This is a genomic window from Acinetobacter genomosp. 33YU (assembly GCF_001990725.1).
Classification (GTDB): Bacteria; Pseudomonadota; Gammaproteobacteria; order Pseudomonadales; family Moraxellaceae; genus Acinetobacter; species Acinetobacter seifertii.
In genome coordinates this window covers 230687-288357 of sequence record NZ_LFZQ01000002.1, presented here as the reverse complement: position 1 = coordinate 288357, position 57671 = coordinate 230687, and the positions used below count along the sequence as shown (strand labels likewise).

The 57671-nt window shown below is 37.0% G+C and carries 56 protein-coding genes (1 of these 56 cut by a window edge); 29 read left to right on the top strand and 27 right to left on the bottom strand.

Going from position 1 to position 57671, the window contains the following annotated elements:
* Positions 1 to 6: 6 nt before the first annotated feature.
* From AC056_RS02540 to AC056_RS02530, 3 genes are all read left to right on the top strand, one after another.
* Entirely contained in the window at positions 7 to 1755 is a 1749-nt protein-coding gene (locus AC056_RS02540) for an FAD-dependent oxidoreductase (RefSeq protein ID WP_077162647.1), read from the top strand.
* Positions 1756 to 2123: 368 nt separating this feature from the next.
* Positions 2124 to 2468, top strand: coding sequence for a DUF3969 family protein (locus AC056_RS02535; protein WP_077162646.1), 345 nt, complete (start codon positions 2124 to 2126; stop codon positions 2466 to 2468).
* Positions 2469 to 3009: 541 nt separating this feature from the next.
* On the top strand, positions 3010 to 3888 hold the full coding sequence (locus tag AC056_RS02530) for a MetQ/NlpA family ABC transporter substrate-binding protein (RefSeq protein WP_004702956.1): 879 nt from the start codon (positions 3010 to 3012) through the stop codon (positions 3886 to 3888).
* Positions 3889 to 3958: 70 nt separating this feature from the next.
* Here AC056_RS02530 and AC056_RS02525 read toward each other — a convergent pair whose 3' ends face one another.
* From AC056_RS02525 to AC056_RS02510, 4 genes are all read right to left on the bottom strand, one after another.
* Positions 3959 to 5089, bottom strand: a complete 1131-nt coding sequence (locus tag AC056_RS02525; RefSeq protein WP_077162645.1) for a DUF389 domain-containing protein — start codon at positions 5087 to 5089, stop codon at positions 3959 to 3961.
* A gap of 180 nt (positions 5090 to 5269) precedes the next feature.
* The gene (locus AC056_RS02520) at positions 5270 to 6013 is read right to left on the bottom strand and encodes a TSUP family transporter (protein WP_019458230.1); all 744 of its coding nucleotides are present in this window, start codon (positions 6011 to 6013) and stop codon (positions 5270 to 5272) included.
* 43 nt (positions 6014 to 6056) lie between these two features.
* Positions 6057 to 7121 carry a hypothetical protein gene (locus AC056_RS02515; protein WP_077162644.1) on the bottom strand — a complete coding sequence of 355 codons (1065 nt, stop codon included), beginning with the start codon at positions 7119 to 7121 and terminating at the stop codon, positions 6057 to 6059.
* A gap of 67 nt (positions 7122 to 7188) precedes the next feature.
* The gene (locus AC056_RS02510; protein WP_077162643.1) at positions 7189 to 8007 is read right to left on the bottom strand and encodes an alpha/beta fold hydrolase; all 819 of its coding nucleotides are present in this window, start codon (positions 8005 to 8007) and stop codon (positions 7189 to 7191) included.
* 439 nt (positions 8008 to 8446) lie between these two features.
* Between AC056_RS02510 and AC056_RS02505 the strand changes: the two genes are divergently transcribed.
* The 8 genes from AC056_RS02505 (at position 8447) to AC056_RS02470 (ending at position 13692) form a co-directional block, all read left to right on the top strand.
* Complete coding sequence (locus AC056_RS02505) at positions 8447 to 8830, top strand: hypothetical protein (RefSeq protein WP_077162642.1); 384 nt, start codon at positions 8447 to 8449, stop codon at positions 8828 to 8830.
* 173 nt (positions 8831 to 9003) lie between these two features.
* Entirely contained in the window at positions 9004 to 9450 is a 447-nt protein-coding gene (locus tag AC056_RS02500; RefSeq protein ID WP_077162641.1) for a DUF6334 family protein, read from the top strand.
* A gap of 90 nt (positions 9451 to 9540) precedes the next feature.
* Positions 9541 to 10311: a hypothetical protein gene (locus tag AC056_RS02495; protein WP_077162689.1), complete on the top strand. Its 771-nt coding sequence runs from the start codon at positions 9541 to 9543 to the stop codon at positions 10309 to 10311.
* A 48-nt stretch (positions 10312 to 10359) separates the two neighbouring features.
* Positions 10360 to 11112, top strand: a complete 753-nt coding sequence (locus AC056_RS02490; protein WP_077162640.1) for a barstar family protein — start codon at positions 10360 to 10362, stop codon at positions 11110 to 11112.
* Positions 11113 to 11139: 27 nt separating this feature from the next.
* Complete coding sequence (locus tag AC056_RS02485; RefSeq protein WP_077162639.1) at positions 11140 to 11517, top strand: hypothetical protein; 378 nt, start codon at positions 11140 to 11142, stop codon at positions 11515 to 11517.
* 172 nt (positions 11518 to 11689) lie between these two features.
* Complete coding sequence (locus tag AC056_RS02480) at positions 11690 to 12022, top strand: hypothetical protein (protein WP_077162638.1); 333 nt, start codon at positions 11690 to 11692, stop codon at positions 12020 to 12022.
* Between the two features lie 39 nt (positions 12023 to 12061).
* Entirely contained in the window at positions 12062 to 12337 is a 276-nt protein-coding gene (locus AC056_RS02475; RefSeq protein WP_077162637.1) for a hypothetical protein, read from the top strand.
* A 95-nt stretch (positions 12338 to 12432) separates the two neighbouring features.
* Positions 12433 to 13692 (top strand): ParB/Srx family N-terminal domain-containing protein, encoded by a 1260-nt coding sequence (locus AC056_RS02470; protein ID WP_077162636.1) that lies wholly within the window; start codon positions 12433 to 12435, stop codon positions 13690 to 13692.
* A 578-nt stretch (positions 13693 to 14270) separates the two neighbouring features.
* On the opposite strand, the gene AC056_RS19520 is transcribed toward AC056_RS02470, so the two are convergent.
* On the bottom strand, positions 14271 to 14420 hold the full coding sequence (locus AC056_RS19520; protein ID WP_167370366.1) for a hypothetical protein: 150 nt from the start codon (positions 14418 to 14420) through the stop codon (positions 14271 to 14273).
* A gap of 48 nt (positions 14421 to 14468) precedes the next feature.
* Between AC056_RS19520 and AC056_RS02460 the strand changes: the two genes are divergently transcribed.
* The 10 genes from AC056_RS02460 (at position 14469) to AC056_RS02415 (ending at position 23999) form a co-directional block, all read left to right on the top strand.
* Positions 14469 to 15023, top strand: coding sequence for a TetR/AcrR family transcriptional regulator (locus AC056_RS02460; RefSeq protein ID WP_077162635.1), 555 nt, complete (start codon positions 14469 to 14471; stop codon positions 15021 to 15023).
* A gap of 256 nt (positions 15024 to 15279) precedes the next feature.
* On the top strand, positions 15280 to 18084 hold the full coding sequence (locus AC056_RS02455) for a type VI secretion system Vgr family protein (protein ID WP_228144348.1): 2805 nt from the start codon (positions 15280 to 15282) through the stop codon (positions 18082 to 18084).
* Positions 18084 to 19778, top strand: coding sequence for a polymorphic toxin type 15 domain-containing protein (locus AC056_RS02450; protein WP_077162634.1), 1695 nt, complete (start codon positions 18084 to 18086; stop codon positions 19776 to 19778). Before AC056_RS02455 ends, AC056_RS02450 begins: the two co-directional genes overlap by 1 nt.
* Positions 19778 to 20482, top strand: a complete 705-nt coding sequence (locus AC056_RS02445; RefSeq protein WP_077162633.1) for a GAD-like domain-containing protein — start codon at positions 19778 to 19780, stop codon at positions 20480 to 20482. Before AC056_RS02450 ends, AC056_RS02445 begins: the two co-directional genes overlap by 1 nt.
* A 226-nt stretch (positions 20483 to 20708) precedes the next feature.
* The gene (locus tag AC056_RS02440) at positions 20709 to 21413 is read left to right on the top strand and encodes a GAD-like domain-containing protein (RefSeq protein WP_077162632.1); all 705 of its coding nucleotides are present in this window, start codon (positions 20709 to 20711) and stop codon (positions 21411 to 21413) included.
* Between the two features lie 237 nt (positions 21414 to 21650).
* Positions 21651 to 22004, top strand: a complete 354-nt coding sequence (locus AC056_RS02435; protein ID WP_039254420.1) for a hypothetical protein — start codon at positions 21651 to 21653, stop codon at positions 22002 to 22004.
* 207 nt (positions 22005 to 22211) lie between these two features.
* Entirely contained in the window at positions 22212 to 22565 is a 354-nt protein-coding gene (locus tag AC056_RS02430) for a hypothetical protein (protein WP_077162631.1), read from the top strand.
* 66 nt (positions 22566 to 22631) lie between these two features.
* Entirely contained in the window at positions 22632 to 23000 is a 369-nt protein-coding gene (locus tag AC056_RS02425; RefSeq protein ID WP_228144347.1) for a hypothetical protein, read from the top strand.
* A 66-nt stretch (positions 23001 to 23066) separates the two neighbouring features.
* Entirely contained in the window at positions 23067 to 23438 is a 372-nt protein-coding gene (locus tag AC056_RS02420) for a hypothetical protein (protein ID WP_228144346.1), read from the top strand.
* Positions 23439 to 23645: 207 nt separating this feature from the next.
* Complete coding sequence (locus AC056_RS02415) at positions 23646 to 23999, top strand: hypothetical protein (protein WP_039254414.1); 354 nt, start codon at positions 23646 to 23648, stop codon at positions 23997 to 23999.
* A gap of 241 nt (positions 24000 to 24240) precedes the next feature.
* Here AC056_RS02415 and AC056_RS02410 read toward each other — a convergent pair whose 3' ends face one another.
* The 10 genes from AC056_RS02410 to AC056_RS02365 form a co-directional block, all read right to left on the bottom strand.
* On the bottom strand, positions 24241 to 24711 hold the full coding sequence (locus AC056_RS02410; protein ID WP_039254412.1) for a hypothetical protein: 471 nt from the start codon (positions 24709 to 24711) through the stop codon (positions 24241 to 24243).
* A gap of 237 nt (positions 24712 to 24948) precedes the next feature.
* The gene (locus AC056_RS02405) at positions 24949 to 25308 is read right to left on the bottom strand and encodes a hypothetical protein (protein WP_000416091.1); all 360 of its coding nucleotides are present in this window, start codon (positions 25306 to 25308) and stop codon (positions 24949 to 24951) included.
* Between the two features lie 384 nt (positions 25309 to 25692).
* Entirely contained in the window at positions 25693 to 27051 is a 1359-nt protein-coding gene (locus AC056_RS02400) for an amino acid permease (protein WP_077162630.1), read from the bottom strand.
* 145 nt (positions 27052 to 27196) lie between these two features.
* Positions 27197 to 28642, bottom strand: a complete 1446-nt coding sequence (locus AC056_RS02395; protein ID WP_077162629.1) for an NAD(P)/FAD-dependent oxidoreductase — start codon at positions 28640 to 28642, stop codon at positions 27197 to 27199.
* Between the two features lie 19 nt (positions 28643 to 28661).
* Complete coding sequence (locus AC056_RS02390) at positions 28662 to 29993, bottom strand: APC family permease (protein ID WP_077162628.1); 1332 nt, start codon at positions 29991 to 29993, stop codon at positions 28662 to 28664.
* Between the two features lie 195 nt (positions 29994 to 30188).
* A complete protein-coding gene (locus AC056_RS02385) occupies positions 30189 to 30902 on the bottom strand; it encodes a cache domain-containing protein (protein ID WP_049064971.1) in 714 nt (237 codons plus the stop codon).
* Between the two features lie 65 nt (positions 30903 to 30967).
* Complete coding sequence (locus tag AC056_RS02380) at positions 30968 to 31687, bottom strand: FadR/GntR family transcriptional regulator (protein ID WP_068935892.1); 720 nt, start codon at positions 31685 to 31687, stop codon at positions 30968 to 30970.
* A 59-nt stretch (positions 31688 to 31746) separates the two neighbouring features.
* Entirely contained in the window at positions 31747 to 32517 is a 771-nt protein-coding gene (locus tag AC056_RS02375; RefSeq protein ID WP_077162627.1) for a nuclear transport factor 2 family protein, read from the bottom strand.
* Positions 32518 to 32545: 28 nt separating this feature from the next.
* The gene (locus AC056_RS02370; protein ID WP_077162626.1) at positions 32546 to 33976 is read right to left on the bottom strand and encodes a gamma-aminobutyraldehyde dehydrogenase; all 1431 of its coding nucleotides are present in this window, start codon (positions 33974 to 33976) and stop codon (positions 32546 to 32548) included.
* 319 nt (positions 33977 to 34295) lie between these two features.
* Entirely contained in the window at positions 34296 to 34718 is a 423-nt protein-coding gene (locus AC056_RS02365; protein ID WP_002001056.1) for an Lrp/AsnC family transcriptional regulator, read from the bottom strand.
* A 135-nt stretch (positions 34719 to 34853) separates the two neighbouring features.
* Here AC056_RS02365 and AC056_RS02360 point away from each other — a divergent pair, with 135 nt between their 5' ends.
* The 3 genes from AC056_RS02360 to AC056_RS02350 all read left to right on the top strand — a co-directional run bounded on the left by AC056_RS02360 (position 34854) and on the right by AC056_RS02350 (position 39043).
* Positions 34854 to 36089: an aspartate aminotransferase family protein gene (locus tag AC056_RS02360; RefSeq protein ID WP_077162625.1), complete on the top strand. Its 1236-nt coding sequence runs from the start codon at positions 34854 to 34856 to the stop codon at positions 36087 to 36089.
* A complete protein-coding gene (gene astA, locus AC056_RS02355; protein WP_077162624.1) occupies positions 36086 to 37180 on the top strand; it encodes an arginine N-succinyltransferase in 1095 nt (364 codons plus the stop codon). Before AC056_RS02360 ends, astA begins: the two co-directional genes overlap by 4 nt.
* A gap of 399 nt (positions 37181 to 37579) precedes the next feature.
* Positions 37580 to 39043, top strand: a complete 1464-nt coding sequence (locus AC056_RS02350; protein ID WP_213033464.1) for an amino acid permease — start codon at positions 37580 to 37582, stop codon at positions 39041 to 39043.
* A gap of 82 nt (positions 39044 to 39125) precedes the next feature.
* Here the strand turns inward: AC056_RS02350 and AC056_RS02345 are convergent, their stop codons facing one another.
* Positions 39126 to 40586: a coniferyl aldehyde dehydrogenase gene (locus AC056_RS02345; protein WP_077162623.1), complete on the bottom strand. Its 1461-nt coding sequence runs from the start codon at positions 40584 to 40586 to the stop codon at positions 39126 to 39128.
* 129 nt (positions 40587 to 40715) lie between these two features.
* Here AC056_RS02345 and AC056_RS02340 point away from each other — a divergent pair, with 129 nt between their 5' ends.
* Together AC056_RS02340 and AC056_RS02335 are read left to right on the top strand one after the other, a co-directional pair.
* A complete protein-coding gene (locus AC056_RS02340) occupies positions 40716 to 41786 on the top strand; it encodes an AraC family transcriptional regulator (protein WP_077162622.1) in 1071 nt (356 codons plus the stop codon).
* Positions 41787 to 41806: 20 nt separating this feature from the next.
* Entirely contained in the window at positions 41807 to 42247 is a 441-nt protein-coding gene (locus tag AC056_RS02335; protein WP_077162621.1) for a hypothetical protein, read from the top strand.
* A gap of 35 nt (positions 42248 to 42282) precedes the next feature.
* Here the strand turns inward: AC056_RS02335 and AC056_RS02330 are convergent, their stop codons facing one another.
* The 9 genes from AC056_RS02330 to AC056_RS02290 form a co-directional block, all read right to left on the bottom strand.
* Entirely contained in the window at positions 42283 to 43188 is a 906-nt protein-coding gene (locus tag AC056_RS02330; protein WP_077162620.1) for a DMT family transporter, read from the bottom strand.
* A gap of 144 nt (positions 43189 to 43332) precedes the next feature.
* On the bottom strand, positions 43333 to 45084 hold the full coding sequence (locus AC056_RS02325; RefSeq protein ID WP_077162619.1) for a tannase/feruloyl esterase family alpha/beta hydrolase: 1752 nt from the start codon (positions 45082 to 45084) through the stop codon (positions 43333 to 43335).
* A 33-nt stretch (positions 45085 to 45117) separates the two neighbouring features.
* Positions 45118 to 45507: a PaaI family thioesterase gene (locus tag AC056_RS02320; protein ID WP_077162618.1), complete on the bottom strand. Its 390-nt coding sequence runs from the start codon at positions 45505 to 45507 to the stop codon at positions 45118 to 45120.
* 40 nt (positions 45508 to 45547) lie between these two features.
* Positions 45548 to 46084, bottom strand: a complete 537-nt coding sequence (locus tag AC056_RS02315) for a DUF3237 domain-containing protein (RefSeq protein WP_077162617.1) — start codon at positions 46082 to 46084, stop codon at positions 45548 to 45550.
* A gap of 58 nt (positions 46085 to 46142) precedes the next feature.
* Positions 46143 to 47393, bottom strand: a complete 1251-nt coding sequence (locus AC056_RS02310; RefSeq protein WP_213033463.1) for an OprD family porin — start codon at positions 47391 to 47393, stop codon at positions 46143 to 46145.
* 82 nt (positions 47394 to 47475) lie between these two features.
* Positions 47476 to 48615 (bottom strand): acyl-CoA dehydrogenase family protein, encoded by a 1140-nt coding sequence (locus AC056_RS02305; protein WP_077162616.1) that lies wholly within the window; start codon positions 48613 to 48615, stop codon positions 47476 to 47478.
* Between the two features lie 75 nt (positions 48616 to 48690).
* The gene (locus AC056_RS02300; protein WP_171262114.1) at positions 48691 to 50577 is read right to left on the bottom strand and encodes a feruloyl-CoA synthase; all 1887 of its coding nucleotides are present in this window, start codon (positions 50575 to 50577) and stop codon (positions 48691 to 48693) included.
* An 81-nt stretch (positions 50578 to 50658) separates the two neighbouring features.
* A complete protein-coding gene (locus tag AC056_RS02295) occupies positions 50659 to 52110 on the bottom strand; it encodes an aldehyde dehydrogenase (RefSeq protein ID WP_077162614.1) in 1452 nt (483 codons plus the stop codon).
* A gap of 37 nt (positions 52111 to 52147) precedes the next feature.
* Entirely contained in the window at positions 52148 to 52987 is an 840-nt protein-coding gene (locus AC056_RS02290) for a p-hydroxycinnamoyl CoA hydratase/lyase (protein ID WP_171262113.1), read from the bottom strand.
* A 249-nt stretch (positions 52988 to 53236) separates the two neighbouring features.
* Between AC056_RS02290 and mhpT the strand changes: the two genes are divergently transcribed.
* The 3 genes from mhpT (at position 53237) to AC056_RS02275 (ending at position 55810) form a co-directional block, all read left to right on the top strand.
* Entirely contained in the window at positions 53237 to 54469 is a 1233-nt protein-coding gene (gene mhpT, locus AC056_RS02285) for a 3-(3-hydroxy-phenyl)propionate transporter MhpT (RefSeq protein ID WP_013198528.1), read from the top strand.
* A 69-nt stretch (positions 54470 to 54538) separates the two neighbouring features.
* Entirely contained in the window at positions 54539 to 54994 is a 456-nt protein-coding gene (locus tag AC056_RS02280) for a MarR family winged helix-turn-helix transcriptional regulator (protein ID WP_077162612.1), read from the top strand.
* A gap of 123 nt (positions 54995 to 55117) precedes the next feature.
* On the top strand, positions 55118 to 55810 hold the full coding sequence (locus AC056_RS02275; protein ID WP_077162611.1) for a GntR family transcriptional regulator: 693 nt from the start codon (positions 55118 to 55120) through the stop codon (positions 55808 to 55810).
* A 43-nt stretch (positions 55811 to 55853) separates the two neighbouring features.
* Here AC056_RS02275 and AC056_RS02270 read toward each other — a convergent pair whose 3' ends face one another.
* The gene (locus tag AC056_RS02270) at positions 55854 to 56798 is read right to left on the bottom strand and encodes a PDR/VanB family oxidoreductase (protein ID WP_077162610.1); all 945 of its coding nucleotides are present in this window, start codon (positions 56796 to 56798) and stop codon (positions 55854 to 55856) included.
* A 12-nt stretch (positions 56799 to 56810) separates the two neighbouring features.
* Positions 56811 to 57671 carry the 3' portion of an aromatic ring-hydroxylating oxygenase subunit alpha gene (locus AC056_RS02265; RefSeq protein WP_077162609.1) on the bottom strand. The gene runs 216 nt beyond the window's last position, so only the last 861 of its 1077 coding nucleotides appear in the window; its start codon lies off the right edge, out of view — the gene reads right to left on this strand; it ends in the stop codon at positions 56811 to 56813.

Sequence of the window (57671 nt, the reverse complement as noted above, 5' to 3'; positions counted from 1 at the left end):
ATAAAAATGTTAGAAACTGATGTTTTAATTGTTGGGAGTGGTCCAGCTGGTTCTTCGGCTGCACTTATGTTAAGTACTTATGGAATTAGAAATATCATAATAACTAAATATAGATGGCTAGCAAACAGTCCGCGTGCCCATTATATCAGTCAAAGAACAATGGAAGTTGTCCGAGACTTAGGCATCTCAGATGAAGTAATCGCAAAAGCTGCACCAAAAGAAGTTATGGGAGATGTTGTTTATTGCACATCTTTAACAGGTGATGAAATTGGACGTTTTCCTTATGGAATGAATCATCCAGAAAGAATGTCTGAGTATGCTAAAGCGAGCCCTTGTGAACAGTGCGATCTTCCTCAACACCTATTTGAACCTATTTTGCTTTCAAATGCGGCATCACGAGGTAGCCATCCAAGATTTGATACTGAATATTTATCTCATGTGCAAGATGAAGATGGTGTAACAGTTACTGTTTTAGATAGATTAACTAAACAAACATACTTAATCAGATGTAAGTATTTAATCGGAGCTGATGGTGCAAGCAGCCAAGTCGTAAAAGATTTAGATTTGCCTATGGCTGGTAAAATGGGGAAAAGTGGCAGTATCAGCATTATTTTTAAAGCCGATTTAACAAAATATGTTTCGCATCGACCTGGATACCTCTGGTGGATTATACAACCCGGAGCAAACATTGGAGGAATTGGGCTAGGCTTACTGCGAATGGTCAGACCTTGGAATGAATGGCAGATTGTTTGGGGTTACGACATTGAAAAAGAGGAGCCATCTCTTACTGATGATGAAGCGATTGCGATTTGCAAACAGCTTATTGGCGATAACGACATTGAAATAAATATAAGTAGCAAGTCGTTATGGACAGTAAATGAAATGTATGCAGAGCAATATTCGAAAGGTCGAGTTTTCTGTATTGGTGATGCTGTCCATCGCCATCCACCTTCTAATGGACTCGGTTCAAACTCATCTATACAAGATGCTTATAATTTATGTTGGAAATTAGCATTTGTATTAAATGGCAAAGCGAGTAGAGGTTTATTAGACAGTTTTAATGAAGAAAGAGCACCTGTTGGTGAGCGAATTGTTAAACGAGCGAATCAAAGTGTTAGAGAGTTCTCTACTATATTTTCTGCTTTAGAGTTAGATGGAAAGTACAGTACAGAGACAATGCAAAAAAGCATTAATGCTTTAAGTGAGAGTAATGAAAAAGGTGCTGTTAAACGCCGTGATTTAAGATCTGCAATTGAATATAAAGCTTATGAATTTGCTGCTTTAGGAGTAGAGACGAATGTACGGTATCATTCATCTGCAATTATTGGAGCAGAATATCATAATGAAAATAAAATAGATTCTTGTCGAGATGAAGATCTTTATTACTATCCCTCATTTACTTCTGGCCATAAACTTCCTCATGTATGGTTAGTCAAAAATCATAGAAAAATCTCAACTTTGGATTTAATTGGCAATGGAAAATTTACGCTGTTCTGTTGGTTGCAAGGCGATAAATGGAAACTTGCTGTAGATAACCTGAATAGACAGCTTAACTTGGATATTAAAGTTATACAGGTAGGCCCCAAAAGAGAGGTCGAAGACTCTTATGGAGAGCTTTCACGCTCTTGGACTAATGATGAAAATGAATGCTTACTGATTAGACCAGACGGCTATATTGCTTGGACAAGCAATGACGTTGAAAATGCAGAAGATGAATTGCATAGTGCGATATCATCCATACTTAGTTTGAGCTAATTGCTCACCAAGGAAATAAACTTTAATAAAATCTATTGAGAAGTATTTTACTGAACTTTGATTTCATCGTATCCATCAAATCTTGAAAGCCTCTGTTACAAGCAGGGGCTTTTTTTATTTCTATAACATGAATTGATTCGGTTGAAACAACATATGGCCTTGATGTCAGTGGCTATTATACTTATTCCGTAGTTGTATAAATACATATAACAGACTCAAAAAGTACTTAACTATTTTGTAAAATTTTAAATAGTTCAAAAAAGAAAAATTTAATATAGTTACTTGGATGTGAAGTGAATATATCCATTATTACTAAAGAACTTTTGTTTAGGTTTTTGAAGCTAAGATAGGATTTTTTGGAGGGAAAAATGAATAAATCAGGAAAAACTGATTTGGAAAAGTTAATTTTACTAGTTAATCTCGGGATTTTGCATTCTTTAAAAAATAATTATATAGATATAAATGAAGCTGAACATTTTTTGTATACACCATATATGCTTAAACTTTTGAAAGAAAATAATTGTTCTATGGACTTAATTAATATAATTCATAGAGGGACTGAGCTAGAAGATTTAGAAGGATTTAATATTGATTTTAAAGATGAAGTCGAAAAAATGTTCAAAGAAAGTGAGGGTATGATCAAAAAATTGCCTGTAACCAGTTTTGAATTTGAAAAGTGGTATGATCAAAAATTATTCGATAAATATGATTAAAATATTTGTAATATATAAAAATATTGCTGATACCTCAGATGTGGCTTTACATCTGGTGATAAATGTAAGAAATGAAAACTTATCTGTTTTGCATTAATTAAAATCGCATATTGCTCAAATGAAAGTTTATGAGATACGTTGTCTATCTTAAGCACATGATTAACGAACAAATTAAATCTATAGTTAGCTTAAAAATTGATAACAAATCCTGAAAATTTCATATAAATCAAATATGTATGTGATATTTGAAAAAATGTTTATGTTTTCAATATGTTGCTGTGAGGATGACTATATATCAGAATTGAACAAGTTATTTGTAGAATATTCACTTGTTGATATATGATGATCCCATATTTAGAGGCTGTTTCAAAACATAATTCTATTGTTTAGCGAGCAAGTTCAAGGAATGAATAGTGCTGAATTCAGGCTTCTAAACCCTATATCTGGAAATTATTTCCGGCCAAATATTGCATTTCGACCCAATGGTTGGGAATGTCTCACTCTTTTGTAGGGTAGGCGTTTCCTATTTTAGGATGTACCTATGAAAAAATTATTTAGTGTATTGTTCAGCGCATCTGTACTAACACTGACTGCATGTAATAAACAACCTGCACAAACTGAAAATACTGCAACAACCAAAGACAAAACTGAGTCTGTTCGAACAATTAAACTGGTTTCAACAGGTTCAGATACGGATGTATGGAAATATGTTGCAACGCTTCCTGAGACTAAAGAAGCAGGTATTAAACTTCAAGTTACCAATTTGACTGACTATGTTGTGCTCAATACATCTGTCGCAAATGGTGAGCAAGATGTAAATGCGTTCCAATCATTTAACTATTTGGCAGCTTACAATGCTTCAAATACAGCGAAAGTTGCAGCTATTGCGACAACTTACTTGGAACCAATGGGTATTTATGCAGATAAAATTAAAACTGTTGAAGAGTTCCCACAAGGCGCGACGATTGCAATTCCAAACGATACTGCTAACGAAGCTCGTGCATTAACATTATTACAATCTGCTAAACTGATTAAACTTAAACCAAACTTTGATCCTATAAAAGGGACTACGAACGACATTGCTGAAAACCCTAAAAATTTACAATTAAAACCAATTCAAATGACTACAGCAGTTCGTGTTAAAAACGATGTAGATGCAATTGTACTTGGTAATACATTGGCACTTGAGGGTGGTCTTAATGTAATGAAAGACGCTATCTTCCGTGAGCCTGTTGACCAGTCTACTAAGCTTTATGTCAATTTATTGGGCGTAGCTGAAGCAAACAAAAATGACCCGATCTATACGAAACTTGGTGAACTTTACCACTTACCGAAAGTGCAAAAATTCGTAAGTGAAAAATTCGGTGGTACAAAAGTCGAAGTGAACAAACCTGTTTCTGAATTTGCAGACATCAAATAAGTAATTTTTAAATTAGAATTACTTTTTAAAAGCTAAGCCCCGCTAATCGGGGCTTAGCTTTTTTTAATATTTATTTAACTAAACGTTCTGCTTCTTTATGCTGAATCACTGTATTACTTGGACTGTTTGGAGCTTCAATTATCTCTACTGGAATAAATCTAATTTGAGCAATAGTGGATTTCTCATTTGAATCTTTTGGTAATAGTTGATTAAGCTTTTGAATATCTAATGCTGTTGGAGTGGTGTCTCCACGCACTACAATACGAACGAGCGTAAAAGCATCTCGTTTATCGAATTGGATTGTATCGACAATATTATTGTTAATATTAAAATATTTATTAACATCTGATTTTACTTCGTTCTCATAAATTTGTTTATTTAGCATGTGTATAAAATTTAGTGTTAAGTAAATCGCTAAACCCACTAAAAACAATAAACTAATGATATTTCTTTTTATAAATTCAAAGACATTACTTTTTACTTCAGTATCAGAACCTCGTCTAAAACCTGCAATCCAGAGAACTAATGATGAACTGACTTGGATCGCTATAATATTCGTTATAGCTAAAATCAAAGCATTTGCAGCACTTTTCCATTCTAAATGAGCAATTAAGATACCACTTGCAACTAATGGTGGAACTAAAGCAGTCGCTACAGCCACACCTACAACAGCAACAGAGAGTCGAGGTGATATAGCGGCGAAAGCACCTGCTGCTCCACCTGCGAGCGCAATCATAAGATCCATTATTGTAGGTTGTGTTCGAGCTAAAATTTCACCAGTGATTGGTATATTTATATTAATGAGTCCCAGAATAATACCAATCGAATAAATCATTACTAAACCCAAAATAAGGGTGATGAATGACGTTCTAAATAAAATCCATCTATTATCAATAAATGAAAGAGCTATTCCTGAAATAGGGCCAAGCATCATTGCTACCAACATTGCACCAATGACTACAGCGGATGAATCTGCAAGAAGACCATATCCAGCTATGATCGCCGCAAGTGCATTCATTATAAAAAAAGTCTTACTAGGTAAAGCATCGGCTTGAATATTTAAGCGAACATTTTTGTGATCAATTTTTTGTGTGTTTGCGCGAAGTGCCTGTTTATATCTCAGCTTTTCTTTTAGTACTTCGTATTTTTGTTGATCTGATTTTTCTTCTACAATGATTGTAGCATCATCTTTTTTTTCCATATTTAGTTCTATTTTATAGTTCAATTATTAAACTTTATTATTAAAAAAATAAAAAGAAATCAAGTTTTTCTAAATGTAGCAGTGTGAAATTATTTGTTGTGTCCTGTAGAAAGAGGTTCTTACCAGATTTAAGAACCTCAAGGAAACATGCTATTGATCTGCAAATATTGAATAAACAACTTAAAAGAAATGGCTTAAATATATAAAAATTGGGTTTTTAGGGTCTAAAAGTAACTTTAAAGCCATACATAAGCTGATGATTATGAGTAAGGGCTTGATCACTCTTGAGCCAAATCTTACTGCAAATTTTGCGCCTATCGAGGCACCAATAAAAGCTCCACCAGCCATCACAAAAGCTATTGGAAAAATGACGTATCCTTTAATGATAAATATAGATAACGAACCTAGGTTACAAGCCACATTTGCTAACTTGGTATAAGATAAAGCGCTTACTAGCTTAAATCCTAATAACAGTACAAATGCAACGATGAAAAATGAACCAACCCCAGGACCAAAAACGCCATCATAGAACCCTAGTAACGGCGCCACTAGAAGTGCAAATAAAAAATAAGGAATAAGAGGTTTTTTATCTACATCACTGAGCTTTGGTGAAAAAATAAAATATAAAGCAACCAAAATTAAAAGTATTGGTACGATAGTTAAAAGAACATTTTTAGGCATCAGGGTAACTGAAAGAGCCCCTAATGTTCCCCCTAAAAAAGACATACAAGCGATAGGGATTGCTTTACGCCACTCGATGAGCCCTTTTCTTGCAAAACTAATAGTTGCTGAAAGTGTTGCAGAGGCTGCTTGTAATTTATTGGTTGCTATTGCAGATACGGGAGGGACACCTGATAAAAGCAATGCAGGTAGAGTGATTAAACCTCCTCCACCTGCAATAGCGTCAATAAATCCAGCTACCATAGCTACTAAGCCTAAGATAAGGAGGAGTTCAAAATTCAATTTATTAGCCTTTCACAATAAGTGGATTTTTTTGCAGCACAATATAATCAAGGTTTTTTCTATAACCAAATAATCGAACTAATGTTCTACGGTTATCTTTAATAATATCTCGGCAATGTAAGCATAAACTATTGTTAATAATTAAAACTGTATTAGGATTTAAATTAATTGAATCAACAATATGCGCTTGTCGAACAATTGATTCAAATTTATAAAAAGCATTTTTAATTTTTAAAGAAGCATTTTCGTTTGGAGTGAATCTATAAGAATTATATTTCATGGCTATATAACCATGCTTATCTACTTCTAAAATAGAAACGTTTTCTCCACCAGATCCTTGGCCCTCATTAAAAGTTTCACTTCTAGTAAAGTTAAAACTTTCTGTTGTTAAAGCCATTGTCTCTTCAAGAGTTAATTGACTTAATATTCTTGAGATTGGAATTAAACTAGTAGGTTCATTTAAGGGATTCCATCTTGCTGTTAAAATTAAAGAAGAGGGAGCTGGTGAGTGATTATTAACAACTTTAGTCACTGTATGATAGGGAGCTTCAGTGTGTGCAGTTAGCGCTATACCTGAATGTGAACTCTTGTCAGGATTCTCATTTTCAATTTTTGTGATTCCACCACCTTTTAAGTTTGCAACAACTCTAACGATTTTGCCTAAATTATCTATATCAAATGCGAAAGCATCTTCCTCAAGCAGTGCCAATATGATTTGTTCAGAAGAAGCGAGTGTTAATATATCTATATCTGTTTCAAGTAATTCAAGTGACGGTAATTGTGTTGATTGAGTAATATCAATTTTACTACGATCTAAGTTTTTAATATTGAGTCCTTCAAGAACGAGATAAGGTATTTCTCTACGAATATATTTTTCAATAATACTTTTTTCATATGAGTTTAACTTTGCAATTAGTATTTCCTTAAAAGCTAGAATTTTTTCTTGAACATGTAAAGAATCAGGGCCCCCTAGTAAAGCCAGCTCATATGACATTTCACTAATTAAATGAGAAATTTCGGGAGAAAGATAAAGATGATAAGTGTCTAAGTTTTTAACTATTTGATTCATGGCTAGTTTATTGTGATTAAAATTCAGCTAAAGACTAGAGCGTCTCTTTTAAAAAATCAATATTTTTTTAAATATTATATTTTCTTATATTTTTTATTAAATAATGATCTTTGTCTTTCTCAATTATTAAATTGAAGTTTGCTTTTCGCATAGAAATTGTTTTGAAAGTTTGAACTATTTCATACGGAATAGGAGAGTACTTCGTAACTTCATTAATCTCATAAAATCCTTTTGACTTACCATTGTTAGTTTTTACTCCATCCAGTTCGCCATAAATAATTAATACATTTTTTCTATAACTCATTAAGAAGTTCCAAATTGATGAATAATAAAAACTATAAGGTTTTGAAATTTCATTTTTAAAATCTGGCCCATACATTTTATTTATTGCCAGATCTGAATATATGGCTGGGCATAATAAAATTAATTCATCTATTTGAAATTTTTTTGCTAAATGAATTGCAATATAACCACCCAAACTATATCCAATAACAATATCTACTTTTTTTAAAAGACTATAAAAAGTCATACTTTCATTTATGTTTTGAGATAACGATGACTTTGTTTCGCTTGTATTATTTAAACCGCTTAAGTTAAAGGAAAGTGTTGCAATATTTTTACTTCTAAGAAGCTCTTCTAAAGGGGTTAAAGAGCTTAGATCAGAGTTACCCCCATGTATAAGTAATGCTACTTTCTGTGGGGAACCCTCGCAATAACTAAATTTAGCCTCTAACTCATAAGTACCAAAGTCATGAGTAAAAAAGAACGAATTTACATTTTCGGCTGTGTTGTAATTTTTCAGCTCATGTGTGGGCAAGCTTGTTACTTTTGAAATAGTATTAGAAAGATATCTATGAGCAATTGATAAGTTATCTTGCTTTTCCATGACTTATTATTCCTGTTAGAACTGTAAAAACTTTGTTATATAAAATAAAATTTAAATAATAATGAGCTTAAATATTTATCTTTAAATTTTTATATTCTATTTGAATAAATATTATTTGGATAGATATATTGAACTCAATATATTTTTTCCAAGTAGCAAATAATATCTAGATTCAGTTGTACTAGGCAAAGTAGCGGCTGTTGAGAATAGTGTCAATGTAATAAAAAATTTTAACGACCGTGAGCTTGTTGCATAGTTTACAAAGCTCTACAACATGCAACATTTAGTAGGATAGTTGATACTAAGCCTATGATTGGAAAGATAGAATGTATCCATATGGATTAAAAATTTGGGGCACAAAAGCCAAGGATAGTGCCGATATTCTTGTTATAATTGATGATCATAGTTTGATTCATTTTACGAACAGGAGCAAACATTGGTGCTGCAAATAGATAAAGAATTAAAGAAAATTTTCACTGAAGATATTGTGTTTAACGATGCAAAAAAGCACCTACAGTCTTTTTTTAAAAGCTCAGAAAATTTAGTATTAATTTATGATGATATTGGCGAAAAAGAGTTAGATACTTTGGGTGGTTTAGGTGATATCACCTTAAAAATTGAAGCAATTGTATATCAGTATAATGTATTATTGGGGTATAGCACAGTTCGTGTTTATTTATCATTAGGTGATTGTTTTGTTGATAAAGCTACAGGTACAGTTTCTTCAAAATTAGGGAATTTAATTTTATATTATAGTATGGAGAGTGTAGGTGAAGGGGAAATATTTGCTTATTCTTCAGATCTTATCTATCAATATTTGTAATTCAAAAATTTAATGTGTTTTGCATGGATGTTTTTATTAGTCATATGAATATTTAATTTTAGTATGAAATATTGATTAAGCATAGTAGAGAATATTAATTAATTGAATTTATGAATAGATTTTTTTATTGAAAATAATTGAAAAGACGATAATAAGATACATGAGGTAAGAATATGATACAAAGCGATATTTTTGATGCAATTAAAAATATTGATGAAGTTCGGAAAATAGATGATCTTTATTTAGTTGTAGATGAAAATTCAAATTCTGAAGACCCAGTCGAAACTATAATATTTGAAATTAATAAAAAGTTTTGGGTTATTACAGTTAATCATAATTTTGATGAAATTGAATTAAAGGTCTACTCTTGCTTACCAGAGAAGACGATTCAACAGCGATGTTCGAATAATTTATCAAGTCTAAAAGGATTAGAAATTGGAACAATGTTCGCTATAGTCAATGAAAGAGGATATACAGATGGCATTAAGCTTATGCTTTACGATCATTCATTGAAAGAATCTAAGACGAATCCATTTTTTGCTGTATTAACGATTGTTGCTTTGGCTTCTGGATTGCAATATGAGTTAAGAGAATCAGGAGTTGATACATATCTGATTTAGTTCATGCATGTATCCATAAAAATTATTCAATATTAGGTATATATGATAAGATATTTAACAAATATATCTGAAAATTGGGGCAATCGGAAATTGTTTGAACTAAACTTATGTAAGTACATTTATGAAGAAGAAAAAAAAGAAATTATTGATGAAATTTATTTTGAAAAAATATGCGTTGATAATAATAAAGTTGTAGTAAGTAATTTTAATGATTTGCAACAGGTTGAAAAGTCTTTGGAGATTTTTAATAGTTATCTTGGAAAAAATAATTATTGCTATTGTTATATAATGATTGAATCTCGGCATAAGCTCACTACAGAATTAAAAGAAAATAATATAGCAAATCGTTTAATTCTTTCGGAAAACTTTACTTTTAATGGTGAAGAACTCTCAATTGAATTTGATCCAGATTTTGATCTTATAGCAAAAAACAACTTAGAAGATTTTGAAAAATTTAAAGAGAAAGAAGAGCTATTGATTCGTCTTTCAAATGAAACTATAGGGAAAAAGAGATGGCTAAATTTTACAAAGCTAGAAAAAAAATGCTGGTTAGATTTTGCTTATTTTAGAATGAACGAAAGAGGGGAACCTTTATCATTAAATATAACAGTTGATGGTAAATACCTACTGTGTGAAGAAGATGTGTATTGTTATTTTGGAGAGGAGGTTTATGGGGTATTAGGATACTTAGGTTATAACTTTAATGCATTTGCTGATGTACTGTGGGATTTGCCTTTAAAAGTTAAATGGATAAATTTTCAGTACTCTAAAGATAATTTTGAGTCGAAAGAAGATTTTTCTGATTTAGATGATTTTATTGAAGTTTTAAAAAAATACTCGTCATTAGAAATTTCATATTAGTAACCAATCAAAATTTAAAAATAAAGCAGAGATAGAGGAAAATATTATATGAGTTCTGAACTTACAGAAGAGTATATTTTTTATATTGAAATAAGTGAATTTAGTGAGTTTGATGATGATGTAACTATTTGGAGCGGATATCTTTCAGAAAATTGTGTAATCACTGATACTCAAGTTGTTTTTCATGGTTTTTTTGGTGAGGGTGAAATAAATAAAGATAAAAAAAGTAAAAAATATAAGTATGATATCTATGGCATTAATTTATTCTTCTTAAAAGAAAATAACGAATATTTCGGTGTTTTAGGTTCTAGTATTGAATCTTTTGAAGTGAAAGATAATAAATTGATATTAAATTTATGCGAAGAGGAGACTTATTTTGATGAGTTTAAATTTGATTTAATTAAGAAATATCGAAAAAATCAGCTTAAATTACAAGATTGGTGCAATTTAAACGAAGAACAGAAAAAGAAGTGGATGAAAGTTTCGAATTGGATTCAACAGTACAAGCCTACAAACTTAGTAAGTTCAATAGTTATAGATGGTAGAAATATTAAGTCCTTTAATGATTTCTTATGCTGTATAGGTGAGGAAGTGAATGGATTGATGGGCTACTTTGGTTCTAGTTTTGGTGGTTTGTCTGATAGTCTCACTGGTGGGATTGGTTGTATAACTATACCTTTGAACATTACTTGGAAGTACTTTGAAGAAACCAAGTATTCTTTTAATAACTATGATAACCCTGATGATTTTGAGTACTTGATTGAGCTTTTAAATGAGAAAGCTACTTTAAATATTACGTAAAGCTAGATTGAAGGTATTGGATATAATATGGATGCTAAAACATTAATTAATAGCTATTTGAATTCTGCAGTTACTCTCTTAAGTGAGTGTGATATAACATTCAAAGATTTCGATTATGATGCTATTGATATTACTAAAAGAAGATTAAATGGTTGTATAGTTAGTAAAGATAGAGAAGATGCTTTATATTGGTATTGGAATTATATTGATGAACGAAAAGCTCCTATGGAATTCTATAATAAAGATATCTTAAGAGTAAGATTGGGTATTTGTTTGCTAGCTAAAGATATAGACCAAGTTGAAGATTTTAATGAGCATGTTTCTTGGTTTGTAACCTTAATGAAAAATTATGGAGTTAGTGATGATAAAATTCAAATTTTAACCAATTTATATTTAAAAAAATGAGTAAATACATTAGTTTCTAAATCTATGATCAAAGTGAAGGGTATTTGAAATTCACATGAATATGTCCTATAGATTTAACTTTGAATATGGCAAAGTAAATATAATTTATTTTATTTGTGCTTAAAAACTGATCTTTATTGTTATTTTAATAATACAATCTTAGGGTTATAAAATGCTTACTTATGAGTGTTCCGAATTTAAACTATTGGTTATGCATGAATTGGATAATTTTAATGTGGCTGAGCAAAATATAGACTTTAATGTTACTGTAGATAATATTAAATATGCTGGAACAGCAGTAACGCTTAAAAATATTGAATATTTAATGGAAAAATTTAGAACAAGTGGTGATTGTCATTTTGGTCGTTATTTTTTGCAATCTAACATGCTAATTTTAGAGGAAATGACGATTGATTGTTTGCGTGATGCATTATTAGATATTGTTAAAGATAAGACACTAAATACTCTTGATGATATGTTTTATAGAATCAATTGTGATAGTTGAAATTGGAGTAAATAGATTGTTAATATAAGGAAATATGAAATGAATAATATTTTAATTGAAAGCATTTCAATAGAAAAGTTAAAAAAGCTTCTTAATGAAAATAATGCTCATGATTTAGATATATTTGAAGATGTTAATTCTCTAGTTTTTAAATTAGATAGTATTAGTCTAGAAACTGATCTATATGAAGTATTGGTCTATGTTTGTAAGATAGATATTTTATCAATGCATAATTTGAAAATAGCCTATTACAAGAATATTTTTGATATGGACTATAATATTATTGACGATTTTTTCGTTACTCTAATGGATTGATCTATAACTATATTCATCAAAATGACATCGATTGGTCATATAAATGAAATCCTGCTGTACAAAAATAATGCAATTTATTGGGGTAAATTCCAGTCATGCAGAAAAAATCTTATAAAGTTCTAAGTTTGGTATTTCTTGTTGCGAGCATGATGGCTATAACTGCTTGCAATGATAGTAATGATCAGCAATCTACGGCAGTTTCTCCAACACCTACAGATACCCGTGACCAGCGTTTTCTTACAGTCAAAACCAATGATGTAATTCAAGTTACGATTGCTGATTTGATCCCAACGCAGGGTGCAATTGGTTATGATCAAATTTATTATAAATTAGGGCGTTGGCAAGGTGATTTGCAGCGCCCAACTTGGCAAGCAGATCCAGTCAATCAATTAGTTTATTTAAATAAAACTATTGGTAAGAAGTTTAGTGATTATTGTGAAGCGATTGGTGCAAAAGGTCGTGATGATTTTACAAGTCTGCAAGACCTACAAAAGGCCAATTTAAAACAATTGGAGACATTTAACTGTCAAGAACAGCCGGGCACTGAAACGGCTGATTTGAAAACGGTCGTTGTTGGTTATGATGGGCGCCTTTATCTGACCGATGGTCATCATACAATGACCGAATTCCGTGAGCTGCCTGATGGCGGTGGTCAACTTAAAGTATGGGTAAAAGTTGTAGGGAATTATAGCGATAGTAAAACTGCGGATGAGTTTTGGGCGAAAATGCTTGCCAATGGCCAAGCATGGTTAAGAGATGGAAAAAACCAACCGATTTCATATCAACAATTACCTAAAAACTTAGGCCTAAAATCTGCAACTAACCCTGACGGTATGCAAAATAATCCATATCGTTCATTGGTTTATTTCACACGTGATATTGGTTATAGCAAAGTTGCCAATGCAACGGACTATACTGAGTTTTTATGGGAAGATTGGTTTAATAAGCAAATCGCTAATAATCTGGTACATTCTTTAAGTTTCTATCATACCGATGCGAGTGTGTATGGTGCTGCAGATGTATTGGCAACTACTGAAATTAAAGCTGATTTAACTGTATCGGGTAGTGCAACAGGCTATCAGGCAGCGGTTGCTGATTATTCATTATTGATGGGAAGTACCAAACCGACTGATATTATTTATGGTACTTCAACTGCCGCAGATTTGGGCGCATTACAGCTTGTGAAAAATGCCGCTAAAGGTTCTGTTACTGCGACTTCAGTTTCTAATCTTGCAGATTTGACCCGTGATGAAATCAAGAAAGATAAAACACCGCGTACAGGTGGAAGTATTTGGTATGCGGTAAATTACAAGTTGTGTGGAAAACCCGCTACAGGAACGTGTTGGGGTTGGTAATTCACGAATATTTAATAAGAAAGGGGTGAGTAAAGTCACTCCTTTTTTAATATAAATAAATCATTAATGTTTGATCAGAATAGAATTGATTATTTAAAAATTAAAAACATCACTTGCTCTCCCTTAAGTCCTAAACATCTCACCTTGCACACGTTATTAAGATTTTTTCTATTTTTATAAACCTCAAATTAACAATAACTTGTCAATTATTTATCCTTACTTTTTAATGATCTAATTTAAAACAAATGTCATTTTGTGTGCTTGACTGTAAGAAGGTTGGGAACTATTCTTTGCCTGCTGGCCACATTGCCAGTCGGTTTTGACGAACCGCAATCACACGAGTATCAGAATTATTCCTTCTGAGGGATAGTTTTGTGCAGCTCCTCGTCTCCCTCTCGTAGCGGTAGGACGGAAGGGGGACACCTACGGGTGTGCTGGCCTCGTGTGACCAGTTCGTCAACCCCCTTTCGTTCTGCCACCATAATTTTAATGTTTTGGCAGAACTCCAATAAAAAGGAGTTGGCTTTGCACATCCATTATTTCTTGGCAGCCTTTGCCAAAAGTTATAACGACACTACTTAACAATTTAAAGCAGCTTGATGGCCTTTAGGGTTTTCAGGCTTTAAGTCATTACGGCTCAAAAAACTTGCATCAACTATAAAACTTGAGATGTGCCAAGCACAGTCTTTACGGCTTTGCTGTGCCTTTTTTTCTCCCAGAAAGGGCACAGGCTTTTTCTCTTTTAGAAACAACAAGAACTTTATAACGGTAAAACTATGCGAAATTTAGAAACATCTTCCAAAAAATTACAGGTTATTCAAACTTCCATTCGCCTCTTTACAACCTATGGGTTTCACACAGCAGGTGTAGACCTGATTGCTAAAGAGTCGGAAGTTCAAAAAGCCACGCTTTACAACTACTTTCACTCAAAAGAAGGGCTGATCGAAATGTGTATTGCCTTTCAAAAAAGCCTACTTAAAGAAGAAGTACTCGCTATTATTTATTCAAGCTATTACCGCACACCAACCGATAAGCTGAAAGAAATTATAGTTTTACATGCTAACTCTAACAGCTTATACCACTTATTACTTAAAGCCTTTTTTGAAATTAAAGTGACTTATCCTCAGGCTTACCGTATGGCACTTGAATATAGAAAATGGCTGCATCATGAAATTTTTGACTTAATTTTTAGTATTGAAACCCGTGACTTAAGGCCAAGTGCTGACATGGTTTTAAATCTAATCGATGGCTTAATGTTTAAATTTTTAAGTACAGATTGTTTAGATGAAAGAGATGCGGTGGTGGAACACTTCTTTATGTCAGTGGGATAGAGGAAAAACTCATACTCATTATTCAGTATATGGCCTGAGGGGGATTTATTATGATTTTTTTTAATAATGATAATTTGAACTCTAGTACTAGGCCCTACTAAATTATTACTATTTACTTAAGTTTTAGCTTTATATTTTTTCTATAAAATAGTTATAAAACTAAGGTTAAAACTGAAGTTAATACAAACGAGATAGACAAATCTGTCTATTTTTTATAAAATATAGTCGATTGTAACTCAAATTTATAAATAAAGTGATGTTTAATAATATTACCCAGATTTTAGAGAGTGTTGGTTTTCTCTCACAACATCGTTCGGTGTATCTTCAATTTTCAGATGCATCCCTGAATAGTCAGGTCTTTTTACAACGTATAGATGGGCAACATTATCTTAATCAGGGCATGACAGCAGAGCTAATTTGTTTATCAACAAATGCCCATATCCCACTCAAAACATTTATTGGAGTACAAGTCGCTGTTGACCAAGTAACAGACCGAGGAAATTTTTTCCGTACGACTGGTATTATTACTGGAGCATCGCAGGGACAAAGTGATGGTGCTTTAACTTTATATAAGCTTGCTGTAAGTGATCCAACTTATCTCTGGCATAAACGCAGAAATAGTCGTGTGTTTATGAACAAGAGTGTGAAAGAAATTAGTGAAATTCTATTTCAGGAATGGCAGGGGAAAAGTCCATTATTTGCTTCTAGTCTGACTCTAGATTTGAGCGGATTGAAACAGACTTACGATGTTCGTCCTTTTGTGATGCAGCTCAATGAAAGTGATTATGACTTCTTAACTCGCTTATGGCGTAGTGAAGGCATAAGCTGGCTTATTGACGAAGCTGAGCTTACTGTCGCGAGCAATACAGATGATATTCAGCCACAAAAATTACGTCTGATTGATGATAATAACCAATATCAAGCGCTGACAAGAAGAGCGATTCGTTACCACCGCAGCAGTGCAACTGAACAATCTGATAGCATGACCAGCCTCATGGCTGACCGTAGTTTACAGCCGACCTCTGTTTTTGTGCAGCGTTGGCAGTCAGATGTATTGCAACAAACTGATGGAGTAGGCAGTGTCCAAAGCAAACATCAACATAGCTCTAACTACGACAATCAAAGCTTAAGCCTCGAAGAAGCATGGCACTATAGTCCGGCATGGATGCAAGATTTAAAAGGCGAAGATGGGGCAACCTCCGCAAGCAATCAACAACTAGAAAAGTTTAACCAGAACCTAAGTGCTTATTATGATGCTCAGTCTAAGCAGTTCATTGCAAAAACCACAGTACGAGATACCCAAGTCGGCTATTGGTTTGAGCTGAATGAACATCCTGAAATAGATCAGCATAACGGTGCAGATAAAGAGTTTTTAATTGTAGGTAAGAACTACTATAACCAAAATAATTTACCCAAAGATTTAAACCAGCAAATCCAAACTTTAGTTCAACAAAGTGATTGGCAAGCGAGTAATACTGACGAGCGCCAAGCGAATCAGTTGATTTTACAACGTCGTCATATTCCAACTACTCCAGCTTATAATCCACAAACTCATAGTCCTGCCACTCATCCACAACGTGCGAAAGTGGTCGGTCCTGAAGGTGAAGAAATCTATGTAGATGAATGGGGGCGTATTAAAGTCCGCTTCCTGTTTACCCGTAGTGATGACCATAGCCATGATGGTGGAGCAGGAACCAACAACAATGACACCGATTCTGCTTGGATTGACGTTCTAACACCGTGGGCTGGAGAAGGCTATGGTGCGCGTTTTTTACCGCGTATTGGTGAAATTGTTGTTATTAACTTCTTTAATGGCGATATCGACCGACCGTTTGTGATGGGGCGAGTGCATGAGGCACAGCTTCATCCAACCAAATTTGATAATAAAGGTAAGCTTCCCGATACTAAAAAGCTCAGTGGTATCCGTTCCAAAGAGGTCTCAGGTGGTGGTTTTGGACAGCTCAGATTTGATGATACACCGGGACAAATTAGTACCCAACTTCAAAGCAGTCATGGTGCAAGCCAGTTAAATCTGGGGAAACTCAGCCATCCTAAAGATAAAGCGGAAAGTGAAGACCGCGGTGAAGGTTTTGAACTGCGAACGGACCAATGGGGAGCATTGCGTGCAGGGCAAGGTTTATTGGTATCTACTTATAAACAAGATAATGCCAAAGGCGAACACCTTGATGCCGAAGTCGCTAAAAAGCAACTTGAAGGTAGTCAAACGAATAGTAAAGCACTGAGTGACATCGCTAAAAACCAGAAAACCGATGAAATAGAATCGATTGAACAGTTAAAAGATTTTGCCTCACAAATTCAGCAACAAATCGCTAAATTTGAAAAAGCTTTACTGCTTTTAAGTTCACCGGATGGCATAGCCTTGAGTACGTCTGAGGATATTTATATCTCGGCTGATGCACAAATCAATCAGGTTGCTGGAGACAGCATTAATATAAGTACTCAAAAGAATGTCATTGCCCATGCTCAAAATAAGATCAGCCTCTTTGCAGCACAAAGTGGACTAAAAGCTGTAGCAGCACAAGGCAAGGTAGAAATACAAGCTCAGGCAGATGCGCTGGATGTGTTGAGCAAACTTGGAATTACAATTTCATCAACCGATGACAAGGTCATCATTAGTAGCCCGAAAGAAGTCAAAATCACGGGTGGCTCATCGCAAATTACTCTGAATGGCTCAGGAATCTTTCCGAAAACTGGTGGGAAATTCCAAGTCAATGCAGGGCAGCATTTGTTCATGGGAGGAGCGAGTGTTCAGCCTAGCTTACCGTCATTACCTGTTTTTGAACCCAAGCCACAGGATTTATTTTTAGAATATTTTCATGCTGATGGTACGCCTGCAAAAGGATCTAAATATACGGTAACACTCTCTGATGGTTCTAAAAGAACTGGATTTTTAGATGAAAAAGGGCAAGCTTTTATTCGAGATGTTCCTGTTGGAAAAGCACAAGTTCTTTATGAAACTTTATTTAGTGAAAATGAGAAATCAGGTGCAGTTGATGACAGTTGGTTTTCTAATTTTATTCAAACCAAAGGTGTTAAATAATGGTTGAACAAAATAAAACACCTGAGACAGGAAATGAACAGTTTTGGCAAGGTTTAAGTCGTAAATCAGGATATATACAACAAGAATTTATCCAATCTTCTGAGTTTCTAAGCCTTGCATTAGGTGAGTCCGAATATGGTGTAGCGAAACATGCGCCTTTAGAAAAAAAAGATCAAACTCAATATGCTTATGTATCTAGTCATTTTTCAATCGAAGCATTACCTGAATCGGCAGGGTTTCTAGATAAGTTTCAACATGCGATACAACTTGCATTTGCTGTAAAAGTACAAACAGATGTTAATCTTGCAAATAATATTAATAAGATAATTGATGAAAATATAGACGATATTCAATATATTTTTGGATTTATTAGTGGCGATTTTAATAAAGATCCTACAGTTGCCCAAGTGATTGTGGGTGGCCTCATCAGTATGATCCCTGTTGCCGATCAGATATGTGATATCCGGGATTTATTGGCCAGTGTTATTATTTTATCAGATGAAAAAGAAAGAACACCTGAAAACTGGATGAGTTTAGCCTTAGTAGGAATTGGTGTAATTCCATTTTTTGGTTCAGTTTTTAAAACGATTGCCAAGTTGATTACTAGTAAAGTTATTAAAACAAAAGATGAGTTATTTAAGGCAATTGAGCAGTTGGAATCTTATTGTCGAAAGCTTGGTTATAAAGCATTTTGGGGAGATAACCCTGAAAGGTGGTTGAAAACCAAACCTTGGATAGAAATAGGTACAAATGCAAAACTAGTACTTAATCAATATCTTGCAAAACTACAATCACTTTTACAAATGTATGGTAGTCGTAATACTGCTAAAATGACTGGGTTTGATGCTCTGGCAGATAAATACGCGGCTGCACTTAAAAGTATCATGGCTCAGGTTGGACGGTATATTGATGACCTCTGTCGTCAGGTTGAGAATGCTTGTCATGAGATTATGGGGCAACCAAAATTGAGTGTTGCAGGTGGACATGGCAATGGGATGGATATCCATATTGGTGGGAGTCCCAGTCAACCGACTCGAGCTAGCCATACACAGCCATCGAATAAAATTGCTTTTGCCAAAATGAAAGAGCACAAGGTCGGATGTTTTGATCCAGTAAATACTCCTAAAGCTCGAGCCAATGCCCGTAAAAATATTGATTTAGGACATCCGCCACAAGCCAAGCGTGAAAATTGGTCAGAAGATCAATATTTAAAGTGGGAAACCGATCGCCAGTTAGAAATGCAACAGAATGCTTTAAATAGTATGACGGCAAAAGATTATGAGAAAGGTCGGGATCTTTTTAAGCAAAATGGTCGAGGGAATGGTCTGGATCAAGTTCAAGCTAGAACAAAATACGAAAAAGAGCTTAAAGATAAATACTATGAACAATATTCTAAAGACCCTAATATTTCAGCAATAGATGCTATGACTAAATCTGAGAAAGATGCTAAAGATGTAATGTCGACCATGGCCGCCTTACATAATCCTGATCAAATAGCAGCAGGAATTATGAGTAATGCTCCTATGGATATGGGTTTAAAGAACGTAAATTCATCTATTGGTAGTGGCTGGGGCAATAAAGCGAATGGAGAAACCATAAGTCGTGTAGGATCTATTGATAATGCTGTCAAAGGGATTGATCCAAGTGTGAAAGATGCAACTAAACTCAATGTCAAATTAGAGAGATGTAAATAATGTTATCGGAAGTTGTGTTAAAGAAAATTAATGATCATCTAGATTTTTTTAATGTTCGATTTTCAAATATCAAAATAGGTAAAAAGCCAACACCTGAATTCATTGCTCAGCATCAACATACTTTTCCTGAATATCTATTTTATATTTGGGATAAACTTGGTTTTGCATCGTTTGAAAATGGTGGCTTTTGGTTAGTTAATCCAGTGGATTATGAAGATATTTTAGAGCTTTGTTTAAAAGATACTGATTTCCCCCAATATGATGAATTTTATGTTATTGGTAGAAGCGCTTTTGGCGATTTACATGTAATAGGTAAAAGTACGAGTTCCAAATTGACAATTGATATGATCAATTTAAGAATTTACCCATCAATTAAAGATATTCGAAACGTAGAAGATATAGACCATTTAATTTCATTTTTATCTACTATTGTCATGAAGGCGAAGAATGAAGATATAGATGTTTATGATCAAAATGGAAAATTTCTTTTTGATCGCTGTTTAACAAATCTAGGTGAGCTCAAAGAGAGTGAAATCTATGCTTTTGAACCACCAGCAGTATTAGGTGGACCACAAGTTATTGAGAATATGAAAAAAGTAGATTTATTCCAATACATTCCTTTTGTAGCTCAACTAGATAAGTTTCAAGTGATGTTGGATATTTCCAAAGAGGTTGATCGTTTGGGTATCAAACCAAATCATTAAAAAGTAGTAAGTTATCAATTCTTTGAGTGGGAGTTTAACTCCTACTTTTTTATTGATCAAAAATAGCAATTAACAATATCTTTTGACTCATTAGGTGTAGTTGTGCCAATAAAGCAATTAGCGATTCTATAAGCCATGTAGGATCTATTAACAATGCTATTAAAGGAATTGATCCAAGTGTGAAAGATGCAATCAAACTTAATGTCAAATTAGAGCGATATAAATAATGTTACCGATTAGCCAACAGGAAGAGATACAAAAGTACTTTGATTACTTTAATGTTAAGTTTTCTAAGATTGAAATAGGTAAAAAACCAACGCCTGAATTCATTGCTCAGCATCAACATACTTTTCCTGAATATCTATTTTATCTTTGGGAAAAACTTGGTTTTGCATCGTTTGAAAATGGCGGCTTTTGGCTAGTCAATCCAGTAGATTATGAAGATATTTTAGAACTTTGTCTCAAAGATACTGACTTTCCTGAATATGATGAATTCTATATTCTTGGACGAAGTGCTTTTGGAGAATTGCATGCTATAGGTAAAAATACGAGTTCAAAGTTGACAATAGATATGATCAATTTAAGAATTTACCCATCAATTAAAGATATCCAAGATACTGAAAATAATGATTTATTAGGCTCATTTTTATCTATGATTGTTACTAGAGCTAAGAATGAAGACATAGATGTTTATGATCAAAATGGCAAATTACTTTTTGATCGCTGCTTAACAAACTTAGGTGAACTTACCGAAGATCAAATCTATGCCTTTGAACCACCAGCGGTTTTGGGTGGACCACAAATTATTGAGAATATGAAAAAAGTAGATTTATTCCAATACATTCCTTTTGTAGCTCAACTAGATAAGTTTCAAGTGATGTTGGATATTTCCAAAGAGGTTGATCGTTTGGGTATCAAACCGAAAAGTTAATCTTGCCTAACAAAATATATGCTGTGTGAGTAATTAGAAAAGGGAGTTAGGCTCCTTTTTCTATAGATAAATTCTTTAAATAAAATTTGATAGCAACCTTACATAATTCGATTATGTCATAAAAAATTATAGTCCATATTTTGATAAATTGCGGAAGCTTTACTGAGGGCTAAATGGTGATGAATAAGAAAATGGCCTTAAAATTTTTTATTTAATTATTAAAAAGGAGAAATTCTAATGAAAAATAGACTCATCTTCATTTTTTCAATCCTGTTGATACTGACAGGTTGTGGTAAGAAATATAAGATAACCCCTGATAGTCTGTCTATAGCTCATGTTAATCAAAATTATCAACAAATAATTAATATCTCAGGTGGGAAAACAGTTGATGGAGATGTAGATTTTAAAAGTAATATTCCTAATGATTTAGGTATATCTGTTAGTCCAGATGAAAGTAGTGGCTATAATCAAATTACAATCAAAGGAGTTCCAAAATACACTGGGGCATTTACTATTTATATTTCGACGGGATTTTATGCTGGTGGTGATGCTGTAATTAAAAAAACCTATACTCTCAAAGTTGAGAAATAAATATTTTAAATTTTAAGAAGTTTCAAAATTAACTTAATACTCCTTCCAAATAAAAATAGTCTATTATTTATAGGCTATTTTTATTTGTAATTTTTATCAATGCAAATTTAACAATAAATTTTAATATTTGGAAGCCTCCTTAGTCGTGATAGTTAATTTCGACAAAAAAGTATTTTTTACTTTAATTGTTAAAAAGGAAAAATTCTAATGAAAATTAAACTTATCGCTATTTTCTCAATATTATTGATACTTACAGGTTGTGGTAAGAAATATACGATTACACCTGATGAATTACCAGTTGCTCAGGTCAATCAAAAATATTATCAAGAGATTCATATTGAAGGTGGTAAAGTCGTTGATAAAGATCAACCATTGAATACAAATATACCTGAAGATTTAGGAATAACAGTTCAACCTGCTAATAATCTCGATGGTTATAATATTATTGAAGTCAAGGGAACCCCAAAGTATAAAGGTACATTTACAATTCATATTTGGGCGGGTTTTTATGGAGGTGGTAGTAATGAGATCAATAAAACTTATAATTTTACAGTTAAGTAAAAGAGATTTTAACTTGTAATAAGTAAAGTGAAATTTCTATCCATTTAATAGGAATAAGAGAGACTAATGATGGGGAAATCTAATCACTATATTTACTCTATTATTTTTTCAATATTATTGATACTTACAGGTTGTGGTAAGAAATATACGATTACACCTGATGAATTACCGGTTGCTCATGTTAATCAGAAATATTATCAAGTGATTCATATTTCAGGTGGTAAAGTTGTTGATGATAGTGCTAAATTAGAAACAAATATTCCTAAAGAATTAGGAATAACAGTTCAACCTGCTAATGATCTAGATGGTTATAATGTTATTGAGGTCAAGGGAAATCCAAAGTATAAAGGTACATTTACAATTCATATTTGGGTGGGATTTTATGCTGGTGGCGATAATGAAATCGATAAAACCTATGCTTTTACAGTTCTGTAAAAAGAGACCTTAACTTTAATAAGTGAAATAAAATTTCTATCCATTTAACAGGAAGAAGAGAGCCTAATGATGGGAAAATCTAATCATTATATTTACTCTATTATTTTTTTAATATTATTGGTACTTACAGGCTGCGGTAAGAAATATACGATTACACCTGATCTACTTCCAACAGCTCATGTGAATCAGGAGTATAGACAGCTTATTCAGATTTCTGGAGGTAAGGTTGTAGATAAAAATGCTGAATTAACTACAGATATACCAGAGGATCTTGGCATCACAGTCAAGCCAGAAAATGATTTATCGAGATACAATATTATAGAGATTAAAGGAAAACCAAAATATGAAGGAACTTACAGTATAAGTATTTATGCTGACTTTTTTGGCGGTGGTAATAATGAAATTAAAAAAACCTATACTCTCAAAGTTGAGAAATAAATATTTTAAATTTTAAGAAGTTTCAAAATTAACTTAATACTCCTTCCAAATAAAAATAGTCTATTATTTATAGGCTATTTTTATTTGTAATTTTTATCAATGCAAATTTAACAATAAATTTTAATATTTGAAAGCTTGCTTAGTAGCGGTAGTTAATTACGAGAGAAAAGTATTTTTTGCTTTAATTGTTAAAAAGGAGGAATTTTAATGAAAATTAAACTGATCGCTATTTTCTCAATATTATTGATACTTACAGGTTGTGGAAAGAAATATACTATAACACCTGATGTGCTTCCAACAGCTCATGTGAGTCAGGAGTATAGACAACTTATTCAGATTTCTGGAGGTAAAGTTGTAGATAAAGAGGCTGAATTAACTACAGATATACCCGATGATCTTGGTATTACAGTTAAGCCAGAAAATGATTTATCTAGATACAATATTATTGAGATCAAAGGAAAACCAAAATATAAGGGAACATTTTCTATAAAAATTTGGGCTGGGTTTCATGGTGGGGGGAGCTCTGTAATTGACAAAACCTATACTTTTAAAGTTGAATGAAAAGAAACATCATTTTGTATCTATACTTTTATGTGCGCTTTTATAGAAAACTTAAAAATATAGTACTACATGGTATTTTAATTATGATTGATGGTACTAATTTTGTAGAACTTTCAACAACAATAAAGACTTGATAAATAATTGAATTATGGCTTCTTATTACTGAGTTAACTATATATTACTTTATTATTTTGAGCCAAACAACTTGTTTGGCTCTTATTTTTTAACAGTTAATTCCTATCTATTCAGACTGAGCTAAGTCACGTTCACGACATGATAATTCATAGTAATTACCTTTTGGTAGAGAACGAATTTTAAAGCCATAGTAATCACTGGTTGACTCTATAGGACCGACACTACATTGATTTGTTTTTGCAAATTTTTCAATTAATTTCAAATTAGAAGTTTGCTTAAATACAGCTCCCCAACCTTCACTTACACAACAGCCCACATATTCAGACATATATTCATCTGAAATGAGTACGACATTTTGTCCCATAAACTCATAAGGTTTCTTGAGTTTATATATATCGTTATAGTCTGCTCGCGAAATATTAGGTTTCTTGGCTAAAAAGCCTTTTTGTTTGAGTATTTGGAACTTTAAAAAATTCTGAGGCCCAGTACCAAGTCCTCTATAAACCGAATTATTAACTTCTGCAAAGCTATACGAGCTAAACATACTGACTAAACTTAAAAATAGTATTTTTCTCATTTTAAATTTCAAAAGTTATATGAGGTCGTAATTCTTTCATATCTTATAAGTAGCGTAAAGTAAGTAGCTGATTTTTATAGTCTACACATAAAATATAGTGTCGATAAAAGGTTGTTATTAAATTAAGTTTTCTTTGAACTAGATGAGATAATAGGGGGAGGAAAGCAACCTAAATGATAACTTTCCTTTGTTTTAAAATATGAGAAAAGCTTTAAAACTAAGCTTAAGGAAATAGAGTTATTTCTTTACTTTAAAGCGGTATTTACATTTTAGGCAGCGGTAGTCTTGAAAGATATTCTTATCGATCATTACGCCTGCTTTTTTACCAAAAATATTGCCAACTACACCGCCAGTAATACCTGCACTGATTGCACCGACAAAAGTTCCTACAGTACCTCCAACAATTACACCTAATGGTCCAGCAACTGTACCAATCGCTGCTCCTATAGAAGCACCTGTTGCAGCACCGCCTACGGTACCCGCTGTTGTTCCCGCAGCTGTTAGTAAAACACCGCCAGTGGTTTTAAGTAGTTTGTCATGATCACGTGTTTCAATTTCTGTAGAACCACACTTTGGGCATTGCAGCGTTTTTTCCATAAAATTTTTCCTGTCTTTCATCATTAAGCGACGCAGTGAATGGAGAAGAATCAGTAAAGTGGGTAAAGAACACGACTTATGGCGAAGCGTCTTTTTCCTGATTGGTGATCGCAACGATATACCTGGTCAGCCACGATTTTAGCTGAACATTGGCACAAATATTTATAGATCATGTAAACACTTGTACTTTAATAATCATCTCTTAAAAATGTCTTAAGCACCATTTTTAAATGGATAACCTGTACCTAAAAGCGACTAAGTGATGTGTGATTGATCAGAAACAAGATAAATATTTGGCTTGATTAGACTTGCAGTAAGGGTAAGCATTTATAGTTCCCTAAAACAAGAAAGGCTTATTCTATTTGAATAAGCCTTTTAGGACGTTCAAAGTGATTTATCTAATCTTAAAACTTTATATAAACCAAGCGTTAAAGTAATCCAGATTGGAATCAAAATTACCGATTCTTTAAAGCCTTGAGTCCACATAATGTATAAAATCATGCCGATAAAAACGAGCACGACATAGTTACTTAAAGGTGAAAATAGAGCAGGGAACTTAGCAACTTTTCCTTCAAGTTTCATGGCTTTTTTAAACTTTAAGTGGGTAAAGCTAATAATGGCCCAGTTTAAAACTAAAGCTGCAACAGCCATGTACATAAGGTGGCTTAAAGCTTCTTCTGGTACAAAATAATTAAGTAAAACACACCCAAAAATTAGGATAGAAGAGAAGACAACAGCGGCTATTGGTACGCCTTGTTTGCTTACTTGCCCAAAGACTTTAGGGGCATTGCCTTGTACTGCTAGTCCGTACAACATACGGCTGTTGGCATACATGCCGCTGTTATAAACTGACAGTGCAGCAGTCAAAATAATAAAGTTCAGTAAATGTGCTGCCCAGCCAATGCCAAGCTGGCTAAAAATCATGACAAACGGACTTTTATCTAAACCACCAAGGTCTAGTTGGTTCCAAGGAATAAGCGACATAATAATCGCGAGTGAAGCCACGTAAAAAATCAAGATTCGAAAAATAACTTGGTTAATGGCTTGTGGAATACTTTTCTCAGGATTTTCTGCTTCAGCAGCGGTCATTCCAATCAGTTCAATACCGCCAAACGCAAACATTAAAAAGGCGAGCATATAGAATAAACCCGAAAAGCCATGTGGGAAAAATCCGCCATGCTGCCATAGGTTTGAAAAGCTCGCTATAGAGTCGTTGCCTGCCGTCAGCAATAAATATAAGCCAAACACAATCATTGAAATGACCGCGGTAACTTTAATAATGGCTAACCAAAATTCAGATTCGCCATAAAATTTAACGTTGCCTAGGTTTAAGCAAGTGACCAGTACAAAGAAAAATAAAACCGAAACCCACGCAGGTATATGAGGCCACCAATAATGTACATATTTCGCTACGGCGGTAAGCTCAGTCATAGCCACTAAAATGTACACTACCCAATAGTTCCAGCCCGATAAAAAACCGGGAAATCTTCCCCAATACTTTTGTGCAAAGTAGCTAAAAGAGCCAACCACAGGTTCTTCTACAATCATTTCACCCATTTGTCGCATAATTAAAAATGCAACTAAACCGACAATGGCATAACCTAAAATGATTGAAGGACCAGCAGATTGAATGACTTGTGCAGAGCCTAAAAACAGTCCTGTGCCCACAGCACCACCCATAGCGATTAACTGGATGTGACGATTTTTAAGTCCACGTTTTAATTGGGAAGTTGAGTTACTCAAAATACTATGCGCTGTCTAAAAAAGCCGACGCTATTGTAATGGATTGGCTAGGGATAACCTAATTTGAAAAGGATTTTACTCAGCTAAATAAAAAGGATTCACACAACTGTACGAATCCTTTTTGGAAAATTAGTGGTTCTATAAATTAGAAAGACACCATTTTGCCCGGGTTTATCATTGCTCCGATGCCATACATGCTTTTCGCGAGCGGAATAACAACTGGTGCAAGGGTACGGCCAAAAATAATATTTTGATGGTCAATGTTAGATAACATTTCAAAGTCATTAGATTGCCCAACAAAATCACTTGCGATGGCTTTACCAATACGAACAGTCTGTGCCACGCCGTGACCGCTCCATCCGTGAACTGCATAAATCGGGAACTTGTTACCAAACTTACGACTGTCGACTGCACCATTTACAGTTAAATCAGTGGTTCCACTCCAGACGAAATCCATCTCTAGATTTTTAATTTGCGGGAACACGGTATGAATTCGATGCTCTAAATAGTTTAAAGTTTTCTCTGGCCCCCAGCATGTGCCAGTACCTTGGCCTCCAAATAATAAGCGGTTGTTAAACACAGGGCGGTAGTAATCAATCTGGAACTGAGTGTCATAAACTGGATGTCCAAATGGCAGAAGCTCTTTGGTATCCAGTTCTAATGGAGCAGTGGTCGCGACATAGGTATAAAACGGAATAGTGGTATTGTTTTGTTCAGATAAAAGTTTAAATGAAGCATGGTGTACCGCTAAAACCACAGACTTTTTAGCTTTTACGACAGCATTTGCTGTTTGAACATAAACACCATCTGCTTTTTCTACTATTGAAATAACTTCTGTTTGTTCATAAACAGTACCGCCGTTTTGGCAAAAACCATAAATTAAGCCACGATTTAAAGCCAAGGGATGGATCTGTCCGCCTAACTCATCAATTAAACCGCCTGTATAGTAGTCAGATTTAATATAGTCCATGAGTTCGTGCTTACCTACAATACGGGTATGGTCTTCGCCTAAGTATTTTCGTGCATCGGCACCTTGTGTTAAACCGACCAAATGTCCTTCATGAACGGCGGCAGTAATATGGCCATGTTTTCGGTCAAAGTTGAGTTGGTATTTTTCCGAGATATCATCAATCAGTTGCATGGCCTCCGTAGAGGTAAAATGCCAAAGTTTTTTTGCATCTTCATAGCTTAAGCGATCGGCCATTTCTTGAGCTTCCCAGCGTGCTAAACCGGGAGTAAGTTGTCCGCCATTTCGCCCTGAAGCTGCACTACCAATGCGGTTTTTTTCTAACAAAACCGTATCTACACCTTGTTCAGCTAGGTGAAGGGCAGTCGATGAACCCAATAAACCACCGCCAATCACCACAACATCACATTCAATGTTGGCATTTAAACTATCAAAAGTATGCCAATCAGACAGTGAGCTTTCATAGTAGTTGGCTGGGTTATCTACCGATGCATCATTAACCGTGGCTGTATCAAATTTCGCATGTTTTGGATTTAACCAGCTCCACTCTTTGCCCACTTGTAGAGATTTACTTGGTTTGTATTCCACATCTTTTAAAAGCTGGGGTTTAGAAATAATTTTCATAGAGAAGTTCCTTAAAAAATTAATAAGCATTACTAATGGCAATACTTTGTTTTTTAATCGTTTTATAAATAAATAGAAGAATGCCTAAAGATAACCAGAAGCATCCAAAAATCAGTGACGATGAGTCAAGATTGAGCCATAAGCAAATAATGCTAATGACCGATAGAAGCGGTAAAAATAGGTTTAGAAATTTATTTTTAAAACCTAAGCGCTGTTTATCTTTAATATAAAATTTCATAAAAACTGAGAAGTTGACGGCCGTAAAAGCAACGAGCGCACCAAAACTGATCAGGCTTACGACTTGAGCTAAATCTAAAAAAATAGCCGACATTGAAATAAGCCCGACAAATAAAACCGAGAAAAATGGTGTACCTAAAGAGCTATGGATAGTCCCAAAATACTTTTTAGGGAAAATATTGTCAGTTCCCATTATATACAGTAAACGCGAAGCACTGGCATGCGAGGCAAGACCAGAGGCGACTGTGTTCATAATTTGGCCGCATAAAAATATCGACTGAAACAACGCGCCGCCTACATAAAGCACAATTTCAGGAAGTGCTTCTGAAGGGTGGTGAAAACGAACATTGTTTGGAAAATAAAGCTGAATAAACCAAGCGGCTGTGAAGAAAATAAGTCCGCCAGTAAGTGTTGTTAACATGACTGCTCGGGGAATATTTTTGGTGGGTTGTTTGGTTTCATTTGAAAGTGTAGTGACTGCATCAAAACCTAAAAATGAAAAACATAAAACCGAAGCGCCAGCAACGAGCGGTAATAGCGATTGTTCGCCATGCCATAGCGGAGCCAAGGTCAGCACGTGTTCATAACCTTGAGTTGAGCCAATACCACGAACCACTAAATATACAAAAATGACCATGAGGATAATCGGAGCAAACACAAACACGAGACTTAAGTTGGCAAGTAACCGAATACGGAAACAGTTGACTAAAGTCACAAGGCCCGCCGATACCAATACCCAAAACCAATAAGGCATACTCGGAATGAGTGCGGTGAGATAAATTGCAGCCAGTAACACATTAATAAGGGGTAATAACAGATAGTCGAGTAGAGAGCACCAGCCAACGAAAAATCCACTTTTAGGCCCTAAACTTTCAGCAGTATAACTATAGGCCGAACCTGATCTTTCTGAATTTTTACTAAATCTTGCATAGCTCCAAGCGGTCAGTAACATCGCGCCTAAAGCGAGTAGATAAGCCAGAGGAACATGACCATTGGTAATTCCGGAAACAATACCGAAAGTATCAAAAACCGTCATGGGGGTCATATAGGCAATACCAATAATCGTGACTTGCCATAGTGATAGTTTTTTTAAGGAAGACGCTTTATTTTCCATGTCTTTTCAACCTCAAATTTCGTTGTTTTTGCTTTTCATCCAGAAAGGCGATGCTATTTTTAGGCCAAAACTTCCCCGTGACCTGAATAAACAAGTCTGATTGAAGAAAGTTTGAACAGTAGCTAGAGGCTTAAAGTGCTATTTCACCTTGGTGGCACACTAAAGTTAGAATAAAGAGCTATTATTCTTTTCTTTTTAGATCACAACCAACTGGAAAGATGGACAGGGTCGCGAGAAAAACTGTTGAACAGCTTTTTCTTTAAATAAGGTTCCAGTTCGGATGCTAATGTCGTTTGAAGTAATGACCCGAGATGAATCATTCATAATGACTGCTTTTTGTTTGATATTTTTGAGTTTTGGCATAAGTAGTTTTTCAAGCGCCGAAACTAAAATATCGGTAGCAATGACACCAATAAACTGATCATGAATCATGACAGGGTGGGCAATGGTGATGGTGTAGGCGCCGTTACAAATATAATCAACGTAAGGGCCATGTATGCACGGGCTTTTATCTTGAGCAGGTTTGTGGAACCATTCAAAAGAGCGGAAATCTAAAAAGCGCTGCGCATTTTGGTAGTTTTCAAGTTTCGCTTGTTGTAACTGGTCTTCTTTTTTATACCACCATTCAAGTGTCCAGTAGTCTTGCTCGTCTTGCGTTGCTGGACTATAACTTGCAAAACCAGTTCCTTGACTATAATGGCTCTGATTTAGCGCATTTTTAATTTCCTTCTGCAAAGCAGAGCGTTCTGAAGTTGAAAGCTTAATATCTGCATTTTTTTCAGATGCATGCTTTGATAGAATTTTGCTTGCTTTAGCCGCCAGTGTTTCCGTAATCGTTGTTGTTTCCTCAACAACACTTTTTAATAAACTTTGAAGCTCTTCTATATCTAAATCTAAGTGCTGGGTCATTCCGATAACTCCTAAAATTCCATATTCCTAACTTGATTATTGATAAGCCATCTCATTTATTATTTTTATTCACTTGATAACTTATACCGAAGCATTTGGTCAGTGAGCATTGAAACTATTTTTCTGGCTTGAATCACAGCTTCATTTTCATTGTTTTCAACAAAAGATGACAAAAGATGGTGATATTGTTTTACAACTTCACGGTGAAAATCGTTGTCTTGATAAAGCACGGCAATAAGGGGAGCCCATTCAGCTTGAATAGTGAGTTCCTGATTTGCCAGTCTTGCAGATTGTGCAAATGAGGTGAGTGTAAGCAAGCAACGTAAATCAAGTTGTGCACGTGTATCTGCTTCAACGGCTTGTTCAAATTGCTCAATGAGTTCTTTGATTTTGCCTAGTTCATATTCTGTGGTTCTTTGAGCGGCCAAATATGCACTATGACTTAAAATCGCACTGTGAAACTCGCCTAAATCGGCAAGATACTCATTTGAAGCTTGGCGCAATGGATGTTGGTTTAAAAGTAAGTCTGAAGGTAGTTCACAAACAAAACTTCCTCCATTTCTGCCGCGACGTGTATCAATTAAACCTTTTACACGTAAAGTATTTAAAGCTTCGCGTACAGTAATGGGTGAAACGCCCATTAAGCGTGCTAAATCTGCCTCATTAGGAAGTTGTTCATTGCTTTTGAGCAAACCAGAGATAATTGCATTTTCCAAGCGTTCTACAACTTGTTCAGAACGAGTTGCTTGAGCAATAGGTGCAAAAATTATCGTATATGCTGACATGGCGAATTCTCTAAAAGCTAAGTCAAAAGACTTAGCTTAATGAAGCGGATAAATAATTATTAAAACACGCCATAACCATGGACAGCCTGTTCATCTTCAGGCACGGCTGGTATTGCATCCCAAAGTTCAACAATTTTGCCATTATCTAAACGCCATAATTCAAAATAGGCATGTCGATTTCCGGCAATACTACCTTCGGAATGAGTCAATACAAATTGACCATCAGCAATGGAGCGATGCGTTTTTGAGTATACCAAACCTTGTCCTTCATTACGGATATTGTTCAAAAAATCAATGACGGCTTTAACGCCATCTCCAATATCTGGACTATGTTGAATGAACTGATCGCCGTGGGTGTATTCTTTGAAGGCATCGTAATTTCCATCAATTAATGACTCCTTAAAGAAAGACGTCACAATCTCACGGTTTTTCTCTGGGTCATGGTGAGTGACGATTTCGGTTGGACCATCTAATTGCGTTCTACCGCTTACATTCGGCGCTGCTTCTGCTACAAGACCATCCCAATGCTCTACAATTTTGCCGTCTTTTACTCGGTAAATATCAAAGCCAACCAAAGGGTTTTCATCTAAGCCTTGAAAGCGGCCATGAATTGCAACCAAGTCACCATCTGCGAGCACGCGTACAGCTTCGTGTTGCATGTCTGGGCAGTCCTCTACCAATTGGCGAAGACCCGAAATACCATTTGCAACGAGTGGTGAGTGCTCTATAAAGTCTTCAGAAAAATAACGGTCTAGAGCAGTGGTGTCATGCAAATTAAATAGCTCGTGATGGGCTTTAGTCACCAAGTCTTTCATTTCTTGCTTATTCATTTTGATCTCCTTTCAAAACGCATTGTTATTATTCGTTTGAACTCATCACATGTTTAACACGGGTATACTCTTCAAAACCGTAGCCAGATAAATCTTTACCATATCCTGACTTTTTGAAGCCGCCGTGTGGCATTTCTGCAGTTAAAGGAATATGGGTATTAATCCAAACTGTACCGAAATCGAGTTCACGTGACAGACGAGTCGCACAGGCATGATCTTTGGTCCAAACACTTGAAGCTAAGCCATATTCAACATCGTTGGCTTTTTCAATCGCATCATTTTCATCGGTAAATTTTTGAACGGTAATGACTGGTCCAAAAATTTCTTTTTGAATGGCTTCATCATGTTGTTTTAAACCACTAATAACAGTCGGTTCAAAATAGAAGCCTGGGCGGTCTGCTTGTTTTCCACCTGTTTCAACTTTGGCATGAGCAGGTAAGTTGTCAATAAAGGCTTTAACATTTTTCAATTGGTTAGCATTGTTAAGTGGGCCATAAAGTGCGTCTTGATCATCTGGATCACCAAAACGGGTATTTTTTGCAGCCTCAACGAGTTTAGCTAAAAACTTATCATGAACTGCTTCAGCCACAATCACACGCGTTGCCGCAGTACAGTCTTGGCCTGCGTTGAAATAGCCTGTTAAAGCAATCATTTCAACTGCTTTATCAAGATCCGCATCTTCAAAAACCAGTACAGGCGCTTTACCACCAAGCTCAAGGTGAGCTTTCGCTAAATTTGCTGCGGCAGAAGCGGCAACTTGTAATCCGGCACGCACTGAACCAGTAATAGAAACGAGAGCAGGTGTTTTATGTGATACAACTTTTGAGCCTACCTGTGCTTGGCCTAACACCACATTAAATGCACCTTTAGGGAAAAATGGTGCAGCAATTTCAGCAAGTAAAAGGGTACTTTCAGGTGTTGTATCACTTGGTTTGAGTACCACTGTGTTACCAGCAGCTAAAGCAGGAGCAATTTTCCAGATTGCCATCATAAGTGGATAGTTCCAAGGTGTAACTTGACCAACTACACCGATGGGTTCGCGGCGAATAGAAGAGGTTAAACCTTCTAAATATTCGCCAGTTGCTGAGCCATCAAGTAAACGGGCAGCACCTGCGAAGAAACGAACTTGATCTGCCGATACACCCACTTCTTCAGATGCTATTAAGTGTTTTAACTGACCTGTATTGCGGCTTTGCGCTTCAATTAAACGGTCAGCATTTGCTTCGATAGCATCTGCTAGCTTAAGTAATGCTTTTTGACGCATTGATGGTGTACTGCGTCCCCAAATTTTAAATGCTTCTTTGGCAGCGGCATACGCTGCATCAACTTCTGCTTCGGTTGCATTAGGTGATTGTGCATAAACTTCACCAGTCACTGGGCTCACCAAGTCGAAGTAATCATTTCCTTTGCTAGCAACATATTCGCCGTTAATAAAGTGTTTTAGTTGAGTTTTAGCCATTTTCTTATACCTTGTCCTTAGGTTTTTAACATATAACATATAATACTATATGTATTATGTTTTAAATTTTCTGTCAAATGCCATGACGAGGGGAATGAGTGAAAAAAGTGAAAATTTAAATCAAATTAGATTTTAAGTTTTTGATTTGATTATTTAAAAAAAATTAAAAATTTATTGAGGTTTTTTAGAGTGGACTATGGTTGTGATGGTTTTTAATTTTAATAGTGGGTACTTAAGGAAATTTCTTTGTATGAATGGGGGGGAGCCAAACCTTATGCTTAGCTCGTCAATTCTTATTCTTTGAAATTAAAGTGAATGATCAGGTTTTATGACTGGCAAGCAAGATGCTGGTTTCACTGTTATAAATACCTGAAATATTCCTAATTCTCTCTAAAACTTTGTCAAAGTTTTCTAAAGTGTCAGAGCGTAGCTCGACTAAAATGTCCCATTTCCCATTAGTTTTATGCAGACATTCCACCGCACTTTCTAGGCGTAGTTCTTTAATCACAGACTGTGCTTTGGTGCCTTCGACCATAATGCTCATCCATGCACGGATGACATTCCGTTCCGCATTCGGTTTAAAACGAACCGTATATCCGGTAATGATGCCCGAAGACTCAAGATACTCCATTCTCTTTTTAATGGTTGCTCTTGAGACGTGAACTTTTTCGGCTAACTCGGTTACAGACATCCGTGCATTGTCTTTGAGTAAACCTAAAATAATTTGATCAATATTGTCCATAATGTCATTGTCAATTATCAAATTGGTAAAAAATAATTCATTTTTTGCTGAATTACAAATTTTGTGAATCAATTTGATTTTGAATAATAGGGGCATTAGCTCACCCGAATAATTCAATTTAATGGACTAGATAAGATGAATAATTTTGCAGTTTCTCGTAGCGACTTTAACGAGTGGATGGTTCCAGTTTTTGCACCGGCAAATTTCATTCCGGTACGTGGTGAAGGTTCACGTATTTGGGATCAAGAAAATAAAGAATATATCGATTTTGCAGGCGGGATTGCAGTAAACGCATTAGGTCATGCGCATCCAGTGGCAGTAAATGCTTTAACAGAACAAGCAACAAAACTTTGGCATGTCGGCAATGGTTATACCAATGAACCCGTTCTACGCCTTGCGAAACAACTCACCGAAAATACATTTGCAGACAAAGTATTCTTCTGTAACTCAGGTGCAGAAGCCAATGAAGCAGCATTAAAGCTTGCTCGTAAAGTTGGACTCGACAGCAGTGTTGCAGGCAAAAGTGGCATTGTGGCATTTAATAATGCTTTCCACGGCCGTACTTTATTTACCGTTTCAGCAGGTGGTCAGCCAAAATATTCACAAGACTTTGCACCACTTCCAAACGGCATTAGCCATGTTGCTTACAATGATTTAGAAGCTGCAAAAGCGGTGATTAATGAGCAAACATGTGCAGTCATTGTTGAACCGATCCAAGGTGAAGGCGGTGTTATTCCTGCTGACATCGAATTTTTAAAAGGTTTACGTGCACTGTGTGATGAGTTTGGTGCCTTACTTATTTTTGATGAAGTACAAACTGGTGTAGGCCGTACAGGTTCACTTTATGCCTACATGAACTCAGGTGTTACTCCGGATATTCTTACCACTGCAAAAGCATTAGGTGGTGGTTTCCCAGTCGGTGCAATGTTAACAACTGATAAAGTTGCTCCGCATTTTTCAGTGGGTACACACGGTACAACTTACGGTGGTAACCCATTAGCAAGTGCGGTTGCTGGTGCTGTATTTGAGTTTATTAATACGCCAGAAGTGCTTGAAGGCGTAAAAGAGCGTCATGATTACTATAAAAACGCTTTAAATAAATTAAATGAAAAATATGAAGTCTTTAAAACAATTCGGGGAGAAGGCTTACTCCTTGGTTGTGCCTTAAAAGACAAGTTCGCTGGTAAAGCAAAAGATATTAATAACCTTGCGGGTGAGGAAGGTTTACTGAGTCTGATTGCTGGACCAAATGTTGTACGTTTTACGCCGTCTTTAATTATTCCGTTTGCTGATATTGATGAAGGTTTAAAACGCTTCGAACTTGCACTTGCTCGCTTTGTAGAAATTCAAAAGGATGAACAAGCCGCATGATGATTATTCGCTACATTGAACCTAAGGATGTTAATGATCTTTACCTTTTGGCTCAAAAAGCGGGTTTTGGTTTGACATCTTTGCAGCCAAATATGGAAAAGTTGGCTGCACGTATTGAACGAGCATGTAAAACAGTAGCAGGCGAATTACCAAAAGCAGATCAGGTTTACTTATTTGTTTTGGAAGATACTGAACTCAACAAAGTCGTAGGTGTTTGCGGTATTGAAGTGGCGCTCGGTCTAAAAGAACCTTGGTATAACTTCCATGTGGGTACTCAAGTTCACGCGTCTGAACCTTTAAGTGTTTATAACGCTTTACCGACTTTGTACTTGAGTAATGACCATACCAACTGTAGTGAGCTTTGTACGTTATTTTTAGACCCAGACTATCGTTTAAATAAAAATGGCAAGTTTTTATCTAAAGTACGCTTCTTGTTTTTGTCCGCATTTCGCCAATACTTTGAAGAAACGATTGTGGCTGAAATGCGTGGCTATTCCGATGTAAATGGGCAGTCTCCATTTTGGAATGCGGTAGGTCATAAATTTTTTAATATTGAATTTACCAAAGCGGACTATTTAAGCGGAATAGGGCAAAAGGCCTTTATTGCCGAGCTGATGCCGAGACATCCGCTTTATGTCGATATGTTGCCAGACGATGCTAAAGCCGCAATTGGTATGGTTCATCCAAATACGCGACCTGCTTACAATCTTTTGCTAGAAGAAGGGCTTCGCTATAAAGGCTATGTCGATATTTTTGATGGCGGAGCAACCCTACAGGCCGATATTGAAAATTTACGTGCCATTAAAGAAAGTCAGATTTTAACTGTACAAGTTGTAGAGTCTACTGATTTAAGTCTAGGTGATGAACCTTATATTGTTGCCAATGATGATTATGAAAATTATCGGGCAATTGTGGTGTACAGCACATCTTATCAAAATCGAATGCAGCTTAGTTTAGAGCAGGCTAAACAGTTGAATGTTCAAAATGGCTCTTTAGTTCGGGTGCTAAGCGTTCATGTTAAACAGGTTTCGAGCCCAGAAGTGGTCAATAAACTCAAAGCGACTGAACATTTTCGAATGGCTGTTAATTAAGCGGAAATTACTATACATTTCACCAAATTTAAGAAGGAATACTATATTATCGCTAGCGCAAGATGGGTATATGGATAAATACAATCTTGCTCACTGAGCTGGGATTAATTAGCCTGTTTTTCTATATAAAGAGTCAGTAAATAAAATATTTAATTAATCTATATATTTTAAATATTTATTGAAATTATGTTGAGAAAAGCGGGCTAATATAATAATGAAGGAAAGGATTGATGATTAATTTTTATTGTTATAGGTAATAGCTTTTAAAAAGGAATTTATAAGGTTTTAAGTGGTTTAATAATATTTTTAACATGATTTAATGGACTAAATTAATAATCATATAATTTATTTATTATTAAAGCATTTACGACGGTTGCTATAAATTGGAGTAAATATTACATGAGTAAGAATAACGGAAAGCAGTTTCTGGAAGGAGATCTTCTTGGTAGTCAACATATGACTGAACAAGAAGAAGAGAAATTGCAGCGCTCATTAACCAATCGTCATATTCAGATGATCGCAATTGGTGGTGCAATTGGTACTGGATTATTTATGGGTTCCGGGAAAACATTAAGTGTTTCGGGTACTTCAATTGTTTTAACCTATTTAATTATTGGTTTCTTCTTTTTCTTCGTGATGCGAGCAATGGGTGAATTGTTGCTTGCCAACACGAACTTTAAAACATTTGCCGATTTCGCAACCGCTTATTTAGGTCCATGGGCAGGTTTTTTTCTGGGTTGGTCTTATTGGTGTAACTGGATTATTACAGCGATTGCCGACGTGATTGTGATTGGAGGGTACATGCAGTTTTGGTATCCCGATTTACCTGTCTGGATTCCAGCATTTACTTCATTGGCAGTTTTAACCATACTCAACTTTGTGGCAGTTCGGTTGTTTGGTGAGCTTGAGTTTTGGTTCTCACTCATCAAAATTACTGCAATTATCCTGTTTATTTTGGCTGGTATTTATTTAATTAGTACGGGCTTTACTTCTCCAAATGGCGTCAAAGCTTCGATGAGCCATTTGTTTGAAACACAATCTATGTTTCCTTATGGTGTAACAGGTTTCTTAGCAGGCTTCCAAATTGCCATATTTGCATTTGTGGGTATTGAGCTTGTTGGTACAACTGCCGCAGAAACAAAAGACCCGCATACTTCACTTCCAAAAGCCATTAACTCTATTCCTTTACGTATTTTATTGTTCTACGTAGGCGCATTGGTTTGTATTATTGCAGTTACCTCTTGGGCAAAAATTTCACCAGAAAAAAGCCCATTTGTGGAAATGTTTACCTTAGTTGGCTTACCAATTGCGGCAGGTTTAATTAACTTCGTTGTCGCAACCTCAGCTCTTTCTTCGGCAAATAGTGGAATCTTTGCAACCAGCCGTATGCTATATGGTTTAGCTTTAGACAATGATGCACCGAAAAGCTTTAGTAAGCTGTCTAAAAGAAAAGTTCCAATTAGAGGGCTTGTGTTTTCAATGGCTTGTGTAACGCTTGGGACATCAATTCTATTCATTGTTCCAAATGTTATGACGGCGTTTACGATTATCTCAGCACTCACTTCAATTTTATGTATTTTTACATTTATGCTGATTGTACTTTCATATATTTATTATCGTAAGAAAAGCCCTGAATTACATATTCAGTCAAAATATAAAATGCCGGGTGGTTTATTTATGGCATGGCTGACGATGCTATTTTTAGTTTTTACGATCGTTATTTTAGCTTTAGATCATGACACACTAATTGCTTTAGAGTTTTCACCAGTATGGTTTGTTGGCTTATTTATTGCCTATAAATATAAAAAGAAAAAGATGTTGCAGCTTGATATTTTAAAAGCACAAAAGGTTGATTATATTTAAATAAATTTTAGTGATTTTATTAGAAATTTTATTATTTTAAACACCATAAAAAAGCCTCATTACGAGGCTTTTTTCATAATTCTTATTTAATATTTGGGTCGCCTTTTTTCAAAAAAAAGCGAATCGCTAATTTTTGTAGGAATGTCCCATACGGAGGGTGGAAAAGCTGCGTCGGGAAGAACCGATGGCGAATAAATACAGTTTTTGCATGTGAAAGTTCGCGGAAACCTTCTTCACCATGATATGACCCCATGCCTGAGTTGCCGATACCCCCAAAAGGAGCGTCATGGTTAACTACATGCCAGCCCCAATCATTGATGGTCACACCACCTGAATGAGTTTCACGTAAAATTCGGTCACGTTCTACTGAACTATGCGTAAAGCAATAAAGGGCTAAAGGTCGTTCATCCGATTTTACATAGGTAATTGCATCATCTAAAGAATCATAAGCCACCACAGGTAAAATAGGGCCAAAGAGTTCTTCTTTCATAATGCGCATGTCTGGCGTGCAATTCAGCACAATGTGCACAGGCATTCTGCGACCTTGTTGGTCAAAGCTATACGTGTCACAAGGAATAACACGCGCACCTTTTGCTTGTGCATCGGTCAAAATATCTTGAATACGTTTTAAATGACGGTCATTCACAATCGATGTGTAATTTTGATTGGTTGCGATGTTTTGACCAAACATTTTTATAAAGCTGGATTTTGCAGCTTCAACAAATTCATCAATACTTTCTTTCGGAACCAAGGCATAGTCAGGTGCTACACAGATTTGACCACTATTTGTTGCTTTACCATGTGTAATGCGTTTTGCAGCGTCAGCAAGCGGGTAATTGCGGCTTACAATTGCTGGTGATTTTCCGCCTAATTCGAGAGTAACTGGAGTCAAATTTTCAGCAGCTGCTCGCATGACGACTTTGCCAATGGCAGGAGAGCCAGTAAATACAATATGGTTAAATGGCAAAGTGGTAAATCTAGCAGGATCTGTAATTTCTTCACCAAAAACCGCCACTTCATCTTCATTGAAAACTTCGGCAAGCATGCGTCGAAGCATTGCGTTGGTATTGGGGGTAATTTCAGGGAGTTTAATCATGACTCGATTGCCCGCAGCCAAAGCAGCAATCAGTGGGCCAAGTGCTAAATAAACCGGGAAGTTCCAAGGCACAATGACACCCACCACACCTTTAGGTTGGTATTGCACACTTAAACGATTTGATAAAAATAAAAGCTCGGTACGGCGTTTACTTGGACGCATCCAGCGGCGCAAATGATGAATCGCATGATCTGCTTCTAACACAGAGCCAAGCAAATCGAGTAATTTGGATTCATCAAGTGATCTTGAACTAAAATCAGCATTAATCGCAGCAGCTAAAGCATCTTGATAGCGAATAATTTGTTTTTTGAGTTGATGCAGTTTTGTGCGGCGTGCTTCAAGACTTGGGTAGGGATCTGCCTCAAAATTGGCACGTTGTTTGGAAAAAATAAGTTCCATATGTTCAGTGGCAGAGCCGCTATATTCTTTTAAAGTGGAGCTTTCCATTATTGTTCCTTCCATACTTTTGCTTATCATACTTTATGCTTGAAGCGTTGTATGGTCGATGTTAAATTGAGACAACAAGAGGTAGTTTAGTGCCATTATGCACGTCACTCTAGGGATGGTGTGAATTAAATGCCTAAAAATATTTATAAAAATGCAAATAGTGTTATTGAAGGAAATTATGATAATACATCCTTAGGTGCTAATACATATTTGCTAGGTTTGACCAGTTTATTTGATGAAATGGGTTCGCAGGGCCATTCAATATTAGATGTCCTATCTGGTACAGATATTTCGCCAGATACGATGAATCAATCCTCTTTATATATTTCTCAAGTCCAAAAAATTCAGTTATTTCAAAATATTCAAAAACTATCTCATGATCCCTTAATTGGTCTGCGTGCAGGACAAAAGCAGCGATTGTCAGATTTTGGGGTGTATGGCTACGCACTATATTCTTCGCGCAATTTTAGACAAGCGGTAGAGCTTGGTATTCGGCATATTAAACTTGCAGGGCCTATTTTAAAGAAGTCTTTTTATATTCGAGATGACGTTGCGATTTTTGAAGGGCAGGACATTATTGCACTGGGTAAGCTTTTGCCTTTGGTGTGCGAGTTTTGGTTTAGTTCAATGCAAACCTTAATTGAACGTGTGCTTGAAGGACCATTTCAAGCGAAGAAGCTTTTATTGCCTTATCCAGCACCTGCCTATGCAGAAGAATATGAAAAAGTTTTTCATTGTCCCGTTCAGTTTAATGCTGGGGTAATGCAATGGCACTTTGATTTGAAGTGGCTCGATGTACCTTGCCCAAATGCCAACCCGATTACCGCTGATATGTGTAAATCGTTTTGTGAGCGGATGCTAGGTGCTGCTGAACTTGAGGAGCCTGAGTTGGTGAAAACGATCCGTTTAATATTATTGGATGGAACAGGTCTTTTTCCATCAGCTCAAGAAATGGCTGAACGCTTACATATGTCAAAGCGTACCTTACATCGGCGTTTGGCAGGTTTTGATTTAACTTATCAAGAGTTATTAGATGAGACTCGGCGCCGTCTTGCTGATGAATATTTGCGAGAGACGACTTTAACCGTAGATGAAATTGCTGAAAGAATTGGCTTTTCAGATACTTCTAATTTTAGAAAAGCCTATCGCCATTGGACAGGCATTTCACCAAATGAGTATCGTGAGAAATTAGTTTTATAAATAGTGATGGGTTGAATTGTATGGATAAAAAAGATGATGATTTAAGTTTTGAAAGTTTTAAAAATATAAATAAGTCAAACTTCTTTGGTGATATTGAATATATTTACTCAATTTTTAAAATTAAAGAACTACCCGTAGATTTACTTTTTAAGATTCTAAACTTGATTTTTCCTGATTTCCTTATAATTGAAAATCATATTTTTTTAGCGAGTGAGTTTGATCAAGACAAATTTGATAATTTGCAAAAGGTAGAAGAGACAAACAAAGCTCAGTTTTGGATGAATCTCATAGAATTGACGAGCCTAAATGACGAGATGACAGCGGAGCAGGCTTTATTAATCGCGCAAAAAATCGTTGATTCTTGGAATGCAAAAATTAAATATGAGGGGTTAAATGCACACGGCAGAGCTAGAGTTTTTGAAGAAATTGAATATGGTGAGATTTTTATAACAATTGATTAGCTTTCAATTGTTATAAAAACTAATATTAGAATGAGTTATATCTGTATCTTAAATCGAGAAAGTAACTTTTTCTGCAAAAATGGATTGCAGAGCAAAATCGCAAATAAAATAATAAATATACCGATAATGCTAAACAGATCCGGTAATTCATGCCAAAAAACAAATCCCCAAACTCCTGCAAAAATAATAGCAATGTAATTCATGGGGCCAATTTGTCCTGCTGGCGCTAGACTATAAGCATAAGACATAAATAGTTGGCTAATGTTTGCTAAAAGTCCTGCGGCAATGAGTAGGGCCAGTTCATGCCAAGTGAAAATACGCCAATGCCAAAACATTGGAATAGAGGAAATTAAACTACCAAAAACACAGAAGTAAAAAACGATACGTTCAGGTGGCTCTGTACTGGTTAAAGCTCTTACGGTGACAAAAGCCATTGCTGATAAAAAGCATGCTCCCAAGCCAATAAAAGATAGTGCGTTAAATAAACCTTGGTCGGGCTTAGCGACAAATAACACCCCAACAAGCCCAATAACGGCGGCAAAAATCATCGATTTGGTAATTTTTTCTTTTAAGAAAAGCCATGCAATCAGTGGAATAAAGATAGGAGATGAATAACTAAAAACCATGGCATTTGATAGTTTTAAGTTCGCAATGGCATAGAAAAAACCATACATTGCAGCAAGACCGACTAGACTTCGCCAAGTGTGCATCCAGAGTTTATCGGTTTTAATAAAGTCTAGACCTTGTTTAAAAAGCATCGGAATAAAAATAAATAAACCCACTGCATTTCTAAAAAACACGACGGTCGCATTGTCTACCGTTTGTGAAGCAAAACGAATGCACACTCCCATAATGGAAAATAATAATGCTGAAGTCATAAGACAAAGCAGTGCTTTTCCAAGTTGTGTAGAGGGGAGATTTGAAGCAGTCTGATTTTGCATAACGAAATGAGTTTTTGGTTTTCGGTGTTATCTTAGCAGTGATGCAGGTATTGGATGAAATATCATTTGATAATGATTCAATAGTGATAATTAGCAAAATAAAAAAGAGAGCCTGTTTAGCTCTCTTTTTTATTTTATAGGGTGTTATTTACAGCTAAAGTTTTCAGCTTTCTCACTATCACCTTGACCATTGTAACGGGCAATCAGTGGATAAGGGCAAAGTGGGCGGGTACGGTCTGGTGCCCAGTCTTGAGGAAGCTCAGTATTCACTTGACCACTTGGGTTACCTGCGCCGCGTGCGGTCGCAATGATTTTGTCAGGTGCTTGCCCGTATTCCACCCAATTAACTAAAGCAGTCAATGCGTCAAATTGGTCGGTCGCAATGCCATCACGGGTATGGTTCATACCCGGAACTCTAAAGAAACGCGCAAATTCAGGCGCTGTACCTTTTGCATCATTTTTATAGTGTTGTAGCAGCTGATTGTACCAATTTTGGGTGTCATCTACAGAGAAGACGCCGTCAGCTGTGCCTTGTAGCACAATCATTTTTCCACCATGATTGCGGAGTTTATCCAGATTGAGTTCATCGGGTGGCATCATAAATGACATCGAACTTTCGGTGTACACCTCATTAGTTGCCGATAGTTTTGGATAGTCGGTATCGAAGTTAAAATTAAAGGCAAATTGTCTAGAGTTTTGAGTCACAGTTGGGTCTGGTGGAACCTGAAAAAGAATGCCGACTGCAACGGGGTCACGTGCTGTTCCCACCGAAGATTCAAATTTCCAGCTTGCCCAGTTACTACCGACTAAACCGGGGTCGAAAGGCTGGGTTGCATAGAGCGCTTGTCCAGCCGAATTTACAGGGCCGCGGTAAATGTTGGCTAATACATCAATTTGTTCGGTGCTTAAACAAGTACCATCTCTTGTGCTTGAGCAAACGGGTACATCTTTGTGAATATCAAAAGCTGTACGGCAAGCTTCGACATCTTGCACCAAGCCATCTGCAACACCATCTAAGGCATCGCATCGATCTAAAATTGCTTTTGCTAATACTTTGCGCTCTGAAAGGGTAAGAGCGGTACTTAAATCATTTTCATCTGTTGCGACACGACGGAGCTGCTGAGCTGTGTAGAGTTGAGCTGCGGCTGCACGAGGTAAATGGAAACCTGGGGTGCTTGCTAAAATTCCATCATATTGGTCACCCAAACGGGTTGCTGCAATCATGGCATGACGCCCGCCGTTCGATGTGCCGCCTGCATAGGAGCGATCTGGTAATTTACCATATGCTGTTTTAATTAGATTTTTTGCCATAGGCGTGAGTTTGGTAATTGCACCGTAGCCGTAGTTGATTCTGGCTTGAGGGTCTAAACCAAACATTGGATTTTGTGAAGCATTATGTCCAGCATCGGAAGAAATAACAGCAAAACCATCATGTAGAGCATTGGTGAGTGGTCCACCGCTACCAACCTGACCTGTTGCAGGGACTAAATTACCATCGGTTCCGCCATTACCTTGATAGAGAAAACGACCATTCCAGTCAACAGGTAAGCGCATTTCAAAACCAATTTGATAGGTTTGTCCATCGACAGGGCTTATACGTTGATCCATATAACCTTTAACCAAACAATGAGCGCCAATCGGTTTATTGGCGACAGTCAATGTGCCTGCCTCTTGAAGAGTGGAGGAGCTAATGACCGTATTGTTGTATTGAAATCCGAGTAAGTCCGTACAGCTTCCTGTCATTTTTACGCCAACAGCAGGAGATAACTGTGGTGGTTTGGTCGTTGAGGGAGCCGTTGTGTCAGCATTATCACTTCCACAGCCTGCCAAAGCACCAAGCATGGCAAGCACTAAAGCGGAGCGGGGCAAAATTCGTTTGTTGTTGGTGTAATTCATTTATTCATATCCTTATTGAATGAATGTTTGTAATTAATCTAAAACCAAAAAATTAGCTGTGCTTCGTGCAATCATTTTATTGTTTTGCCAAGCTTCACTTTCGAGATTCAGTACAGTTTTGCCTTGTTTAATGAATCGGCATTTTGTAATGACTTCGCCCACAGCACAGGGCCTTAAAAAATCCATGGTTAAGTTGATGGTGGTGGCGGGTTTATGGTCATTGGCGAGAAATGCAAAAAGTCCCATCACATCGTCGAGCATGGCGCAGATCATGCCGCCTTCAACGGTGCTGCGTGGATTGGTAAAGCTTTCTAGTGCTGTGTAGTGGATGGTGAGTTCAGTGTTTTGGTCATTCCAATGGATATTGTGTCCACCCAAATGGTGATGAATGGGCGGTAAGTGTTCTAAAGTTTTTTGATCCATAGTTAAGGGTCCATCCTTTTTGTAAGTGTTATAAAAATTATTATTTCAAGGTGTAGGCATCATAAATAACCGCTTTGCCCAAGCGCATTGCACTACCTACCGCAACGGTCTGGTTCAGCCATGAGTATTTAGGTGAGCTGGTTTCAAACTGCATGGTAATTTTGAAATAGTAATTTTTCGGGTCAACATCTTTGCCTTGGGCAAGCTGTTTTAGCGTTTCGGTTGAGCCATGTCGGTAACCTTTGGTTTGAAGATAAATAAGTGCACCGTCATCAGTTTCTAGCAAATATCGTGTATCAATAATCGCTAGTCCTTTACTGTCAACGATTTGCCAATCTGCACCATTATTTAAAATACGGCCTTTAAGTGTTTTGCCTTCGAATGTCCCACCTGTAATGGGAATAATTCGGCGTTTACCAGCATCACTAGTGGTGCCTAATTCCCAAACAGGTGCATTCAAATCCACACTAAATTTTGCTAAAGGCTCAAGCTGAATAGGTGGCGGGCTATATTGAGTTTCGGCATGAGACAGGGCAATCAGACTCATTCCGCAGAGTAGCGTTACAACTTTCTTCATGATGAATTTCTCGAAATTAAAAAGAGGTTCTATATGTGACAGAACCTCTTGTTTTGAATTATTTAAATTTCCATGTGTAGTCGATGTTGATACGCGTTTCGTTTACAGGTTTGATATTTGCTGTAGAGAGCATGTTATTGTCATAAATGGCATAGCGCGCGCGTAACCCTAGATTTTTTAACCAGCCACTCTGAACGGTGTAGCCTAAATCGAAGTCTGTTTCTCGCTCTTTCAAATTAGTTCCACCTAAGTTAGGTGCATAAATATTGTGACCTGTGGTGTAACGGGTCATAAAACGTAAACCTGGTACATAATCTTTAAAGTCATATTCATAACGGAAGCTATAGGCTTTTTCTTTTGCGTTTAAAAACTCGCCCGGCCATGTATCAATAAGTAGTCCAGTTTCACCTCCAGTCAAATATGGAAAAGCCGTATCGCCGTAATGTTGGAAGGTTCCAAAAATAAATTTATGGTTTTGATGTTTGAGTTCGAAATGTGCATGATAAAGGTCATTATCGACTAAGCCAGCTTTTGCTTGTCCGTCGTCTCGGCTGCGGTAGTAACGTAATTGTGAACTCAGGTTGGTGGTGTCATTAATTTTGTATTGGTGTAATGCACCCACCATGGTTTGGTTATAAAGATCATCAACATCCATATAAAAAGCGGTAAGCTTGAGTGTAGGATCAAACTGATAGTTTCCACCTAAATAATAAAGGCCGCTCGTCTCAGCACTTTTGTATCGACCATTTACCCCAGAAATTTTAATTTTTTCATAGTTGGTTGAATCTCTTTGATTTACCTTATCGATATAGGCAGCTTGTAAGTCGAAATCTTTAATATCTTTACTGGTGAGTGAAATTCCTCGATAGGTTTGGGGAAGCAATCGAGCAGGTGAAGCCACTAAAACAGGGTTCATTGGCATTAGGGTACCAATGCGTAGTTCAGTTTGACTCATTTTAGCTTTTGCTGTGATGCCAATTTCTCCATAAGAGTCTGCCGGTTCATTGGTACGCGTGTCTCTAGGTAAATTGCCTGTACCTGCGTATTTGGCGCTTGCATCTAGTTTAAAACCTGCTGTTGCCAGTACATCTAACCCAAAACCAACGGTTCCTTCGGTATAGCCTGAATTGGCTTTGAGAATAAACCCTTGTGTCCAGTCCCTCGCTGCTGGATAAGTTGATGGGACTTGATAGTCTCGGTCAAAGTAGAAATTTCGTGTGGTGAGTTCTACTGAACTGTTATCAATAAAATTGCCAGCCCACACTGAACTTGAGAGCATAAGGGTAGAGTACATCCATAATTTCGACATAGCATTTCTTCCTGAAATAACATTTTTTTGTTTTAAACAAGGCATAGTTGTTGTGTCTGCCTTGTTTGGTTTTTAAATCGAATTATTTTCCGAGCAGTTCTCGGGCCACGATTTCTTTCATAATTTCATTGGTTCCCCCATAAATTTTTTGTACCCGCGCATCGACAAAAAAGCGTGAAATCGGATATTCCTGCATGTAACCGTAGCCACCAAAAAGCTGGAGTAATTGGTCAATCACTTCACATTGGACATCGGTAATAAAGCACTTCAGTGCGGCAACTTGAGTGACGCTTAACAGGTGTTGTTGATATAGAGCCGCACATTGGTCTACAAAGGCTTGGGCGGCTTTCGCTTTGATTTGCGCGTTTGCCAGCACAAAGCGTGTGTTTTGCATTTGACTTAACGGTTGTCCGAAAGCTTTACGTTCCAGTACATAGTCTTTGGTGATTTCAATAGCCCCCAAAATCGACCCCAAAGCCATCATAGAAATGCTCAAACGCTCACGCGGTAACTCTTGCATTAAATAAGCAAAGCCTTGTCCTTCTTCACCCAAACGCTGAGTTGCAGGCACACAAACATCATCAAAAAATAGTTCGGCTGTATCTTGGGCATGGAGTCCGATTTTTTGTAAGGAACGGCCTTTTTTAACGCCATCTAAAGCAGCATCAACTAGAAAAATCGAAATGCCTTTTGCTTTAGCTTGCGGATCAGTTTTCGCAACCAGAATGATCAGATCGGCATGCAAACCATTTGAAATAAAAGTTTTTGAACCATTAATACGGTAATGATCATTTTCTAAAATCGCTTGAGTGCGTATGGCCTGTAAGTCTGAACCAGCATTCGCTTCGGTCATGGCAATTGCAGTGACGACTTCACCTGTCACCATTTTCGGTAACCAATAACGTTTTTGCTCTTCAGTTCCAATATTTTGCAGGTAAGGAGAGACCAACTCATTTTGCCCGCCAATGGCAACCGCTAAAGATGCAAAACCAGCTTGAGCAGTTTCATGAACCAACATGAGTGAGTAGTGCACAGGAGCACCGTAGCCACCATATTCTTCGGGTACATCGACGCACAAAAAACCATTCTCCCCAAGACGAAGCCATAGATCACGTGGGATAAGGCCATCGTGTTCCCACTGTTCATAATACGGGGCAACCTGTTCTTTTAAGAACCTGCGATAGCTATCTCGAAATAGTTCAAATTCTGTATCGTGTGGCATGTTGAACCTTTTTTTAGGCAAAAGTGAGTCTAAGGCCCAAACTAAAGTTTGAGCTTCTTTTTCTATTTCAATTGCTTATTGCTTTAAGGTAGGCACCCGTATAATCAGCGGGTTATCAGTCTGCTTTTGATAAAGTTCATCAATTAAAGCGGCTCGACGTTTCGTAATACTGCTTTGATTGAGGTTGCCTTTATCGGTCACTTCGCCTGCATCGAGTTGAGGCGGCTCGGTCATTAAATAAAGCATTGAGACTGTATTTGAACTGCCAGTCGCATCTTTATTAAAGGTCGTTAAAAATTGGCGGAACCATTGCTGGACTTTAGGGTGTTGCAATATCTCTATTGCAGAATGTTCACCAAGCTTAAGGCCAGCATATTGAGCACACGCTTCTAATTTTGGAAAAATCAAAAAACCAACCGCATTCAGGTTTGAACCTGTAATGCAGACATCTTGAATCAGTAAGTTACCTTGAATGAGCACTTTGTTGCGTAGTGTGCCCACATTCACAAAAGTGCCTGTATTGAGTTTAAAGTCTTCGGCAATTCGTCCGTCGTACATCAGGCCTTTGGTTGGATCATTGACATCGACCAAACGAACGGCATCGCCTGTATGGAAAAAGCCTTCATCGTCAAATACAGTGCTTTGTTGGTCTGCCTTTAAACGCCAATAACCTTTCATGACATGTTTGCCACGAACACAAAACTCAAGTTTGTCACCACATGGCACTAGCTTGATTTCGCAGCCGGGAGCAGGGTAGCCAATAAAGCCAGCCATTACGCGTGGACCAGTTGTAAAAGCACAAGAGGGAGCAGTTTCAGTCATGCCCAAGCCGCTCATAATGCGAATTTTTTCTCCGCAATGTTGCTGAGCAATTTTATCGAGTCTGTTCCAGCCCGCTTCTGAAAGCGCTGCACCTGCAAAGAATAAAATTTTAACTTTGGCAAAAAAGCGGTCTCTTAATTCTTCATCTTTTTCTAAAGCTTCGGTAAGTTCTTCCCAGCCTTTTGGCACATTTAAATAAACGGTTGGAGAAATTTCTTTCAGATTGCGAATGGTTTCGTCAAATTTTCCTGCAACGGGTTTACCGTCATCAATGTAAATGGTACCGCCGTTATAGAGTGCAATGCCGACATTATGACTGCCGCCAAATGTGTGGTGCCAAGACAGCCAGTCGAGTAGGACAGGCGGCGTTTCTTCAAACTCAGGGAAAGTTTGTAATAACATTTGCTGATTAACACACAGCATTAAATGCGTGGTCGGTACAGCTTTAGGTAATTTGGTTGAACCTGACGTAAATAGGAATTTGGCAATCTGGTTTTCATCAAGGGTTTGGTAAAACTCTTGAACATTTGAAACCGGCGTATCTAAAAGCGATTGAAAAGATGTGCAGATCTGATCGCCCACAATCCCTTTATTGGTCACCACTTCAATGTCAGGTGTAATACATGCCTGAATCGCTTTGGCAAAAGCTTGTCCATCGCTGGCATAGACCATACCAGGTGTGAGCACTTCAAACACATGTTTGAGTTTGCCGAAGTCTTGAGAAATAAGAGAGTAGGCAGGGGAAATAGCAGAGAAAGGTACACCCGCCAGCATAGCAGCCATAGACAGCGTTAAATGTTCGAGATCATTACCACTTAAAATAACGAGTGGTCGTTCTTGGCTTAAATTACGGTCATGTAATGCCTGAGCAATGTGCCATGCACGTTGTAAAACTTCTGCATAACTCAGTTTGACCCATTCGCCTTGAGCATTGCGTTTCGCTGCAAAAATATGGTCTGGTTTGGTTTGTGCAAAATGAATTAACCGATCTGTCAGTTTTTGTGGATACGGTTTTAATTGCTCTTTTGGGCTGATATAGAGCGTGTCATCTTTGTGGTGATAATGAATATCATGTTGCCCTAATTTTACGAACCGTTCGCGGTCTTGTGATTGAGTGGCATTCATTTGCATTTCTTTCACTCCATGGGAAGCGCATCACTGCGCTTTATTTTTTGCATCATGCAATTTTTATTTAATATGTTGTTTTCCGCATTACCCTGACTAAATCGGGTAATGACGTGATTGGGTTTGAATGGTAATCCAGCGTAGTTCGGTAAATTCGGCAACAGAGACTTTACTACCAAAACGTCCGTAACCACTCGATTTTGTTCCGCCAAATGGCATTTGAGCTTCGTCATGTACGGTTGCGCCGTTAATATGACAAATACCCGAATCAATCTGTTTAGCCACTTCTAATGCCTGTGAAATATTTTGGCTAAACACTGCTGAAGACAGACCAAACTCGCTGTCATTTGCCAGTGCTACGCCTTCTTCAATGCTTGAAAAACGTTGAACTGTGCATACAGGTCCAAATGATTCTTCGCGGTAAAGCAACATGTCAGGTTTAATATTGAGCACCAGTGTCGGTTGCATGGTGGTGTCTTCAATATGAATGCCTAAAGGTAAGTCAGCCCCTTTGTTTTGAGCATCTTCCAATAAATGCTGAATACGTTTCGCAGCACGGCGACTTTCCAAAACACCCAATACATTGTCTTTTGAAGTTGGATTACCTGCTTGAATAGAGCGGGTTTTCTCAATCAGTTTTTCAATAAATTGGTCGGCAATATTGTCTTGAACCAAAACACGTTCGGTCGACATACAAATTTGCCCCTGATTAAAGAATGCTCCAAAAGCGACTGCATTTACGGCTTCATTAATGTCAGCTTCATTTAAAACCACGACAGGGGCTTTACCACCCAATTCAAGTAAAACAGGTTTTAAATACTTAGCAGCAGTCTCGGCAATAATTTTTCCGACTTTGGTTGAACCCGTAAAATTAATACGCTTCACTGCTGGATGAGAAACTAAACACTCAACGATTTGTGGTGCATCTTCGGCGGCATGCGTAATTACATTTACCACACCTTCACCTAAACCTGCTTCATGTAACACTTCACCAATGAGACGATGTGTTGCTGGACAAGCTTCTGAGGCTTTTAACACTACCGTGTTACCACAAGCCAAAGGCATGGCAAGCGCACGTGTTGCCAAAATGACAGGCGCATTCCAAGGAGCAATCCCTACAATCACACCACAAGGAACTCGCACACCCATTGCAAGATTACCCGGCACATCTGACGGAATTAAGCTTCCGTCAATTTGTGTGGTCATGGCCGCGGCTTCACGTAACATGTTTGCAGCAAGGTGAACGTTAAACCCATACCATGTCGCAGTTGAACCGGTTTCTTGCATTCCAGTTTCAATGAATTGCTCGGTTTTTTGGTCCATTAAATCGGCTGCTTTTAATAAGCGTAAGCGACGTTCGGTAGGTGAGAGTTTCGACCATACTTTAAAAGCTTGTTGTGCCGAATCGATGGCACGGTCAACATCTTCCAATGTTGCTGCAGCAGCTTTACTTGCCACCGATCCATCAATAGGACTGATACGCTCAAAAGTTGCCTGATTTGATGCATCAACAGATTGACCGTGAATAAGTAACTGTACATTTTGCATGGGTTGTGTCCTTACATTGCCATTAGAGAATCAAAAGTTAACCAGTACGTTTATAGCTCTGTAAACCCGGTTTAATTGATTTTTCATCTAAAAATTGTTTCAAACCTTCTTGGCGACCATTTTCTGTATCGCGGTGGATACATTGATCAAGTTTGGCATATAAGTAATCTTCGTTTTGATCCCAAGTCAGTTCACGACAACGCTTAAATCCATTTTTAGCGGTACGAAGAACCACAGGGTTTTTCTCAAGTAGACAGTTTGCAAGCTCAGTCACTTCTGCTTTTAACTGTTCAAGCGGCACGCTTTTATTTACCAAGCCCATCGTTTCAGCTTCTTTACCAGTAAAGGTTTTACCCGTCATGATGTAGTACAAAGAGGCACGGTGACCAACAGTGTCTGCCATTGCTTTGCTTACAAGGTTACCCGGTGGGATACCCCAGTTAATTTCAGATAAACCGAAAGTTGCTTCATCTGCTGCAATTGCGAGGTCACAAGCCACTAAAGGTGAGAAACCGCCTCCAAAGCACCAGCCGTTGACCATAGCAATGGTTGGTTTTGAATACATACGAAGAAGTTGCCACTGCCAGCGACAAGAGTCACGGCGAATACGTTCTTGAAAAATTTCAGGCTGAGTATCGACTTCACGGAAATATTCTTTCAAATCCATACCCGCTGTCCAAGAGTCACCAGCACCCGTCAAAACTAAAACACGCGCATCTTGATCAAGCTCAAGCGTTTCGAGCACATCAATCATTTCGCGATTGAGTGTTGGGCTCATGGCATTTTTCTTTTCTGGGCGGTTTAGGGTGACCCATGCAATTCCATCTTCAACTTTAACATCTACTGTTTCCCAGCGGTTTTCATAACTCATCTTCATACTCCTTGAATGATTTTTTGCTGTTCTGGGATTTAATTTAATATCAGTTAAACTTACATTCAAGTCTTTTTTATAAAATTTCATAAATATTTTATAATTCATTGTATTTTAAATATTAATTAATTTTATTGTTGATTTAACATAAAAATATGTTGATTTTTTAGTAAGTTTAACTGATATTTTTTGGTGTGTTTAAACAATAATACACAAAGGGCTAAATGGAACGACTAGTCAATAAGGGATAACACAATGGAAAAGATATTAGGACAGTCTGCAAGGGCAAAAATCACGTTGCTATTATGCTTTGCAATAGCAATTTTTGAAGGTTTTGATCTTCAGTCAATGGGGGTAGCCGCTCCACGAATGCGGGCTGAGTTTATGTTGGACAATGGCCAGATGGCGTGGGCATTTAGTGCTGCAATTTTAGGAACACTACCAGGTGCTATATTAGGCGGTAGATTTGCCGATATTGTCGGGCGTAAGAAAATTCTGATTTTTAGTATTTTACTTTTTGGAATTATGTCTTTGCTAACGGCTTATGCTGCTAACTTTAGTTTGCTGTTACTCATTCGTTTTTGTACTGGTTTAGGAATGGGTGGGGCACTTCCAATGATGATTACACTGGCATCTGAAGCTGTACCTGATAAATATAAAGGTACCGCGGTAAGTATTATGTATAGCGGTATTCCTTTTGGTGGATTACTTACTTCTGTAGTTGCCATGTCGTTGGCTGGCGACGCAGAGTGGCGTCATATTTTCTATATTGGTGGGATTGCGCCAATTTTACTCATTCCACTGATTATGCGCTTTTTACCTGAGTCAAATGATTATTTACAACGTAAAGGTCAAGCGCAAAAAACGACGCCATTCTTGGAAGTTTTATTTGCCAAAGAGCGTCGTATGTCGACGATTCAACTTTGGGTAAGTTTTTTCTGTACGCTCGTTGTACTGTATTTCTTATTGAATTGGTTGCCGTTACTGATGGGCGCGCAAGGCTTATCGAAACTTCAGGCAAACTATGTGCAGATGGGTTACAACGTTGGCGGAATTTTAGGTTCAATCCTCATGGGTGTATTACTTGATAAATTACGAATGAGCTTTGTGATTAAGCTAATTTATCTTGGCATTCTATTCTCGCTTTGCTGCTTGGCAATTTCTCCGACCGTGGCTTTACTTGCACTTTCGGCAGTGGGTTGTGGTTTATTTATTGTGGGCGGACAATCGGCATTATACGGTCTGGCTGCCATGTATTATCCAACCGAAATGCGTGGAACTGGTGTGGGTTCAGCAGTTGCAATTGGCCGTATTGGTTCTTTTGCAGGGCCTTTAATGGCAGGATTTTTACTCTCGCTTGGACAAAGCTCGACCATTGTAATTGGTTCAAGCATTCCAGTGATTTTAATTGCAGCGATCTCTGCATTACTTCTTGTCAAAAAACCTAAACAGCCTGTACATTTAGTACAAAGCTCAGGTGCTCGCTAAGTTTTAACGAAAGTATGGGGTAGATCCTCATACTTTCACTACAGATTTTCTTATGATGATTGAAAGGTTATGGTACGTTCGAATTCAGTTCCAAAAAAAGTAGAAGATGAGCCTAAGTTAAGTTACATGATTGCTCGTGTTGACCGAATTATTAGTAAACATTTAACAGAGCATTTAAAAGAGCTTGAAATAACCTTACCGCAATTTACTGCACTTTCTGTTTTAGCCTCAAAAAGTAATGTATCCAATGCCAAGCTTGCTGAGCGCTCTTTTATTAAGCCGCAATCAGCCAACAAAATTTTGCAAGATTTATTAGTCAATGGTTGGATTGAGAAAAAACCAGACCCAACACATGGCCGCCGTATTTTAATTACCTTGACTGAAAGCGGTGTTGATAAGCTAAATAAATGCAATGAAGTGGTTTTAAAAGTTGAAGAAAAAATGCTTGAAGGCATTGATATTAACTTGGCTTATTTAATTCGCAATAATCTCGATATTATGGTCAATAATCTTAAAAACCTTTAATTGAATGTGGTTTGTAAATTAATTTTTTAAAATCTACAGAAATGCTTAAGCACTGATTCACACAGAAAATTTATTTCATTTTGCAAATGAACTTGCTAGCATCGAAGAGACGTTTTTGGTGATGTGTGGCAGCGAATGTCTTCAGGACAACAAGTTTTACTAAAACTAAGAAAAATGATTATTTCAGGGGAACTTGAAGGCGGTGCCAGAATTGCCGAGATTCCTACTGCTGAGTTACTTGGTGTTTCAAGGCAGCCTGTTCGTATTGCCTTTCGGTTGCTCGAACAAGAAGGTCTCCTCATTAAAAACCCAACTCGTGGTTATACTGTTCGTGAAATTTCAGAACAACTTGTTCATGATGCGCTTGAAGTGCGCGGTGTGCTTGAAGGGTTGGCTGCGAAAACTTTGGCAGAACAAGGCTTAAGTGAAGAGCAGAAAAAGACGCTGCAACATTGCATTCAAGAAACTGAAAAACTATTTAATGATAAAGACGAGTTTGGCGATGCTGAATTAGAACGTTATCACCATTTTAACGTCATTTTTCATGACACCATTATTGAGGGTGCGCAAAACGTCGCACTCATACAAGCCTTAGCAAAAAACAACCAATTGCCGATGGCTTCTGCTCAAGCCATTACCTATGACCAGAACCAAGCTTTGTCGGAATATCGCCGTTTGCACTATGCACATTTGCAGCATTGTTCGATTTTTGATGCGTTGGTACATCGTCAGGCAGGGCGTGCTGAAACCTTAATGCGTGAGCACAGTAGCGTGGTAATTTTAGGTGAAACGCTAAGAAATGTTCTCAGCGCTTAAGCTGAAATAAGTTCCTTTATATTTGAATAAAGGAACTCAAAAATTAAAGCTCAATCACAAGATTTTTAGTTTTTGCACGAGAACAGCAGGGCGTAAATTGGTCGTTCAAAGCATGTTCCTCATCGGTCATGAACATATCTCGATGATCAGGTGTGCCTTCTATAACGCGAGTAATACATGTGCCACAAATACCTTGTTCACACGAAACAGGAATATCAAAACCATTTGCAATTAATGCCTCAGTAGCAGTTTGCTCTGGTAGTACTTCAATTCGACGGCCCGTACCTTTAACTTCAATAGTAAAAGCTTCATCGTTAGACGTATCTACTTTTTGAGCGACAAAATGCTCTTGATGTAACTGTTCGCTATGCCAACCTGCTTGTTCGGCCGAGCTCATGACAAACTGCATAAACCCTGTCGGACCGCATACATATAAGTGTCTATCTGGTGAAGCTTGGCCTAAAACCTCTGCCATATTACATTCGGTGTCGGGTTGGTCTTGAATATGAAAATGAACTTGGTCACCAAAGTGCTCGGTTAAGTTGCCATAGAAAGCAATCATTTCATGACTACGAACAAAGTAGTGCAGTTCGAAAGGTATATTGGCCGACTTAAGACGATACGCCATCGACAAAATAGGGGTAATACCAATACCACCAGCAAATAAAACTGCCTGTTTGGTTTGAGGATGAATCTCAAATAAATTGCGTGGTTCACCAATCTTTAAATGGTCGCCTTCACAATATTCGGTGTGAATGCAACGTGAGCCACCGCGTGAATTGGCATCATGTAAAACGCCAATCACATAACGATGCTTTTCAGTGCAGCAGTTTGAAAGTGAATATTGGCGGGTGAGACCGTTTTTCAGGTGCACATCAATATGAGCGCCTGCTTCAAAACTTGGCAGCGCTGTACCATTTGCCGCAACCAATTCAAAAGCACGAATGGTCGGGGTAAGCTGGTGAATTTTCTGAATAATAACGTCCATGTTCATACTCCTTTAAATAATCCGAATGTTTGGAAACTTCTGTGCGGATGTTTCAGGAGGTGTTTTATTTTCTTCGGCAAGCAGTCGCTCAATCACCTTACGAGACTGGACACCGCCTGCGTCGATGTTGAGCATGAGTAACTTGCGATGTGGGTTGTTTAAAATATTTTGTTGTTGTTGCTCAAGCATTTCTAAATCTTCAGTAAAGATTTTGCCTTGGCCTTCACGAATTTGATCGGTGAGTTCAGCATTGTCAGGTTGGAAGTTACGTGCCATTCCCCAGAAATACCAATGTGAAGTTTCAGTCTCTGGCGTAATAAAATCAACTACGATTGAGGAAACTTTTTTGTCTTTCGGTGCGTAATAACCGCCATGTCCAGCATGTGCGACACCCACTTCAATGTGAACATTACTTGGTGCAAAGAAGTGGCAACGTTGCCAGCGGTCAACAGGTACATCATCAGCCAAATGATTGCCGCGAAGGGCCATTTGCCAAAATGGAGGTGCAATCACATTTTCCATGTAGCGTTCGGTAATGACATGATCACCATCAACTTTAGTGACTGGTAATGATTCATCAATTTCTTTTTGTCCGATGCTGCTTGAGTGAACATAGGTCTCGTGGGTTAAATCCATCAGGTTATCGACCATCAAACGATAGTCGCACTGAATGTGAAACAGGCCTCCACCATAGCTCCATTCAGGATGATCTGCCCATTCTAAAGTTGGCAGTTTTGCTTCATCTGCTAAAGCTTTTTCACCTGGCCATACCCAAATAAAGCCGAACTTTTCAACAACTGCATATGCTTTGTTGCAAGGGAAACCGTTTACACGTTGAGCTGGCATTGAAACAGTTTTTCCGTCACAGCCCAT

What these genes read in the sequence shown, in the direction of transcription:
- AC056_RS02540 (WP_077162647.1), top strand. Translation starts at nt 7, where the DNA reads ATGTTAGAAACTGATGTTTTAATTGTTGGGAGTGGTCCAGCTGGTTCT.
- AC056_RS02535 (WP_077162646.1), top strand. Translation starts at nt 2,124, where the DNA reads ATGAATAAATCAGGAAAAACTGATTTGGAAAAGTTAATTTTACTAGTT.
- AC056_RS02530 (WP_004702956.1), top strand. Translation starts at nt 3,010, where the DNA reads ATGAAAAAATTATTTAGTGTATTGTTCAGCGCATCTGTACTAACACTG.
- AC056_RS02525 (WP_077162645.1), bottom strand. Translation starts at nt 5,089, where the DNA reads ATGGAAAAAAAAGATGATGCTACAATCATTGTAGAAGAAAAATCAGAT.
- AC056_RS02520 (WP_019458230.1), bottom strand. Translation starts at nt 6,013, where the DNA reads ATGGTAGCTGGATTTATTGACGCTATTGCAGGTGGAGGAGGTTTAATC.
- AC056_RS02515 (WP_077162644.1), bottom strand. Translation starts at nt 7,121, where the DNA reads ATGAATCAAATAGTTAAAAACTTAGACACTTATCATCTTTATCTTTCT.
- AC056_RS02510 (WP_077162643.1), bottom strand. Translation starts at nt 8,007, where the DNA reads ATGGAAAAGCAAGATAACTTATCAATTGCTCATAGATATCTTTCTAAT.
- AC056_RS02500 (WP_077162641.1), top strand. Translation starts at nt 9,004, where the DNA reads ATGATACAAAGCGATATTTTTGATGCAATTAAAAATATTGATGAAGTT.
- AC056_RS02490 (WP_077162640.1), top strand. Translation starts at nt 10,360, where the DNA reads ATGAGTTCTGAACTTACAGAAGAGTATATTTTTTATATTGAAATAAGT.
- AC056_RS02485 (WP_077162639.1), top strand. Translation starts at nt 11,140, where the DNA reads ATGGATGCTAAAACATTAATTAATAGCTATTTGAATTCTGCAGTTACT.
- AC056_RS02480 (WP_077162638.1), top strand. Translation starts at nt 11,690, where the DNA reads ATGCTTACTTATGAGTGTTCCGAATTTAAACTATTGGTTATGCATGAA.
- AC056_RS02475 (WP_077162637.1), top strand. Translation starts at nt 12,062, where the DNA reads ATGAATAATATTTTAATTGAAAGCATTTCAATAGAAAAGTTAAAAAAG.
- AC056_RS02470 (WP_077162636.1), top strand. Translation starts at nt 12,433, where the DNA reads ATGCAGAAAAAATCTTATAAAGTTCTAAGTTTGGTATTTCTTGTTGCG.
- AC056_RS02460 (WP_077162635.1), top strand. Translation starts at nt 14,469, where the DNA reads ATGCGAAATTTAGAAACATCTTCCAAAAAATTACAGGTTATTCAAACT.
- AC056_RS02455 (WP_228144348.1), top strand. Translation starts at nt 15,280, where the DNA reads ATGTTTAATAATATTACCCAGATTTTAGAGAGTGTTGGTTTTCTCTCA.
- AC056_RS02450 (WP_077162634.1), top strand. Translation starts at nt 18,084, where the DNA reads ATGGTTGAACAAAATAAAACACCTGAGACAGGAAATGAACAGTTTTGG.
- AC056_RS02445 (WP_077162633.1), top strand. Translation starts at nt 19,778, where the DNA reads ATGTTATCGGAAGTTGTGTTAAAGAAAATTAATGATCATCTAGATTTT.
- AC056_RS02440 (WP_077162632.1), top strand. Translation starts at nt 20,709, where the DNA reads ATGTTACCGATTAGCCAACAGGAAGAGATACAAAAGTACTTTGATTAC.
- AC056_RS02435 (WP_039254420.1), top strand. Translation starts at nt 21,651, where the DNA reads ATGAAAAATAGACTCATCTTCATTTTTTCAATCCTGTTGATACTGACA.
- AC056_RS02430 (WP_077162631.1), top strand. Translation starts at nt 22,212, where the DNA reads ATGAAAATTAAACTTATCGCTATTTTCTCAATATTATTGATACTTACA.
- AC056_RS02425 (WP_228144347.1), top strand. Translation starts at nt 22,632, where the DNA reads ATGATGGGGAAATCTAATCACTATATTTACTCTATTATTTTTTCAATA.
- AC056_RS02420 (WP_228144346.1), top strand. Translation starts at nt 23,067, where the DNA reads ATGATGGGAAAATCTAATCATTATATTTACTCTATTATTTTTTTAATA.
- AC056_RS02415 (WP_039254414.1), top strand. Translation starts at nt 23,646, where the DNA reads ATGAAAATTAAACTGATCGCTATTTTCTCAATATTATTGATACTTACA.
- AC056_RS02410 (WP_039254412.1), bottom strand. Translation starts at nt 24,711, where the DNA reads ATGAGAAAAATACTATTTTTAAGTTTAGTCAGTATGTTTAGCTCGTAT.
- AC056_RS02405 (WP_000416091.1), bottom strand. Translation starts at nt 25,308, where the DNA reads ATGGAAAAAACGCTGCAATGCCCAAAGTGTGGTTCTACAGAAATTGAA.
- AC056_RS02395 (WP_077162629.1), bottom strand. Translation starts at nt 28,642, where the DNA reads ATGAAAATTATTTCTAAACCCCAGCTTTTAAAAGATGTGGAATACAAA.
- AC056_RS02390 (WP_077162628.1), bottom strand. Translation starts at nt 29,993, where the DNA reads ATGGAAAATAAAGCGTCTTCCTTAAAAAAACTATCACTATGGCAAGTC.
- AC056_RS02385 (WP_049064971.1), bottom strand. Translation starts at nt 30,902, where the DNA reads ATGACCCAGCACTTAGATTTAGATATAGAAGAGCTTCAAAGTTTATTA.
- AC056_RS02380 (WP_068935892.1), bottom strand. Translation starts at nt 31,687, where the DNA reads ATGTCAGCATATACGATAATTTTTGCACCTATTGCTCAAGCAACTCGT.
- AC056_RS02375 (WP_077162627.1), bottom strand. Translation starts at nt 32,517, where the DNA reads ATGAATAAGCAAGAAATGAAAGACTTGGTGACTAAAGCCCATCACGAG.
- AC056_RS02370 (WP_077162626.1), bottom strand. Translation starts at nt 33,976, where the DNA reads ATGGCTAAAACTCAACTAAAACACTTTATTAACGGCGAATATGTTGCT.
- AC056_RS02365 (WP_002001056.1), bottom strand. Translation starts at nt 34,718, where the DNA reads ATGGACAATATTGATCAAATTATTTTAGGTTTACTCAAAGACAATGCA.
- AC056_RS02360 (WP_077162625.1), top strand. Translation starts at nt 34,854, where the DNA reads ATGAATAATTTTGCAGTTTCTCGTAGCGACTTTAACGAGTGGATGGTT.
- astA (WP_077162624.1), top strand. Translation starts at nt 36,086, where the DNA reads ATGATGATTATTCGCTACATTGAACCTAAGGATGTTAATGATCTTTAC.
- AC056_RS02350 (WP_213033464.1), top strand. Translation starts at nt 37,580, where the DNA reads ATGAGTAAGAATAACGGAAAGCAGTTTCTGGAAGGAGATCTTCTTGGT.
- AC056_RS02345 (WP_077162623.1), bottom strand. Translation starts at nt 40,586, where the DNA reads ATGGAAAGCTCCACTTTAAAAGAATATAGCGGCTCTGCCACTGAACAT.
- AC056_RS02340 (WP_077162622.1), top strand. Translation starts at nt 40,716, where the DNA reads ATGCCTAAAAATATTTATAAAAATGCAAATAGTGTTATTGAAGGAAAT.
- AC056_RS02335 (WP_077162621.1), top strand. Translation starts at nt 41,807, where the DNA reads ATGGATAAAAAAGATGATGATTTAAGTTTTGAAAGTTTTAAAAATATA.
- AC056_RS02330 (WP_077162620.1), bottom strand. Translation starts at nt 43,188, where the DNA reads ATGCAAAATCAGACTGCTTCAAATCTCCCCTCTACACAACTTGGAAAA.
- AC056_RS02325 (WP_077162619.1), bottom strand. Translation starts at nt 45,084, where the DNA reads ATGAATTACACCAACAACAAACGAATTTTGCCCCGCTCCGCTTTAGTG.
- AC056_RS02320 (WP_077162618.1), bottom strand. Translation starts at nt 45,507, where the DNA reads ATGGATCAAAAAACTTTAGAACACTTACCGCCCATTCATCACCATTTG.
- AC056_RS02315 (WP_077162617.1), bottom strand. Translation starts at nt 46,084, where the DNA reads ATGAAGAAAGTTGTAACGCTACTCTGCGGAATGAGTCTGATTGCCCTG.
- AC056_RS02310 (WP_213033463.1), bottom strand. Translation starts at nt 47,393, where the DNA reads ATGTCGAAATTATGGATGTACTCTACCCTTATGCTCTCAAGTTCAGTG.
- AC056_RS02305 (WP_077162616.1), bottom strand. Translation starts at nt 48,615, where the DNA reads ATGCCACACGATACAGAATTTGAACTATTTCGAGATAGCTATCGCAGG.
- AC056_RS02295 (WP_077162614.1), bottom strand. Translation starts at nt 52,110, where the DNA reads ATGCAAAATGTACAGTTACTTATTCACGGTCAATCTGTTGATGCATCA.
- AC056_RS02290 (WP_171262113.1), bottom strand. Translation starts at nt 52,987, where the DNA reads ATGAAGATGAGTTATGAAAACCGCTGGGAAACAGTAGATGTTAAAGTT.
- mhpT (WP_013198528.1), top strand. Translation starts at nt 53,237, where the DNA reads ATGGAAAAGATATTAGGACAGTCTGCAAGGGCAAAAATCACGTTGCTA.
- AC056_RS02280 (WP_077162612.1), top strand. Translation starts at nt 54,539, where the DNA reads ATGGTACGTTCGAATTCAGTTCCAAAAAAAGTAGAAGATGAGCCTAAG.
- AC056_RS02270 (WP_077162610.1), bottom strand. Translation starts at nt 56,798, where the DNA reads ATGGACGTTATTATTCAGAAAATTCACCAGCTTACCCCGACCATTCGT.